This is a genomic window from Pseudooctadecabacter sp. (assembly GCF_965657175.1).
Taxonomy (GTDB): Bacteria; Pseudomonadota; Alphaproteobacteria; order Rhodobacterales; family Rhodobacteraceae; genus Octadecabacter.
Window position 1 is genome coordinate 108818 of sequence record NZ_CBFHNH010000005.1, and the last position, 56474, is coordinate 165291.

General features: G+C 60.4%; 55 protein-coding genes and 1 pseudogene (2 of these 56 running past the window's edge). 32 read left to right on the forward strand and 24 right to left on the reverse strand.

Annotated elements, in window-relative coordinates; translation table 11 throughout:
- A protein-coding gene (gene serS / locus ACTG36_RS06590; protein WP_375280997.1) for a serine--tRNA ligase crosses the window boundary here: on the forward strand, positions 1-948 show its 3' portion. The gene continues 342 nt to the left of window position 1, outside the view; the window shows 948 of its 1290 coding nt (coding positions 343-1290); its start codon lies beyond the left edge, outside the window; the stop codon is at positions 946-948.
- On the opposite strand, the gene ACTG36_RS06595 is transcribed toward serS, so the two are convergent.
- Entirely contained in the window at positions 937-2202 is a 1266-nt protein-coding gene (locus tag ACTG36_RS06595) for a phospholipase effector Tle1 domain-containing protein (RefSeq protein WP_375280998.1), read from the reverse strand. The genes serS and ACTG36_RS06595 overlap by 12 nt on opposite strands.
- Positions 2203-2345: 143 nt before the next feature.
- Here ACTG36_RS06595 and ACTG36_RS06600 point away from each other — a divergent pair, with 143 nt between their 5' ends.
- Positions 2346-3059, forward strand: a complete 714-nt coding sequence (locus tag ACTG36_RS06600; protein WP_375280999.1) for a hypothetical protein — start codon at positions 2346-2348, stop codon at positions 3057-3059.
- Positions 3060-3099: 40 nt separating this feature from the next.
- On the opposite strand, the gene der is transcribed toward ACTG36_RS06600, so the two are convergent.
- From der to ACTG36_RS06615, 3 genes are read right to left on the reverse strand one after another with little or no spacing between them, the layout of a single operon-like run.
- Positions 3100-4572, reverse strand: a complete 1473-nt coding sequence (der, locus tag ACTG36_RS06605) for a ribosome biogenesis GTPase Der (protein WP_439141767.1) — start codon at positions 4570-4572, stop codon at positions 3100-3102.
- Positions 4573-4620: 48 nt separating this feature from the next.
- Positions 4621-5958, reverse strand: coding sequence for a PQQ-like beta-propeller repeat protein (locus ACTG36_RS06610; protein WP_375281001.1), 1338 nt, complete (start codon positions 5956-5958; stop codon positions 4621-4623).
- A 24-nt stretch (positions 5959-5982) separates the two neighbouring features.
- Entirely contained in the window at positions 5983-6666 is a 684-nt protein-coding gene (locus ACTG36_RS06615; protein ID WP_375281002.1) for a tetratricopeptide repeat protein, read from the reverse strand.
- A gap of 257 nt (positions 6667-6923) precedes the next feature.
- On the opposite strand from ACTG36_RS06615, the gene ACTG36_RS06620 reads away from it, so the two are divergent.
- The 5 genes and pseudogenes from ACTG36_RS06620 (at position 6924) to ACTG36_RS06640 (ending at position 13148) form a co-directional block, all read left to right on the forward strand.
- Entirely contained in the window at positions 6924-8135 is a 1212-nt protein-coding gene (locus ACTG36_RS06620) for an efflux RND transporter periplasmic adaptor subunit (protein ID WP_375281003.1), read from the forward strand.
- Entirely contained in the window at positions 8132-11944 is a 3813-nt protein-coding gene (locus tag ACTG36_RS06625) for an efflux RND transporter permease subunit (protein ID WP_375281004.1), read from the forward strand. The genes ACTG36_RS06620 and ACTG36_RS06625 overlap by 4 nt, the downstream gene beginning before the upstream one ends.
- Before the next feature lie 221 nt (positions 11945-12165).
- A pseudogene (locus ACTG36_RS06630) lies at positions 12166-12462 on the forward strand (hypothetical protein); the annotation flags it as partial.
- A gap of 17 nt (positions 12463-12479) precedes the next feature.
- A complete protein-coding gene (locus ACTG36_RS06635) occupies positions 12480-12902 on the forward strand; it encodes a calcium-binding protein (protein WP_439141803.1) in 423 nt (140 codons plus the stop codon).
- A gap of 15 nt (positions 12903-12917) precedes the next feature.
- Positions 12918-13148: a hypothetical protein gene (locus tag ACTG36_RS06640; protein ID WP_375281019.1), complete on the forward strand. Its 231-nt coding sequence runs from the start codon at positions 12918-12920 to the stop codon at positions 13146-13148.
- Here the strand turns inward: ACTG36_RS06640 and ACTG36_RS06645 are convergent.
- The 3 genes from ACTG36_RS06645 to ACTG36_RS06655 form a co-directional block, all read right to left on the reverse strand.
- Positions 13145-14959 (reverse strand): ABCB family ABC transporter ATP-binding protein/permease, encoded by a 1815-nt coding sequence (locus tag ACTG36_RS06645; RefSeq protein WP_439141770.1) that lies wholly within the window; start codon positions 14957-14959, stop codon positions 13145-13147. The genes ACTG36_RS06640 and ACTG36_RS06645 overlap by 4 nt on opposite strands.
- A gap of 41 nt (positions 14960-15000) precedes the next feature.
- On the reverse strand, positions 15001-16272 hold the full coding sequence (locus ACTG36_RS06650; protein WP_375281006.1) for a vWA domain-containing protein: 1272 nt from the start codon (positions 16270-16272) through the stop codon (positions 15001-15003).
- Between the two features lie 70 nt (positions 16273-16342).
- Entirely contained in the window at positions 16343-17242 is a 900-nt protein-coding gene (locus ACTG36_RS06655; RefSeq protein WP_375281007.1) for an AAA family ATPase, read from the reverse strand.
- Between the two features lie 112 nt (positions 17243-17354).
- Here ACTG36_RS06655 and ACTG36_RS06660 point away from each other — a divergent pair, with 112 nt between their 5' ends.
- Both ACTG36_RS06660 and ACTG36_RS06665 read left to right on the forward strand, forming a co-directional pair.
- Positions 17355-18575 carry an acyl-CoA dehydrogenase gene (locus ACTG36_RS06660; RefSeq protein ID WP_375281008.1) on the forward strand — a complete coding sequence of 407 codons (1221 nt, stop codon included), beginning with the start codon at positions 17355-17357 and terminating at the stop codon, positions 18573-18575.
- A 100-nt stretch (positions 18576-18675) separates the two neighbouring features.
- Positions 18676-19614: a hypothetical protein gene (locus tag ACTG36_RS06665; protein WP_375281009.1), complete on the forward strand. Its 939-nt coding sequence runs from the start codon at positions 18676-18678 to the stop codon at positions 19612-19614.
- A 13-nt stretch (positions 19615-19627) separates the two neighbouring features.
- Here the strand turns inward: ACTG36_RS06665 and ACTG36_RS06670 are convergent, their stop codons facing one another.
- Positions 19628-19909, reverse strand: a complete 282-nt coding sequence (locus tag ACTG36_RS06670; protein WP_375281010.1) for a hypothetical protein — start codon at positions 19907-19909, stop codon at positions 19628-19630.
- Positions 19910-20010: 101 nt separating this feature from the next.
- Here ACTG36_RS06670 and pyrC point away from each other — a divergent pair, with 101 nt between their 5' ends.
- The 12 genes from pyrC to ACTG36_RS06730 all read left to right on the forward strand — a co-directional run bounded on the left by pyrC (position 20011) and on the right by ACTG36_RS06730 (position 30361).
- On the forward strand, positions 20011-21063 hold the full coding sequence (pyrC, locus tag ACTG36_RS06675; RefSeq protein WP_375281011.1) for a dihydroorotase: 1053 nt from the start codon (positions 20011-20013) through the stop codon (positions 21061-21063).
- 93 nt (positions 21064-21156) lie between these two features.
- Positions 21157-21831 carry an orotate phosphoribosyltransferase gene (locus tag ACTG36_RS06680; protein ID WP_375281018.1) on the forward strand — a complete coding sequence of 225 codons (675 nt, stop codon included), beginning with the start codon at positions 21157-21159 and terminating at the stop codon, positions 21829-21831.
- A 211-nt stretch (positions 21832-22042) separates the two neighbouring features.
- Positions 22043-23530, forward strand: coding sequence for a replicative DNA helicase (locus tag ACTG36_RS06685; protein ID WP_375281012.1), 1488 nt, complete (start codon positions 22043-22045; stop codon positions 23528-23530).
- Positions 23531-23666: 136 nt separating this feature from the next.
- Positions 23667-24704: an alanine racemase gene (gene alr, locus ACTG36_RS06690; RefSeq protein ID WP_439141774.1), complete on the forward strand. Its 1038-nt coding sequence runs from the start codon at positions 23667-23669 to the stop codon at positions 24702-24704.
- A complete protein-coding gene (locus tag ACTG36_RS06695; protein ID WP_375281014.1) occupies positions 24701-25477 on the forward strand; it encodes an MlaE family ABC transporter permease in 777 nt (258 codons plus the stop codon). The genes alr and ACTG36_RS06695 overlap by 4 nt, the downstream gene beginning before the upstream one ends.
- Before the next feature lie 76 nt (positions 25478-25553).
- Complete coding sequence (locus ACTG36_RS06700) at positions 25554-26300, forward strand: ABC transporter ATP-binding protein (RefSeq protein ID WP_439141777.1); 747 nt, start codon at positions 25554-25556, stop codon at positions 26298-26300.
- A complete protein-coding gene (locus ACTG36_RS06705) occupies positions 26297-26491 on the forward strand; it encodes a hypothetical protein (RefSeq protein ID WP_375282298.1) in 195 nt (64 codons plus the stop codon). The genes ACTG36_RS06700 and ACTG36_RS06705 overlap by 4 nt, the downstream gene beginning before the upstream one ends.
- 39 nt (positions 26492-26530) lie before the next feature.
- A complete protein-coding gene (locus ACTG36_RS06710; RefSeq protein ID WP_375282297.1) occupies positions 26531-26731 on the forward strand; it encodes a hypothetical protein in 201 nt (66 codons plus the stop codon).
- A gap of 291 nt (positions 26732-27022) precedes the next feature.
- The gene (locus ACTG36_RS06715; RefSeq protein WP_375282296.1) at positions 27023-27781 is read left to right on the forward strand and encodes a DNA repair protein; all 759 of its coding nucleotides are present in this window, start codon (positions 27023-27025) and stop codon (positions 27779-27781) included.
- Between the two features lie 72 nt (positions 27782-27853).
- Positions 27854-28306, forward strand: coding sequence for a paraquat-inducible protein A (locus ACTG36_RS06720; protein ID WP_375282295.1), 453 nt, complete (start codon positions 27854-27856; stop codon positions 28304-28306).
- 102 nt (positions 28307-28408) lie between these two features.
- On the forward strand, positions 28409-29776 hold the full coding sequence (gene radA, locus ACTG36_RS06725; RefSeq protein ID WP_375282294.1) for a DNA repair protein RadA: 1368 nt from the start codon (positions 28409-28411) through the stop codon (positions 29774-29776).
- 24 nt (positions 29777-29800) lie between these two features.
- Complete coding sequence (locus ACTG36_RS06730) at positions 29801-30361, forward strand: CvpA family protein (RefSeq protein ID WP_439141780.1); 561 nt, start codon at positions 29801-29803, stop codon at positions 30359-30361.
- Between the two features lie 4 nt (positions 30362-30365).
- Here ACTG36_RS06730 and ACTG36_RS06735 read toward each other — a convergent pair whose 3' ends face one another.
- On the reverse strand, positions 30366-30815 hold the full coding sequence (locus tag ACTG36_RS06735) for a hypothetical protein (protein WP_439141782.1): 450 nt from the start codon (positions 30813-30815) through the stop codon (positions 30366-30368).
- A gap of 170 nt (positions 30816-30985) precedes the next feature.
- Here ACTG36_RS06735 and purF point away from each other — a divergent pair, with 170 nt between their 5' ends.
- From purF to ACTG36_RS06765, 6 genes are all read left to right on the forward strand, one after another.
- Positions 30986-32443 (forward strand): amidophosphoribosyltransferase, encoded by a 1458-nt coding sequence (gene purF / locus ACTG36_RS06740; RefSeq protein WP_375280560.1) that lies wholly within the window; start codon positions 30986-30988, stop codon positions 32441-32443.
- 124 nt (positions 32444-32567) lie between these two features.
- A complete protein-coding gene (locus tag ACTG36_RS06745) occupies positions 32568-32813 on the forward strand; it encodes a hypothetical protein (protein ID WP_375280555.1) in 246 nt (81 codons plus the stop codon).
- A 44-nt stretch (positions 32814-32857) separates the two neighbouring features.
- Positions 32858-33496 carry an SDR family NAD(P)-dependent oxidoreductase gene (locus ACTG36_RS06750; protein WP_375280554.1) on the forward strand — a complete coding sequence of 213 codons (639 nt, stop codon included), beginning with the start codon at positions 32858-32860 and terminating at the stop codon, positions 33494-33496.
- Positions 33497-33694: 198 nt separating this feature from the next.
- Positions 33695-34480, forward strand: coding sequence for a 5'/3'-nucleotidase SurE (gene surE / locus ACTG36_RS06755; protein WP_375280553.1), 786 nt, complete (start codon positions 33695-33697; stop codon positions 34478-34480).
- Positions 34480-35121 (forward strand): protein-L-isoaspartate(D-aspartate) O-methyltransferase, encoded by a 642-nt coding sequence (locus ACTG36_RS06760; RefSeq protein WP_375280559.1) that lies wholly within the window; start codon positions 34480-34482, stop codon positions 35119-35121. Before surE ends, ACTG36_RS06760 begins: the two co-directional genes overlap by 1 nt.
- Positions 35122-35182: 61 nt before the next feature.
- Positions 35183-36376 (forward strand): peptidoglycan DD-metalloendopeptidase family protein, encoded by a 1194-nt coding sequence (locus ACTG36_RS06765; RefSeq protein ID WP_439141785.1) that lies wholly within the window; start codon positions 35183-35185, stop codon positions 36374-36376.
- 47 nt (positions 36377-36423) lie between these two features.
- Here ACTG36_RS06765 and ACTG36_RS06770 read toward each other — a convergent pair whose 3' ends face one another.
- The 4 genes from ACTG36_RS06770 to ACTG36_RS06785 are packed head-to-tail and all read right to left on the reverse strand — an operon-like array spanning position 36424 to position 38854.
- Positions 36424-37260 carry an ATP-binding protein gene (locus ACTG36_RS06770; protein ID WP_375280551.1) on the reverse strand — a complete coding sequence of 279 codons (837 nt, stop codon included), beginning with the start codon at positions 37258-37260 and terminating at the stop codon, positions 36424-36426.
- Entirely contained in the window at positions 37257-38162 is a 906-nt protein-coding gene (tatC, locus tag ACTG36_RS06775; protein WP_375280550.1) for a twin-arginine translocase subunit TatC, read from the reverse strand. The genes ACTG36_RS06770 and tatC overlap by 4 nt, the downstream gene beginning before the upstream one ends.
- A complete protein-coding gene (gene tatB / locus ACTG36_RS06780; protein ID WP_375280549.1) occupies positions 38159-38611 on the reverse strand; it encodes a Sec-independent protein translocase protein TatB in 453 nt (150 codons plus the stop codon). Before tatB ends, tatC begins: the two co-directional genes overlap by 4 nt.
- Positions 38612-38632: 21 nt before the next feature.
- Positions 38633-38854, reverse strand: coding sequence for a twin-arginine translocase TatA/TatE family subunit (locus ACTG36_RS06785; protein ID WP_375280548.1), 222 nt, complete (start codon positions 38852-38854; stop codon positions 38633-38635).
- 196 nt (positions 38855-39050) lie between these two features.
- Here ACTG36_RS06785 and ACTG36_RS06790 point away from each other — a divergent pair, with 196 nt between their 5' ends.
- Complete coding sequence (locus ACTG36_RS06790; protein ID WP_375280547.1) at positions 39051-39734, forward strand: helix-turn-helix transcriptional regulator; 684 nt, start codon at positions 39051-39053, stop codon at positions 39732-39734.
- On the opposite strand, the gene ACTG36_RS06795 is transcribed toward ACTG36_RS06790, so the two are convergent.
- Positions 39669-40772, reverse strand: coding sequence for an ABC transporter ATP-binding protein (locus tag ACTG36_RS06795; RefSeq protein ID WP_375280546.1), 1104 nt, complete (start codon positions 40770-40772; stop codon positions 39669-39671). The two genes, ACTG36_RS06790 and ACTG36_RS06795, sit on opposite strands and share 66 nt — an antisense overlap.
- A 132-nt stretch (positions 40773-40904) precedes the next feature.
- Entirely contained in the window at positions 40905-41684 is a 780-nt protein-coding gene (locus ACTG36_RS06800) for an SDR family oxidoreductase (protein ID WP_375280545.1), read from the reverse strand.
- Between the two features lie 117 nt (positions 41685-41801).
- Between ACTG36_RS06800 and ACTG36_RS06805 the strand changes: the two genes are divergently transcribed.
- The 4 genes from ACTG36_RS06805 (at position 41802) to ACTG36_RS06820 (ending at position 46689) form a co-directional block, all read left to right on the forward strand.
- On the forward strand, positions 41802-42785 hold the full coding sequence (locus ACTG36_RS06805) for a Hint domain-containing protein (RefSeq protein ID WP_439141789.1): 984 nt from the start codon (positions 41802-41804) through the stop codon (positions 42783-42785).
- A gap of 32 nt (positions 42786-42817) precedes the next feature.
- Entirely contained in the window at positions 42818-44428 is a 1611-nt protein-coding gene (locus ACTG36_RS06810; RefSeq protein ID WP_375280543.1) for a peptide chain release factor 3, read from the forward strand.
- Between the two features lie 96 nt (positions 44429-44524).
- Positions 44525-44707 carry a hypothetical protein gene (locus ACTG36_RS06815; RefSeq protein ID WP_375280542.1) on the forward strand — a complete coding sequence of 61 codons (183 nt, stop codon included), beginning with the start codon at positions 44525-44527 and terminating at the stop codon, positions 44705-44707.
- A gap of 467 nt (positions 44708-45174) precedes the next feature.
- Positions 45175-46689 (forward strand): DEAD/DEAH box helicase, encoded by a 1515-nt coding sequence (locus ACTG36_RS06820; protein ID WP_375280541.1) that lies wholly within the window; start codon positions 45175-45177, stop codon positions 46687-46689.
- Positions 46690-46755: 66 nt separating this feature from the next.
- Here the strand turns inward: ACTG36_RS06820 and ACTG36_RS06825 are convergent, their stop codons facing one another.
- The 9 genes from ACTG36_RS06825 to ACTG36_RS06865 all read right to left on the reverse strand — a co-directional run.
- Positions 46756-48423, reverse strand: a complete 1668-nt coding sequence (locus ACTG36_RS06825) for a ribonuclease J (protein ID WP_375280540.1) — start codon at positions 48421-48423, stop codon at positions 46756-46758.
- Between the two features lie 4 nt (positions 48424-48427).
- A complete protein-coding gene (locus tag ACTG36_RS06830; protein WP_375280539.1) occupies positions 48428-49201 on the reverse strand; it encodes a type III pantothenate kinase in 774 nt (257 codons plus the stop codon).
- 11 nt (positions 49202-49212) lie between these two features.
- On the reverse strand, positions 49213-49968 hold the full coding sequence (locus tag ACTG36_RS06835) for a biotin--[acetyl-CoA-carboxylase] ligase (protein ID WP_375280558.1): 756 nt from the start codon (positions 49966-49968) through the stop codon (positions 49213-49215).
- Complete coding sequence (gene nuoN / locus ACTG36_RS06840) at positions 49958-51400, reverse strand: NADH-quinone oxidoreductase subunit NuoN (protein WP_375280538.1); 1443 nt, start codon at positions 51398-51400, stop codon at positions 49958-49960. Before nuoN ends, ACTG36_RS06835 begins: the two co-directional genes overlap by 11 nt.
- A 12-nt stretch (positions 51401-51412) precedes the next feature.
- On the reverse strand, positions 51413-52954 hold the full coding sequence (locus tag ACTG36_RS06845; protein ID WP_375280537.1) for an NADH-quinone oxidoreductase subunit M: 1542 nt from the start codon (positions 52952-52954) through the stop codon (positions 51413-51415).
- Position 52955: 1 nt separating this feature from the next.
- Complete coding sequence (gene nuoL / locus ACTG36_RS06850; RefSeq protein ID WP_439141793.1) at positions 52956-55097, reverse strand: NADH-quinone oxidoreductase subunit L; 2142 nt, start codon at positions 55095-55097, stop codon at positions 52956-52958.
- 5 nt (positions 55098-55102) lie between these two features.
- Positions 55103-55411, reverse strand: a complete 309-nt coding sequence (nuoK, locus tag ACTG36_RS06855) for an NADH-quinone oxidoreductase subunit NuoK (RefSeq protein ID WP_375280535.1) — start codon at positions 55409-55411, stop codon at positions 55103-55105.
- A gap of 73 nt (positions 55412-55484) precedes the next feature.
- The gene (locus ACTG36_RS06860; RefSeq protein ID WP_375280534.1) at positions 55485-56090 is read right to left on the reverse strand and encodes an NADH-quinone oxidoreductase subunit J; all 606 of its coding nucleotides are present in this window, start codon (positions 56088-56090) and stop codon (positions 55485-55487) included.
- Positions 56087-56474 carry the 3' portion of a carboxymuconolactone decarboxylase family protein gene (locus ACTG36_RS06865; protein ID WP_375280533.1) on the reverse strand. It continues 20 nt past the right edge of the window, so only the last 388 of its 408 coding nucleotides appear in the window; the start codon falls outside the window, past its right edge; the stop codon is at positions 56087-56089. Before ACTG36_RS06865 ends, ACTG36_RS06860 begins: the two co-directional genes overlap by 4 nt.

Here is a 56474-nt window from a genome sequence, read left to right on the forward strand (position 1 = left end):
GATGGCGCGGATGAGGCCGATAACGTCGAAATCAACCGCTGGGGCACCCCGCGCGAGATTGAGGGCGCGCTGGAACACTACGACATTCCCGCCGTCAAAGGCGGTATGGATTTTGAAACGGCCGCGAAAATCTCAGGTGCGCGGTTTGTGCTCCTCAGCGGGGCTGTGGCCCGTGTGAACCGCGCTTTGGCGCAGTTTATGCTGGACGTGCACACCACCGACAACGGCCTTACAGAGGTCAACACCCCCGTTCTGGTGCGCGATGACGCCATGTATGGCACCGACAAGCTGCCCAAGTTTGGCGACGACAGCTACCGCACCGAAGACGGCATGTGGCTGATCCCGACCTCCGAAGTGCCGCTGACCTATATCGCCGCCGGTCACGTGATCGAGGAATCCTACCTGCCCCGCCGCTACACCGCCCATAGCTTGTGCTTCCGGTCCGAGGCCGGATCAGCGGGCCGCGATACATCCGGTATGCTGCGTCAGCACCAGTTCGAAAAGGTTGAAATGGTGTCGGTCACCCACCCAGACCAGTCTGACGCGGAACAAAAACGCATGTTGCGCTGCGCTGAGGATATCCTCGAACGTCTTGAAATCCCTTACAGAACCGTCGTGCTTTGCACCGGCGACATGGGGTTCGGCGCGCGCCGCACCTTTGATATTGAGGCATGGTTGCCCGGCCAGAACACTTACCGCGAAATCTCGTCGGTTTCGACCACGGGGGATTTTCAGGCGCGCCGCATGAACGCGCGGTTTAAACCCAGCGAAGGCGGCAAGCCGCAGTTTGTCCACACCCTCAACGGGTCCGGCCTTGCGGTCGGGCGCTGCCTGATCGCAGTGCTGGAAAACGGCCAGCAGCCCGACGGCTCCGTCACGCTTCCGGCGGCTTTGCATCCTTATCTGGGTGGCAAAACAGCCATCAGCGCCGACGGATCACTCGTCTAACGTGTCGGGCGTGCGGGACCACTCCGGTGGTCCCGGCCATGTCAGCTGACCCGGCACATGGGTGTAGGCCCCATCGGTCAGCCGGTGGGCCTCACGCATGTGTTGGCGCTGTGTCTCGTCCATGCGGTACAGCGCGTCATAGATGTGTTTCAGGGTCGGATTGCGCCGGTAGGTCTTGTCCGTGAAGGCGCGGTCAATGGCCAGCATCGACATCTCGGACAGGTCCTTGGGCCCGTCCCGATGGGTCGACCATTTATTGAGGACCGAAGCCAAGCCCACAGGCCCGAACTTATTATCAAGCGGTTCATCCACATCAAACCGGTCCGCCACATGGCGCATCTCACGCCAATCCAGCGCCAGACCGGCCTTGGCCGCCCCCAACATGATCCAGTTCAGCGACACAGACGACAGCCCCCGCCGGCTGCCCCCGCCGCCCACGGACCCGTGGTTTCCGGGGAACCATTGTTGCAGGTATTCCGGCACGAAGTGATTGTTTTCACTGTTCAATACCGCCATGTTGTCCCATGGCATGGCCGGAAAGGTCTTGCGTTGTTCATCAATGGAAATGGCGTGGCGCGCGGCCATCACCATCGACGACAGCTTGGCATCATGGAACGTGTAGTTGCTGTTGAACCGCGCCGCACCTGGCAGGGCGGCGGGCAGTCCAAGCGCCTTTACCGTGTCCCAAACGCCCAAATAGGCGATGCGCAGGTCCACCACATCCGGTTTCAAATGCCCGTTGTCTTTGCGCCACGCGCGTTCGTTCAGGGATGTCACCACATCCGGAGAAAACCCCAACCGGAAGGCATAGCTTTCTGGCGTACGCGGATGGGTCTCAGGCGCGCGTGACACGTAACGGGCGACCGCATCCGGGATATCGCGCAGCCGGTCGCGCCCGCAAATGCCTGCCGACCGGATGAACCCCACCAGCGACCGCGCCGCAAAGCCACCGCGCGAAAAGCCGAAGATCATGACCTCATCCCCCGGCTCATAGGCGAAGACCAACCGGCGGTACATGTCCTCCATCAGAGCCAAAAGCCCCCAGCCCAAGGTGCCGCCAAAAACACGGTCCATCTTGCGCGCCACGCGGTTGTTGCCCGCCCCCGACCCCACGCCTGCGGTATATAAAACCACCTGAGGCATCCCGCTGTCCGTCCGGTGCTGCACACAGCGCGCCAGCCGCACAACATTGGTGGGGTGTTCGGCATCCGGTCTGTTCCATGTGCCGTCGATAAAAATAACGATGCGTTTCATAATAGGTGCCTTTTAAAAATCTCTGCGGAATGGTGAAAAACATCCTGCCCTAGGGTCAAGTCGGAAATTCCTGCCCCCGAGGCCCCAGAATGAACCAAACGCCCCGACCGCGCGTTAAAGATCAAAGAACCAAAGGCCTGCACATGACCCGCGCACTTCTGACATTGCTGTTCACCGTCACATTCGTGATCTCCCCCGCCTTTACCTCCCCGTTCAGCGGGTTTGAGGCCGATCAGCTGCCGATCCCCCAGATCGACCCGCCCATCCAACCTGCGGGCTATGCCTTTTCCATCTGGGGCCTGATTTACGGCTGGCTGGTGGTGTCGGCGGTCTTTGGCGTCTGGAGACGGGCGACTGACCCTGCGTGGGACATCATGCGCGCGCCGCTGATTATCAGCCTCGCCTTGGGCACCCCGTGGTTGTGGGTGGCCAACCAGACGGCGATTGGCGCCACGGTGCTGATCATCGCCATGGCCGTGCCTGCGGTGATCGCCATGTTGCGCGCCCCGGATCATGACGCAGGCTGGGCGCGTTGGCCTGTGTCGATTTATGCAGGCTGGCTGACGGCCGCATCCTGTGTGTCCATCGGATCCACTATGGCAGGCTACGGCGTGTTGTTTGATCAAACCGGCTGGGCCTATGCGGGTATCGCTCTGGCGTTGGCAATTGCCCTACCCGTTCAGTGGATCAAACCCAACGCACCCGGTTACGGGCTGACGGTGATCTGGGCATCGGTCGGCATCATTGTCGCCAACGGCATGACCTTGGTGTCAGCCGAAGCAGCACTTGGCATCGCGGCGATTGGCACACTCCTCGCCTATCAAGCCCGCAGTGGCATGCGCGCGGTCGCGTCCTAGACGACGCTTCGTTTCTCTGGTTCAAAAATACCTAAAAACCCTACTCATCCGCGCGTCCCTTGCCCAAATGCTTGCGCAGACGGGATGGGGTGGATTTGGTTTTGTTTTTATAGGGGTTCTTGTCCGCCTGTGACCGGAAGTGCAGACGGATCGGCGTGCCGGGCATGTCGAAATCCAACCGCAATCCGTTGACCAGATACCGCGAATAACTGGCGGGCAACATGTCGGGATGCGAACACATCACCACAAACCCCGGAGGCCGCGTTTTCACTTGCGTCATATAGCGCATCTTGATGCGTCGCCCGCCCGGAGCGGGGGGCGGATGGGCCTCGGTCATGCCCATGAGCCACCGGTTCAATTGTGCGGTGGTGACACGGCGGTTCCAGATGTCATGGGCGCGCAAGATCGCCTCTTGCAGGCGATCAAGACCGCGACCCGTTTTGGCGGACACAGTGATCAAGGGCGCGCCTTTCAGCTGTGGCAACAGCCGCTCGAACGCCTCTTTCAGCTCTTTCAGCTTGGCCTGCTTTTCAGGCTCCACATCCCATTTGTTCACGGCCAGGACCACCGCACGGCCTTCGCGTTCGGCCAGATCGGCGATGCGCAAATCCTGTTGTTCAAACGGGATTTCAACATCCAGCAACACCACCACGACCTCGGCAAATTTCACCGCGCGCAGACCGTCGCTGACCGACAATTTCTCAAGCTTTTCCTGTACCTTGGCCCGTTTGCGCATGCCTGCGGTGTCGAAAATCCGCACGGGCACAGAACTGTCCCCTGCCGCCCAATCCATCTGCACTGAAATCGCGTCACGGGTGATCCCCGCCTCGGGCCCGGTCAGCAACCGGTCTTCGCCAAGGATCTTATTGATCAACGTGGATTTGCCCGCATTCGGGCGGCCCACGACGGCAATCTGCAATGGCTTGGCGCGGGTTGGCACACGTGCGCCTTCATCGTCCTCGTCGTCCTCAACATCCACATCCGTCTCTGGCGCGTCAGCCGCGGCGCGTTCTTCGAATTCATCGGACAAGGGCATGAGGACGTCATACAACTCACCCAACCCCTCCCCGTGTTCTGCCGACAAACGGATCGGTTCGCCCAAGCCGAGGTTGTACCCCTCCAACACGCCGGCATCGGCGGCTTTGCCTTCGGATTTGTTCGCTGCCAAAATCACATGGGCGTTTTTCTTGCGCAGAATATCGGCAAAGACCTCATCCGCGGGCATCACGCCTGTGCGACCGTCGTACATGAACAGACAGATATCAGCCATTTCCACGGCACGTTCGGTCAGGCGGCGCATCCGGCCCTGCAGGCTGTCGTCCGTCGCCTCTTCCAGACCGGCGGTGTCGATGATGGTGAACTTCAGATCCCCCAGCCGCGCCGCCCCTTCGCGCAAATCGCGCGTCACACCGGGTTGGTCATCGACCAACGCCAGCTTTTTGCCGACAAGACGGTTAAAGAGGGTGGATTTCCCCACATTGGGGCGGCCCACGATGGCGAGTGTGAAGGACATGGTTACGACTCTATCAGGTTAAGTGCCGCCCACTACACCCTTTACCGCCTAACGGAAAGCCACCAGTTGCCCACGCTGCGTCACGACATACAAGGTGCCGCCCGCAACAACCGGATTTGACGCCGCACCACCCGCAATGGGGGCCGTGCCCACAAGCGCGCCGGAGGTCGGATCAAACTGGCGCAAAAGGCCGTCGCCTGAGGCCACGATCACGCGGCCCCCCGCAACAATCGGGCCGTAATGGGCGAAACGTGTCTTCTGGCGGCGTTCGCGGGTTTCTTCGAACCCCGGCAATGCCACACGCCAGACAGGTGTGCCGTCAGCGGCATCCAGCCGGACCAACTCGCCCAGATCATTCACCAGAAAAATCGACCCGCCTGCAGGCCAGACAGGGCCAACGGCCCCTTCGGTCGCTGTCCAGTCGCGGTCCCCGTTGGCTGCATTCAACGCCACCACACGGCCCGACACGTTGCCCACATAGATGCGGTCGCCGTCCACGACCGGATCACCGGCAATGTCGGAAATGTTCGATGCGGCCTGACCGGGCCGCTGCCCTGTCACCACCGTTGACCAGCGGCGTAAGCCGCCTTCGGGGAACGCCGCGAGGACCTCGCCCGTCGGGAACGGGAAGATCGCCAAATCAGCGGTCACAGCCGCCCCCGCCCCGCCTGAGAAATTCGAAACCGGCTCGGTGGTGCCGATGGTCCAACGCACGCGCCCATTGCCCCGTTCAATCGCCCAAGCGCGCCCGTCGCGGCTGACCACATAGACCAGATCACCCCTGATCGTGGGCGCGGATGTGCCGGGTGCATCCAGATCCTGACGCCAGATTTCCCCGCCAGAGGCTGCATCAAGGGCCACGACCTCACCAAAACCGGTGGTGGCGATGACCAGATCACCGTCTGCGGCCAACCCGCCGCCAGAGGCGTCGGTGGGATTGTCCGTCACGGGAATGACGCTTTGCGCCCAAAGCGTTTGACCGACAGTAGATGTCGCCGTCACTTGGGATTTTGCATCCAACGTGAAAATGCGTCCGCCCGACACAATCGGATCAGCGGTGATCCGCAAGCGGCGGCTGTTGCCCGCACCGATATTGGCGGCAAAGACCGGCGTCAAAGTGGCGTTCAACGTAGGGTGGGTGATGCGGTGCGTGGGGCCACCATTGCGGTGGGTCCAATCGGTATTGGTGACTTGGGCTGCCAGTGAAATCGGGCGCGTTTCATTGACGAACGCGTCCGCCCCCAAAGCCTCGCCCCGAATGCCAAGCCGTTCACCGGGCAGGATGATGTCCTGTTCGCCGCAGGCCACCAAAAGGCCCGCCGCCGCCAAAAGCGTCAATACAGATGTCCGGAACCGTCCCGTGCTGGGTGTGTCTTGGCCTGTCACGTTGTCCCCCCCTTTAGGTCGGGTTTATTGGTCGATCGGGTCGGTGTTGCCCAAGATCAAACTCTCGATATCACCGTCCAATGCCACAATCATATCGAATGCACGATCACGCAAGCCCCGTGTGACCTCAGCGTCCTGTGCGATGGCGGCAAACTGATCGAGGGCAAGGTCCGTTTCACCGGCGGCCACATTCATCAACGCCAGTTGTTCCTGCGCAATCAGACGGAACGTGGCACCTGGTGCCGCAAGGCGTTCAAACGTGGCGCGGCGGTCATCATCAGACAACGGGCCGTCCGCAATCATCGCAGCCTTGAGAGCGGCCAGATCGCGATAAACCTGTGGCGCATCATCCTGAAGGGCCACGGCGTTCAACGTTTGCGTCGCGGTCTCTGCATCGCCGGTTTCCACCAGATCAGATCCGGCCAGCAAGCCGGTCACGGCTGCCGCACCGCCGTCGGCCTCAATCGCCTGAAGGGCCGTGGCGCGGGCGGCATCATCGTCAATTTCAAGGGCTGCCAAAATGGCATCGCCCGTGGATTTGGCCGCAGCCTCTGCTTGGGCCTTGCGGATTTCGCTGAACGCGGTGCCGCCGACCAGTGCCAGAACCACCAAAACGGCGATCCAGCCATATTTACGCATGTACCCAAAAAGCTGATCCTTGCGGACCTCTTCTGAGACCTCATCGATAAAGCTGTCTGTGTTGCTCATTTGGTCCTCACCCCATGTCTTGCCCCCTCTTATCTTGAACCGGCAAAGGGGGGCAAGGGCCGCACGCAGATGGGGGCGGAAAACCGGTCAAAGCCTTGAATGTCAGCAATGTAAATACAGTTTACTTTCTCATGTTGCACCTGCGGCAAAATTTCTTTAATCTGAACTGGTCAGTTTAGCGTAAACGTTTATATGTCCCAAGACATAGACAAGGCCCGAAACACCTTTACCTCGGCCCCGACTTTGAGAGTTGCCAAATGCGTATCATGCCCCTCTTCACCGCGATCATCGTATCGTTGACCCTTTACGCGCTGGTGTTCGAACGCGAACAGCTTCTTGCCTTTGCGCAAGTCGAACCCTCGGCGGATGAAACAGAGGACGGGCCCGACACGATTGACCCCGTCAGCGTTGTGGCCATGACCTCTGTCGCGGAAATCGTCGACAGCGCGGTGATTTTGCGCGGCCGCACGGAGGCCGCGCGGCAGGTGACCGTCGCCTCTGAAACTTCCGGTCAGGTGATTTCGGAGCCCATTCGCAAGGGTGCCACCATCGAAGAAGGTCAGTCGATGTGCCAGCTGGACCCTGGCACGCGCGCCTCATCGCTCGCCGAAGCCCGCGCCCGTCTGACCGAAGCACAAGGCCGCGTGCCAGAGGCACAGGCCGCCGTGGCCGAAGCACAGGCCCGCGTCCGTGAGGCCGAAATCAACGTCAACGCCGCCCGACAGCTGAGCCAGGATGGCTTTGCCTCCACCACCCGTCTGGTCAGCGCCGAAGCCGCCCTTGAGGCCGCAAACGCAGGCGTCCAGCGCGCGACCAGCCAAGTGACCGGCGCACAGGCCGGGATTGAGGCCGCACAGGCCGGTGTTGCCGCCGCAGAAAAAGAACTCGAACGGCTCAACATCACAGCCCCCTTCTCCGGCCTGCTGGAATCCGACACCGCTGAACTGGGCACCTTGATGCAGCCCGGAGCGCCCTGCGCCACGATCATTCAATTGGACCCGATCAAGCTGGTGGGCTTTGTGCCCGAAGACAACGTGGCCCAAATCGCCGTCGGCGCCCGCGCCGGTGCGCGCCTGACATCGGGGCAAGAGGTTGTCGGTCAGGTCAGCTTCCTGTCTCGGTCCGCCGATGAGCAAACCCGCACCTTCCGCGTGGAAATCGAAGTGCCCAACGCTGATTTTGCGATCAGCGACGGCCAGACCGCCGAAATCCTTGTGGCGTCAGACGGGCGCAGCGCACATCTGCTGCCCGCGTCCTCCATGACTTTGGACAACGACGGCAACATCGGCATCCGCGTGGTGGGCGACGGCAACATCGCGCGCTTTTTGCCTGTGGGCGTGCTGCGCGACACCATCGACGGCATCTGGGTCACCGGCCTGCCTGAGACGGTTGATGTGATCGTTGTGGGCCAAGAATACGTCACCGACGGTGTGCCCGTCATACCGACCATGCAGGAGGCCGAGGGATGATTAAACTCGTTGATGTCGCAGCCTCCCGCGCGCGGATGGTGATTGCCTTTATCGTGCTGTCCCTGCTGGCCGGCACCTTTGCCTACACGGGCCTTCCCAAAGAGGGTGAGCCTGATATCGAAATTCCGGTGATCTTCGTCTCCGTCCCCTTCCCCGGCATCTCAGCCGAGGATTCGGAGACGTTGCTGGTCAAACCCATGGAAGCGGAATTGCAGGACATTGATGGCCTGCTGGAAATGACGGCCACCGCGGCGGAAGGCTACGCAGGGGTCGCGCTTGAATTCGACTTTGGTTGGAACAAGACCGACACCATGGCCGACATCCGCGATGCGATGAACGCGGCCGAGGGGCAGTTCCCGGCAGGCGCGGACAATTATTCCATCAACGAAATCAACTTTTCCGAATTTCCCATCGTCATCGTCAACCTGACAGGCAACGTCCCCGAACGGACCCTGATTCAAGTGGCCGAAGACCTGCAAGAGGCCGTAGAAGGCATCGACGGCGTGCTTGAGGCGTCGCTGACCGGTCAACGCGATGAGATGATCGAGGTTCTGATCGATCCCCTGAAACTGGAAGCCTACAACGTCACCGCAGGTGAGCTGATCAACGTCGTCACCCAGAACAACCTGTTGATTGCCGCAGGTGAGGTTGCGACTGATCAAGGCTCCTTCGCGGTCAAAATCCCGTCCAGTTTTGACGAACCGCGCGACATCTACACCCTGCCGGTCAAAACCAATGGCGACCGCGTCATCACCCTTGGGGACCTTGCCGAAATCCGCCTGACGTTCGAAGACCGCGCCAGCACCGCACGCTTTAACGGCACCACAACTGTGGCGCTTCAGGTGGTCAAACGCCGCGGTTTCAACCTGATCGACACGGCGGCCGAGGTGAAAACCGTGGTCGATGCCGAGGTCGCAAGCTGGCCCCAAGACCTGCGCGACGCCGTGCTAGTGGGTGTCAGCAACGACCAATCGCGCAACGTGGACAGCATGGTCCGCCAGCTTGAGGGGTCCGTTCTGACGGCCATCGCGCTGGTGATGATCGTTGTTCTGGCAGCCCTTGGCATGCGGCCTGCTTTGCTGGTGGGCTTTGCGATCCCCACGTCTTTCTTGCTGTGTTTCGCCTTCCTCGCCGTGATGGGCGTCACGATTTCCAACATCGTGATGTTCGGCTTGATCTTGGCCGTGGGCATGTTGGTGGACGGCGCCATCGTTGTGGTGGAATACGCCGACAAACGCATGAAAGACGGCGCGGGGCCGATGCAGGCCTACACGGATGCGGCCAAACGCATGTTCTGGCCCATCGTCAGTTCCACCGCGACCACGCTGTGTGCCTTCCTGCCCATGCTGTTCTGGCCTGGTGTCCCGGGGCAGTTCATGGGCATGTTGCCGGTCACGATCATCTTTGTACTGTCGGCCTCGCTCATCGTGGCATTGATTTATCTGCCCGTCATGGGCGGCGTCACGGGCCGTATGTCCAACGCCTTTGGTGCCGCGTCAGAGGCCCTGAAACGCACCCTTCCTTGGATCGTCCGAGTGGCCCTGATTGCACCCGCCATCATGATGGTCTTTGCCGGTGCCATGCTCACGTTGAACCCCGGCTATTTCACCGGCGCCATGGTCGAGGGCAGCTTCTTTGCCTCCCTCCCCGGTATGATCCTGTTCTTGGCCGGTGCCGTTGCGGTGTCCATCACCGTGGGGGCCGCCAAAATCGAACGCCCCGCCAAGCGGATCAAAGCAGGCTACCGCCGATCGATCTTTGGCCATGTGATCCACTTCATCGCGGGCAACCCGATCATGCCAATCGTCTCCATCGCAGCGGTGGTGTTCGCGGTGATGACGACCTTCACCTACTTTGGGGCCAACAACAACGGCGTGGAATTCTTTGTGGAATCCGAACCCGAACAGGCGATCGTCTACGTTCAGGCGCGCGGCAACCTCAGCATTGATGAAAAAGACGCTATCGTCGCTCAGGCTGAGGCGATTGCCTTGGCCGAACCGGGCATCCAGTCGGTCTTTGCCTTTGCTGGTGCAGGCGGTCTGAACCAGAACACCGGCGGCGGCGAAGGCCCCCGCGACACCGTCGGTCAGTTGCAGCTGGAACTTGTGCCATGGGACGACCGCCCCGCCTTTGCCCGCGCCAACGACATCGACCCCACCACGTTGGACGGCGATCTGGTGCTGGAACGGCTGACCGCCGAACTGGCCACGATCCCCGGAATCCGCACCGAAATCCTCAACCTCAGCCGTGGTCCGGCGGCGGCCAAACCGGTGCACCTGCGACTGTCGGGCGACAACTGGACCCAGTTGCAAGAGGCCACGGCCATCGCCCGCGCCAAGTTTGACACCACCACGGGCCTGACCCTGATCGAAGACAGCCGCCCCCTGCCCGGCATCGACTGGCAGATCGACGTGGACGTCGAAAAAGCCGGTCGTTTTGGCGCGGACGTGGCGACGGTCGGCGGCATGGTGCAACTGGTCACACGCGGTATCTTGCTGGACACCATGCGCGTGGACTCATCGGACGAAGAGATCGAAATCCGCGTCCGCCTGCCCGAACAAGACCGCGTGCTGTCCACCCTCGACAGCCTGCGTGTGCGCACCAACGCGGGGCTTGTGCCGCTGTCTAACTTCATCACCCGCACGCCGGTGCCGAAACTGGCCCAGATCGACCGTATCGATCAGGCACGCTATTTCGACATCAAGGCGGATGTTCTGCCGGGCCTGACCAAATTCGTGACCGGCGAAGGCGACGCGCAATCCACCCTCGGCATCTTCCGCGAAGTGGCTGAGAATGAGACCGTCGCAGACGGCACCCGCACCGTTGAAACCACCGGCGGCGATCTGTTCGAAGTCGTGACCCTTGCGGATGCGGCCAGCGTTGACGCCGTGCAGCAAGCCATCACCGATGGTGATGCCCTGCCCGTGGTCGTCAACGGCAACGAACGTATTGAAGTGCTGACAGCATGGCTCGATACCCAGCCGCTCCCCGCGTCGGTCAATTACGAATGGACTGGCGACCAAGCCGATCAGGCCGAATCCGGTGCCTTCCTCGCCACGGCGTTCATGGGCGCGCTGGCGCTGATGTTCATCATCCTGCTGGCGCAGTTCAACTCCATCTACAATTCGGTGCTGGTGTTGCTGGCGGTGATCCTGTCCACCACCGGCGTGCTGATCGGCATGTTGGTCATGGATCAGGCGTTTTCGATCATCATGACGGGCACGGGCATCGTGGCGCTGGCGGGGATCGTGGTGAACAACAACATCGTTCTGATCGACACCTATCAAGAATACGAACGTTACATGCCAAGGACCGAGGCGATCACCCGCACCGCCGAAGACCGGATTCGCCCCGTGCTGCTGACCACCATCACCACCATGGCCGGTCTGGCGCCCATGATGTTCGGTCTCAGCCTTGATTTCATCGGCGGCGGCTACAGCGTCGACAGCCCCACATCGCTGTGGTGGAAACAGCTCGCGACCGCTGTGGTCTTCGGCCTTGGCATCGCGACCGTTCTGACGCTGGTGTTCACGCCGTCCATGCTGGCCCTGCGCGTCTGGGTCACGACCTATGCCCGTTGGGGCGCTTGGTCGCTGGCCAAATTGGGCGGTGGCCGTTCAAGCCGTGCTGCCGAAGACTGGGCGTTGGCCCGTGAGGCCAGGCGCGTCAAAGCGCCGGAGATCATCTGGGGCGACCCTGATTCCTCCCATGGCGTGACGGAGCTGGAGGCCAATGTCGAACCGGAGGCATCTAACGACGGGGACGATACCCCGAACAGACCCCACCCGCCCCTCCAGGCGGCCGAGTAAAGAAAGGGCGGTTCCAATGGGCCGCCCTTTTTGCCAGACCTGCACACCCCTTTGCCGCGTGTCCTCCCCACCACTCAAGCCTTGCGATGTTGCGACAGGCCGCGGTCTGTACCGTCAGGCGCGTCGCGACTTCAACGCTGCTCTGCCGGAACTGCCTATTCTATTTGTTTTTTTCCAGCCCAGTCGTGCACCATATTTTGTAAAGGTAATGGCGTGTAAAGATGGAATTGATTTTACTACTTGGCGCGGCTTTTGGCGTTGGCTTGGTGTTGGATGTTTTCAACAGCACCGACAATACCACCGAGGATGCGCCCATCGACGACACTTCCCCTCCCACCGAATTGACAGACCAAAATGACCGACTAGACGACCAAACCAACGATGACCTTCTTGTCTATGGGTTGGATGGTGACGATGTCATCCTTGAAGGCTCTGGAAACTCCACGCTCTTTGGCGGCGAAGGCAGCGACTATCTAAGGAGCCGGGGCGGACAAGACATCGTCTTTGGTGGCAACGATGCGGACCGGATCGTTATATATATAATTCTAGCCTTCGCGACGGGGAAGACGAAGTCACAGTCAACGGCAGCGCGGGAAGCGACGAGAGTGCAACTCGTTTTGGCGATGACGAAGTGCATGGCGGCAGCGGAAACGATTGGATCAATGACCCTCAGATTTACGGCACCGAAGTCTTCGGCGGGATCACGGATGATGACACCATTTATGGTGGATCAGGGAACGATCATATCTCGACCCGCGTGGGGGCCGACATCGTTTATGGCGGCACGGGCGACGATCAGATTAAGTCAGCGCCGTCTTTGCGAACGGACATCAGCTATAATGACTTTGCCGCGCCTGATACCTTGTATGGCGGCGACGGCAACGACAGAGTCTTTGCCGTCAACGGATCGACCCTTTTCGGGGGCGAAGGCGAAGACACAATCGCCACATTCCTCTGAGCGGGTACCGTTGACGTGTTCGAGCCTGTGGTCATCGCTGACTTCAACCCGGACGAAGACATGATCGAATTGCGGGCCGATGGGTTGGGCAACCCTACGTTTGGGGACATCACATACGAAGACCGCGACGACGGGTCGGTGATGGTGTCGATTGACGGCAATGACTATGCGCTGATCCTCAACACCCAGTCGTCCGATTTGAATGTCGCGAACCTTTCGATCGATGCAGGGCCAAACGGGGGTTAAGCCGCCTCGTCTTGCTGCTGGCGGTGCCACAACTGCGCGTAGCGCCCTTCGGCCTCAAGCAGCGCATCATGGCTGCCCTCTTCCACGATCACACCGTTTTCCAGCACCACAATCCGGTCCGCATCGGCGATCGTGGACAGGCGGTGGGCGATGGTCAGCACCGTGCGCCCCTCCCCCATCGCCTTGAGTTCGCTTTGGATTTCCATCTCGGTATCCGTGTCCAGGGCGCTCGTTGCCTCATCCAAAATCAGGATTGGCGGGTTTTTCAGCAAGGTTCGCGCGATGCCCACGCGCTGTTTCTCACCGCCCGACAGCTTCAACCCGCGCTCGCCCACGGTTGTCTCGTACCCGTCGGGCAACCCTTCGATGAAGTCGTGGATTTTCGCGGCCTTGGCCGCCGCCACGATCTCATCGAACGAGGCCCCGTCCCGCCCGTACGCGATGTTGTAGCGGATGGTGTCGTTGAACAGCACCGTGTCCTGCGGCACCACGCCGATCTGGTCGTGCAAGCTGTCTTGGGTCACATCGCGCACGTCCTGTCCGTCGATGCAGATGGCCCCGTCGTTCACATCATAGAACCGGAACAACAGGCGCCCGATCGTGGATTTGCCAGACCCGGACGAGCCCACAATCGCCACCGTTTGCCCCGCAGGCACAGCCAGATCAACGCCCTTGAGGATCGGACGTTCGGCGTCGTAACCAAAATAGACGTTCTCAAACACCACCTCCCCGCCGGACACGTCCAGTGGCTTTGCGCCGTCGCGGTCATTGACCTCGGCGGGTTGTTCCAAAAGGGTGAACATCTCCCCCATATCGACCAGCGCCTGCCGGATTTCGCGATAAACCGTGCCCAAAAAATTCAACGGCATGGTGATCTGGATCATATAGGCGTTCACCATGACAAAATCGCCCACGGTCAGCGCACCGTTTTGCACGCCAACGGCCGCCATAACCATCACGGCGACCAAGCCGCCGGTGATCAGCACGGACTGGCCAAAGTTCAAAAAGGCCAGCGAATAAGACGTCTTCAACGCGGCCTTTTCGTAGCCTGCCATCGCCACATCATAGCGCGCGGCCTCCCGCGCTTCGGCGCCGAAATACTTGACCGTCTCGAAATTCAGCAAGCTGTCGATGGCTTTTTGGTTGGCGTCCGTGTCTTGGTCGTTCATCTCCTTGCGGATTTTCACGCGCCATTCGGTGACCGTAAAGGTGAACCAGATATAAAGCGCAATCGTGCCAACAACGACCGCCAAGTACCAGGCATCAAAGAGAAAAAACAAAACGATTGAGATCATCAACAGCTCAAGCACAAGGGGGCCGATGGAAAACAGCAAGAACCGCAGCAGGAATTCCACACCCTTGACGCCCCGTTCGATGATCCGGCTCAACCCGCCTGTTTTGCGGGTGATGTGATAGCGCAAGGACAGCCGGTGGATGTGGGTAAACGTCTCGAGCGCCAGCGCGCGCAACGCCCGTTGCCCCACCCGCGCAAAGATCACATCGCGCAGCTGTTGAAAGCCCACATTCATCAACCGCGCCACACCGTAGGCAATGGTCAGGCCCACAGCGCCCAGCGCCAGCAACATGCCCGTTCCTTCGCCAGACAGCGCATCCACCGCGTTCTTGTAAAAAATCGGGGTGCCGACGGCGATCACCTTGGCCAGAAACAACACCGCCAAGGCCGCGACGACCCGTCGTTTGACCCATGGCTGATCGTCGGGCCACAGGTAGGGGATGACACGTTTGACGACCTTCCAGCCCTGAATTTGGTCATCGTTAAGATTGGTGGAGGTTTTGGGAAGGCTGCGCATAAAGGTCTTTCATCTGAACAGATGCGTTTACTTAGGGTGCCTTACGCTGCTTTGCCACCCATCACGTCAGATTGTTCGCGCATCATCGCCATCATGCGGGCCTTGTCGCCCGCGTCAGTCGGGTCTGCCATGGCTGCCGCCAGCCCTTCGAGGGACGCAATGTTGTGGCCTGCGCGAAAGCTGTCCACATGGGGCAGCATCGCCTGAATACCGCGTGCTTTGGGCGCGAACTCCGCCCAGCGCATCAAAGGGTTGAGCCATATGACCTGCCGCGCCGTCCGCGACAGCCGCTGCATCGCGCTGGACAAAAGACCCGCATCATCGCGGTCCAGCCCGTCGGTGATCAACAGCACAACCGCCCCCTGCCCCAACACCCGCCGCGACCAGTCGCGGTTGAACCGGTCAAGGCACGCCCCGATGCGTGTGCCCCCCTCCCAATCCTGGGCTTGTGTACCTGCAGCGGTCAGTGCCGCGTCCACGTCGCGGGTGCGCAGATGGCGGGTGATGTTGGTCAGATGGGTGCCGAAGGTGAAGGCGTGGATGTGCCCCCAGCCCGCGCCGCGCTGGTTCGACACCGTGTGGGTGAAATGCAGCACCGCACGGGAATAGGCGGACATGGAGCCGGAAATGTCGCACAGCACCACCAGATTGGGCGGCTGGGTGCGTTTGGCGCGGGTCATGAATTTGATGACCTCCCCACCCTGCCGGTTTGCCGCCCGCAGGGTCTGGCGCCAATCGGGCAAGGCCCCGGCCCCGCCGCGCGTCCTGCGCGAGGGGAGAGGTTTCACTGGCAGGCGCAGGGTGGACAGAATACGCCGCGCGCGGGCCATTTCATCCGCGCTCATCTGTTCGAAATCGAGGGTTTTGATCTGGGTCTGCGTCGACATCGTGTGGGAGGCGTCGATGTCGATCTCAGTCTCTTCAGCCTCTTGCGGGGTGATGGGGGGCGGGACGTCCAAAATGCCTTGGGCCGCACGTTTTTCCGCAGGCTCCGGTGGGCGGTCTTCATTGAGGCCCTGCACCTGCGGGATCAGGAGAGACATCATATGTTCCAGATACTGCGGGTCGCGCCAATAGAGCCGGAAGGTTTGCGCAAAGACATCGCGCTGATCGGGGCGGCTGACAAAACAGGCCTGCAACGTATAGAAAAAATCCGCCCGTTTGGTGAAGCCCGCAGCCCGAATGGCCCGAACCGCGTCAAGGACGCGACCCGGCCCAATGGGCAAGCCCGCGCGGCGCAGGGCACGGGCAAAATGGGTAATGTTGCGCGCGAGGCTGGGGTCATCCGGCAGGGGGAGGTCGGGGTATTTCATAAGGCGTCGGAGGGGGGCGCTGCCCCCGGCCTTGCGGCCTCCCCCGAGGTATTTTGGAACCAGAGAAACATCATCCCGTCGCCAGATCCGCTCGGGCCTCATCCAAAAGACGTTTGGCGGCCGAGCCTTGCAACGCCTGAATGTCGTCTTGGTATTTCAGGATCGCACCCAAGGTGTCGCTGATCACCTCCGGCGACAGGGTGATCACATCCAGCGCCAGCAGGCATTTCGCCCAGTCGATGGTTTCGGCCACGCCCGGGGTTTTGAACAGATCCTCCCCGCGCAATCGTTGGACAAAGGCCACGACCTCGCGGCTGAGGTCGCGCGCGGCATCGGGCACCCGCGCGGTGAGGATATCCATTTCACGATCAAAGGTCGGGTAGTCGACCCAGTGGTACAAACAGCGCCGTTTGAGGGCGTCGTGGACTTCGCGGGTTCGGTTGGAGGTGAGGATCACAAGCGGCGGTTCGGGCGCTTTGATGGTGCCCAGTTCGGGGATCGTGACCTGAAAATCGCTGAGCGCTTCAAGCAGGAACGCCTCAAACGGGGCATCGGTGCGGTCGATTTCGTCGATCAGCAGGACAGGCGCGCCTTTGGGGTTGGGACGCATGGCCTGCAACAGCGGACGTGGGATCAGGTAGTCTTCGGTGAAAAGTTCGGATTTCAGCGCGTTGCGGTCCGCCCCGCCTGCGGCTTCTGCCGTGCGGATGGCGATCATCTGTTCGGCGAAGTTCCATTCGTATACGGCAGACGCCGCGTCCAGACCTTCGTAGCATTGCAAACGGATCAAATCGCGGCCCAGTGAGGCCGCCAGCGCTTTGGCGATTTCGGTTTTGCCGGTTCCGGCCTCGCCCTCCAGAAACAACGGCCGACCCAAAGACTGGGACAAGAACACCACCGTTGCCAACGCGCGGCCGCAGACGTAGCCTTGATCGGCAAGCATGGTTTGCACATCGTCAATGGTTTGCATCTTTGGCCCTCTTTGGTTCCATAGCTGCATCCCAAACCCACCGCGTCAAGCCGCGCATTGTGACCCGCCGCGGCAGCCGTTAAGTAATCCCTAATCAATGTGGAGCGTTCTTATGACCGATGTGTCCCCCATCAAAACCGGCTTTGGCCCTGATCTGGCCGCCTTTGACTGGGCCGATGCCCTGCGGATTGAAGACCAGCTGACCGAAGATGAACGCATGTTGCGCGATGCGGCGCGGACCTTTGCGCAAGACACCTTGCAGCCCCGCGTCAAGGACGCCTACCGCGAGGAGGCAACGGACCCTGCCATTTTCAAGCAGATGGGCGATGCGGGTCTTTTGGGGCTGACGATCCCCGAAGAATACGGCGGGCTGGGTGCTGGCTATGTGACATACGGCCTTGTGGCGCGTGAGATTGAGAGGGTCGACAGCGGTTACCGATCGATGATGTCGGTGCAATCGTCGCTGGTGATGTATCCGATCCACGCCTACGGGTCAGACGAGCAGCGCCGGAAATACCTGCCCGGACTGGCGTCGGGGGATTTGATCGGCTGTTTCGGGCTGACCGAACCGGACGCAGGCAGCGATCCGGCAGGGATGAAGACGCGGGCCGTCAAAACGGCCACTGGCTACAAGATCACCGGATCGAAAATGTGGATATCCAACGCGCCGATTGCGGATGTCTTTGTGGTTTGGGCCAAGTCGGATCACCATGACGGCAAAATCCGGGGCTTTGTTCTGGAAAAAGGCATGTCCGGCCTCAGCGCGCCCAAGATCGGCGGCAAGCTGTCGCTGCGCGCCTCGATCACCGGTGAAATTGTGATGGACGGGGTGGAGGTCGGCGAAGACGCTCTGTTGCCCAATGTGCAGGGCCTTAAGGGGCCGTTCGGCTGCCTGAACCGCGCGCGCTATGGCATCTCATGGGGTGTGATGGGGGCGGCTGAATTTTGCTGGCACGCCGCGTTGCAATACGGGCTGGACCGCAAGCAATTCGGCAAGCCACTGGCGCAAACGCAGCTGTTCCAAAAGAAACTGGCGGATATGCAGACGGAAATCACGCTGGGCCTGCAAGGATCATTGCAATTGGGACGGCTGATGGAGGCGGGTACTGCCGCACCTGAAATGATTTCGATGATGAAACGCAACAACTGCGGCAAGGCGCTGGATGTGGCGCGCGCGGCGCGGGACATGCATGGTGGCAACGGGATTTCGGACGAATTCCACATCATGCGCCACATGGTCAACCTTGAGACCGTCAACACCTATGAAGGCACTCATGATGTGCACGCGCTGATCCTAGGGCGGGCGCAAACGGGGCTTCAGGCGTTCTTTTGACGTCTCCCCGAAATCGTCGCGCGCGTCGCGCAATTCTGCCCCATTTCCTGACCAAAAGGCTATCTTGTGAGTGGGATCACACGAAGTAAGAGTACGTAGTATGAAAGATGTCGCTGCTAGCTTCCAATACGATTTGTCCGGCCTCGCCCCCGAGGACTGGACCGAAACGCTTGAAACGGTGAGCGAGGATCACGGGTATTTCGAACCCGTTGGCCCCCACCATTCCGCCGCTTTCATCGATGCCGGACGCACCTTGTTGGTCACGTTCGAGGCCGCAGCCACCATCCGCGGCACAAATGTAGGGGCGGCCCCCTTGGGCTGGTCCTTTGTAACGGACAACGGGTGGTCCAGCCTGACGATCATGTCTGAACGGGCCGGTGATTGGTTCCGCCATCCGGCGATGTTCGGCTTTTTCGACAGGATGATCGACGACGGATTTTTCGACGATTTCGACCAAATCCTGTTTTACGGTGCGGGGGCTGGCGGCTATGCGGCCGCTGCGTTTTCTGTGGCCGCGCCCGATGCGCGGGTGCTGGCGATCCAGCCGCAGGCGACCTTGGATACGGGTCTGGCAGGATGGGACCGACGGTTCCCCAAGGCGCGTCGCCTCGATTTTTCCAGCCGCTATGGCTATGCGCCGCAAATGGTTGAAACCGCAAGCGACGTCTGGATCATCCATGATCCGCTGATCCTTGAAGATGCAGTGCATGCCTCTCTCTTTCGGGGGGACAACACGCGCCATCTGCTCTGCCGCAACCTGAACAAGCGGGCCGACCGGTCTTTGATGGGGCTGGGCATTTGGACCGATCTGATCGAACAGGCCATGGCCGGTGAACTGACAGAGCTGAGCTATGCGCACCTGTGGCGCGCACGGCAAGACAATCTTAAATACCTGCGCACATTGTTCAATGAGTTGGACGATGCAGGCACACATCCGCGCCTTCTGGCCCGTCTGTGCCGCGCAGTGACAGACAATGCCAACCGGCCGCTTTTTGCCCAAAAGCTGGCCGAATTGGAGGCCCAGGGCATCACGCCCTGAGCCTAAGACACGTTCAGTCGCGACGGCCTTCGATGATCCGCTGCACCCAGCGCACCAGACGCATGCCGAAATAGCCCAAGCTGCCGCCGACCATCAGACCCAGCGCAGAGCCGCTGTCGAAGATCACGCACAGGATGGCAGCACCAATCATCGCGACCATAAACGCGATCAGGCGGATTTCACTGTCCTGAATTTCGATGTTTTTGCCCAAGGCACGGGCGACCGGGCGCGCAACAGGGCCCTCGATCATGGGTGTGACGCCGCCTGCGATAACGGCAATAATAAATCCGAGCATATTTAATTCCCTTTTTAGCTTGCGTCATTTTCCGCAAGTGAAACCTACGCGCAAGGGGGAACCCTCTTCCCAGTTTCCCTCAAGCGGTGTAAGGCGGGGACATGCCTAAGACACAGCCTGACCGCCTGACAATCCGCCGCCCCGATGACTGGCATCTGCACCTCAGAGACGGTGCCATGATGCAAGCCGTGGCCCCCATGAGCGCCGCCCACTTCGCGCGTGCCATCATCATGCCCAATCTGGTGCCCCCGGTGGTGACTGGCGCCCAAGCCAGCGCCTACCGCGACCGGATCATGGCCGCCCTGCCCGAGGGCAGCCGATTCCGCCCGCTGATGACCTGTTATCTGACCGAAGACACTGACGCAGGCGATCTGGCGCAGGCCTTTGCAGACGGCATCATCACGGCGGTGAAACTCTATCCTGCGGGGGCCACGACGAACTCCGCCTCCGGGGTGAAGGATTTTGACAAGGTCCGCCCCGTTCTGGAGCGCATGGCTGAAATCGGCCTGCCGCTGTGTGTGCACGGCGAAGTGACGGACGCGGACATCGACATTTTTGACCGCGAGGCCGTGTTCATCGACCGCGTGCTGAAACCGATCCGCAAAAAGGTCCCCGACCTCAAGATCATCATGGAACATGTGACGACGGAAAATGCGGTGGACTACGTCCGCGACAGCCGGTCCAATCTGGCGGCCACGATCACGACGCACCACCTGATCATCAATCGCAACCACATTCTGGCAGGCGGGATCAAACCCCATTATTACTGCCTGCCCGTGGCCAAACGGGAAAAGCACCGTATCGCGCTGGTGGCCGCCGCCATCTCTGGCGACAAACGGTTCTTTCTGGGCACGGATTCCGCGCCGCATACGGATGCCAATAAATTCCTGCCTTGCGGCTGCGCGGGCTGCTTTACGGCGCCCAACACCATGTCCTGTCTGGCAGAAGTGTTCGATGCCGCAGGCGCCTTGGACAAGTTGGAAAACTTCACCTCCCTCGCGGGTCCCCGGTTCTACGGGTTGGACCCAAATGACGAGACGATCACCCTCACCCGCGGCGCGCCCGTCACTTATCCGGACCAGATTGAAACCGGCGACGGCCCCGTCACCGTTTTTGATCCCGGCTTCCCGCTGCATTGGAGCGTCGAAGGCTGACTAAAATTCCCGAATTTTAGACGAACAAATTTCCGGAAATTTGTTGCCTCCGGCGGGAGTTTTCGGGCCAGATGAATGAAGGACCCCATCGCCATGATCCCCACCTCCTACCCTGACAAGGCCGAGATTGCGCGGCTGACCGCACGGATGCTGATTGAGATCGGCGCGATTGATTTCAACGCCACAGAGCCGTTCACCCATGCGTCGGGCAAAAAGGCCCCCACCTATGTGGATTGTCGCAAGCTGATTTCATTTCCGCGCATCCGCACCACTTTGATGGATTTTCTGGCCGTCACCACCATGCGCGAAGTGGGGTTTGAGGCCTTTGACAACGTCGCAGGCGGCGAAACCGCCGGTATTCCCTTTGGTGCGATGATGGCCGAACGTCTGGCCCTCCCCATGACATACGTGCGCAAAAAGCCCAAAGGCTACGGACGCAACGCGCGCATCGAAGGTGTCATGACCGAAGGCCAGCGGGTGTTGTTGGTTGAGGACCTGACGACCGATGGCGGATCAAAACTGTCCTTCGTTGATGCGATCCGCGACACCGGCGCGACCTGTAACGCCACCGCCGTCATCTTCTTTTATGGCATCTTTGAAGGCGTCGAACAGACGCTGGCCGATCACGGCGTGCAGCTTTTGCATCTGTGCACATGGTGGGATGTTCTGGCCGAAGCAAAAGCCTCCGATTCCTTTGATGCGGCCACGTTGGACGCAGTTGAGGCCTATCTGAAGGACCCCGCAGGTTGGTCCGCCGCCCACGCCTGATTGTTAAAAAATAGTTAAGGCCGAAGCGCCGCCTGTTTTACCACATATGGCCGGCCGCCCCTAGGCGCAGGCCATATTTTGTGGCACACTGTCGCCAACATCCTATCCACAGCTTTATACAATTTGCGCTGGGCGGGGCGGCTTTGTATCACACAGGTCCGCGGTGGGACGCGCCACAACCGATCCGGCGACGCGACAAAGGGGACAGGCCATGAACGAGATCACGACTTTCAACGCATCGGGCACAACCGAGGCCAATGTCGACAATGCCCCCCATTCCATCGAAGCCGAACAGCAGCTCTTGGGCGCGATCCTGACCAACAACGACATCTTTGACCGCGTGGCCTCCATCGTCGGACCGGAGCATTTCTACGATCCCGTCCACGCCCGCATTTTTGAGACCGCCGCGGCCCGCATTGCCAAAAACAACCTCGCCTCGCCGGTGACGCTCAAGGCGTTTCTTGAAGACGACGAGGGGCTGAAAGAACTGGGCGGCCCTGCCTATCTGGCGCGTCTGGCCGGTGCCGCGATTTCCGCCTTTGCCGCACGCGATTATGCGCAGATGATCTATGACCTCAGCGTGCGCCGCGAATTGATCACGGTGGGCCAGGACATCGCCACCAAAGCCGCCAAGGTCGATGTTGCCTCTGAACCCAAAGAACAAATCGTCGAAGCCGAACAGGCGCTTTATAAACTGGCTGAACAAGGCACGTCCGAAGGGGGCTTTCAGTCCTTCCTCAAGGCGGTAACCGAAGCCGTCAACGTCGCCAATTCCGCCTATCAACGTGACGGCGGGCTGGCTGGTGTGGCCACGGACCTGATCGATCTGGATGGAAAATTGGGCGGCCTGCACAAATCCGACCTTCTGATACTGGCCGGTCGTCCATCCATGGGCAAAACGTCCCTCGCGACCAACATCGCCTACAACGTCGCCAAGGCCTACAAAAAGGGCAAAATGCCCGACGGGTCCGAAGGGGCGGTCGATGGCGGTGTGGTGGGCTTTTTCTCGCTTGAGATGTCGGCCGAACAGCTGGCGGGTCGTATCCTTGCCGAAGCCTCCGAAATCTCCAGCCACAAAATCCGCCAAGGCGACATGACCGAAGGCGAATTCCGCCGCTTTGTGGACGCCGCCAAACAGCTTGAGGCCTGCCCGCTTTTCATCGACGACACCGCCGCCATCCCGATCAGCCAGCTGGCCGCCCGGGCCCGCCGTCTGAAACGGACCCATGGGTTGGACCTGCTGATCGTGGACTATTTGCAGCTGGTGCGCGGCACGTCCGACAACCGTGTGCAGGAAATCGGTGAGATTTCCATGGGCCTCAAGGCCATCGCCAAGGAACTCAACATCCCGGTCATCGCCCTGTCCCAGCTGTCCCGTCAGGTCGAAAGCCGCGAAGACAAACGCCCGCAGCTCTCGGACCTGCGCGAATCCGGCTCGATTGAGCAAGACGCCGACGTCGTCATGTTCGTCTACCGCGGCGAATACTACGTCGAACGCGAAAAGCCCGATGACAGCAACCTTGAGGCCATGGCCGTCTGGCAGGACAAGATGAACAGCCTCTTTGGCAAGGCAGAAGTCATCATCGGCAAACAACGTCACGGCCCCATCGGCACGGTTGAACTTAGCTTCACACCGGAATTCACCCGCTTCGGCAACCTTGTGAAACCGTGGCAGCAAGGCAGCGATCAGGAATTCTAAACCGCGTAGAGGTCATCCGCGCGGCCCCGTTTCTCTGGTTCAAAAATACCTAAATCCGGACTCGAAATCGGGCGCGATCCTGCCAAACCGATGCAGCCCCTTGCAGCACCCATCCGCCCCTGTCACAAACACGCTCATGTCTACTGGTTTTCTCAATGTTGATCTGAACGCGCTGACCACGAACTGGCGCGCTTTGGATGCTCTCTCCTCCGCTGAAACCGCCGCCGTGGTGAAGGCCGATGGCTATGGTCTGGGCGCGGACAAAGTCGGGCGCGCGCTGATGCGGGCTGGCGTCAAACGGTTCTTCGTGGCTGTGGCTGAAGAAGGTGCAGCATTGCGCCAAGCCCTTGGTCCTAATGTGGAAATCTGCATCTTCTCGGGCCATATGCGTGGCGATACGGATATGATCGCGGATATGATGTTGACGCCGATGATCAACACTGTCGGCCAACTGACCCGCCACCTTGAAGGTCTGCCCGAACACCCCTTCGGGATGCAACTGGACACCGGCATGAACAGGCTGGGGCTTGAGATGTCCGAATGGGCCAGTGTTGCGGAAATTGCGCTGTCGCAAAACTGCCGCATGGTGATCTCCCATCTGGCCTGCGCCGATGAACCGGACCACCCGATGAACCGCCAGCAGCTGGACCAATTTCACCTGATGACCGACGGCATTTCCGTGCCCCGATCCTTGGCGGCCACAGGCGGCATTTTGCTGGGGCCTGAGTATCATTTCGACATGGTCCGCCCCGGCGTGGGCCTGTATGGCGGCCTGCCTTTTGCCGATGCGCAACCGGTCGCTTACCTCGACTTGCCGGTGATCCAGATCCGCGAAGTGGAGGTGGGTGAAACCGTGGGCTACGGCAACAGTTGGACAGCCCAGCGCCCATCCAAGATTGCAACCGTATCAGGGGGTTACGCCGACGGCTTAATCCGCGCCTTGGGGGCTGGTGCGCATCTGTATCATGGGTCGCAAGAGGTGCCTGTCGTGGGCCGCGTCTCCATGGATTTGATCACCGCCGATGTGACCGACCTGCCCGACCTGCCGGGTGCGCTGTCAATCCTTGGCCCCGACCAGACCGTGGATGCCTTGGCCGCACGGGCGGGCACCATCGGCTATGAAATTCTGACGTCATTGGGCGCGCGCTATCAACGCCGCTATTCGGGCGGATGATCACGCTGCTTGGGCGTCTGGGGGCCACCTGTCTGGCCTTTCTCGCAGCCATTGGCCGCTTGGCGGTGTTCACGGGCGAGACCCTGTCACATCTGATCCGCCCCCCGTTTTACGGGCGTGAATTTGGCAGCGCCCTGATCCAGATCGGCTTTTTCTCCCTCCCTGTCGTAGGCCTCACGGCGCTTTTCACGGGCGGCGCGCTGGCCCTGCAAATCTTCGCAGGCGGCGCGCGCTTTTCGGCGGAGGCCGTGGTGCCCCAGATCGTGGCCATCGGCATGGTGCGCGAATTGGGGCCGGTGTTGGTGGGCCTGATGATCGCCGCACGGGTGACGTCGTCCATCGCCGCCGAAATCGCCACCATGAAGGTGACCGAACAGATCGACGCGCTGGTCACGCTGTCCACCAACCCGATGAAATACCTGACCCTGCCCCGCGTGCTGGCCGCCACCTTGGTCATGCCCGTGCTTGTTGCCGTGGGCGACATCATCGGCATCTATGGCGGCTATCTGGTGGGCACCGAACGACTGGGGTTCAACGCGGCAGCCTACCTGCAAAACACCGCCGATTTTCTGACGGCAACAGACATCGTCTCAAGCCTCGTTAAGGGGGCTGTCTTCGGGTTCATCGCAGCACTCATGGGGTGCTACTACGGCATGCACAGCGACCGCGGCGCCATGGGCGTGGGCCGTGCGACAAAATCCAGCGTGGTCGCCGCCGCCGTGGCGATCCTCGCGGCCAACTTCGCCCTGACAGAGGCGTTCTTTTCCGCATGAACCATTCACACCCCCTTCCCCCGCGCCGCCAAGATTCGCGAATTTGGGCCGCCCGCCCCGCAGGGACCATCCGTCCATGATCACTCTGGACAACGTCCATAAATCCTTCGGGGCCAATGCCGTGCTGCGCGGTGTCGATCTGCACGTGGGTAAAGGTCGCTCCATGGTCGTCATCGGGGGGTCGGGCACGGGCAAATCGGTGCTGATCAAATCTGTCCTTGGCCTTGTCCCACCGGACAGCGGCACCATCACCGTGGACGGCACCGACATCATTAAAACCGATCGCGACGCGTTTTTGGCCCGCTTCGGGATGCTGTTCCAAGGTGCTGCCCTGTTTGACAGCCTGCCCGTGTGGCAAAATGTGGCTTTCCGTCTGCTGCGCGGCAGCCTCAAACAACCGCGTGCCACGGCGCGCGCCACAGCACTCGACAAACTGCGCCGTGTCGGCCTGTCCGCCGACGTGGCCGACCGCCTGCCCGCTGAGCTGTCGGGCGGCATGCAAAAACGTGTGGGCCTCGCCCGTGCCATTGCCGCTGATCCCGAGGTGATCTTTTTCGACGAACCGACAACCGGCCTTGATCCGATCATGGCGGGTGTCATCAACGACCTGATCCGCGAAATTGTCACCGATCTGGGCGTCACAGCCATCACCATCACCCACGACATGTCCTCCGTCCGTGCCATCGCAGACGACGTGGCGATGCTGCACGATGGCAAAATCCGCTGGACCGGCCCCGTGGCAGACCTCGACCACGCGGACGACCCGTATCTTGCGCAGTTCATCAACGGTCGCGCCACAGGCCCGATTGAGGCTGTCAGATGATCGACCTGCTCTTTGATGTGGGGCCCGTGGCCCTCCCCGTTCTTTTGATCGCGCTGGCCTACACCGGCTGGGGCAAAGGCCAACGTTGGGCAAAAATCCTGGTGATTGTGTTACTTGTGGGGCTTGTCATCGCCGCAGGACTGTTCGCTCTTTACGCCTACGCCCTCGGTCAAGCGGACTGGTCCCTCTGACGGCTGTCGGCGCGACCCACCACAACACAAGGACTACGCATGGACCTTATCGCCCTTCTCGTCGCAGCCTACCTGCTTCCGCTGGTGGGACTTATCTTGGTCCTCTGGGGCGGGATCGGCGCGATCCGAACCAAGCGGTCCAAACATCCCTATCGCGTCTTCTTGGTCATCGGTGGCCTGCTGTTGATGGCTGGCATCGGGGCGTTTGTGAACCTGAGCCAGATCAACTTTGCGCTGTAGACACCGAATCGTATTCAATCTGGCGTAGGTTTCCGCAGATGTGCTCTGCTGTGCTGTATATAGTGGAGGCGGATTTTCGAACTACAAGATGTCCCCCTACACAACGCCCAAAACAATCCCTTTAGACCAGACGTTTTGTCGCTCATTCGGAAACAAACCTCTGCAAGATCCTGTTTTTCTTCCGGAATTCATGACTTGGTGACAGTTTTTGCGTTTTTCCCCTTAGGCGTCGGCAACTTTTTGCCTAGATTAGAGTTAACGATCTAAACAGCCAAACCTGGGGGGTTCTAAGTGTCTGATCGGTCTTTGGTGGCACGTGGTCACCGTGTGCTTCATTCTATGTCTTTGGGTCTCATTCTGGTGACGGGCCTTGCGGCCATTGCCTACACCACTGCCGCCGCATTCGGTGCGGTGCCATGGCTGACGTTCACCGCTGTCTTCGGGGAGTATACCGTTCCCAACGCAGGCATGGTCACGCAAATCGCGCTGACGGTCATGCTGGCCTCTCTCTTTTTCTTCATGCCCAGCGCGGGCCGCATCATGTCGCTGGAACGCGCACACCGCGATTTTCGTGTGTCGATGGAGGACGTGGCCCGTGCCTATCACGTCTGCCACACCGCCGACCGCTCCGGCGTCTTCACGATGAGTTCGGAATTCGACGCTGTGCGCGAACGCCTCGCCTATCTTCGCGATCACCCTGATCTGGACACGTTGGAGCCGCAGATCATGGAATTGGCCGCCCAAATGTCCCATCAGTCGCGCGAACTGGCCGATATCTACAACGACGAAAAGGTCGCCCGCGCCAAAACCTTCCTGCGTCAACGTCAAGAAGAGGTCGAGCGTCAGCAAACCCTCATCGTTGAGGCCCACCACAACCTGCGCGACATCCGCAAATGGTCCCAGCAGGTCGAACTGGAAGAAAGCGTCGTGGCCAGCCAACTGAGCCAGCTTGAAGAACAGCTGGAGGCCACGCTGCCCGGACTGGGCTACACCTTGGGCAAAGACAGCGCCGAGATCGTGCCCCTGCCGCAAAAACCCGCAGCCGAATAATCTTTAAAACGCCTCGCCCTTGCGGGGCGTTTTGCTTTGGGCGACAAGGTTTGAAACGCTCAAGGGCCTGACATGCTTAACATCCTTCGCGCAGCCAACCTGTCGCTGCTTGTCCTTTTTCCCATCGCGTGGTTCGCACCGCTTTTGCGCGCGGCCCTGCTGCCCATTTTTGGCATGGACGAAATTTCGGTCATCTCGGGCGTGCAATCGCTTTGGGCCAGTGATGTGTTCCTTGCGCTGATTGTCACGGCTTTTGCGATCTTCGCGCCGTACCTCAAAACCATTGGCCTGGCCCTTGTGCATTTTGACCTGCTCAAGGCGAAAACGCTGCCCGTGCTGGGCTATCTGGGCAAACTGGCCATGGCTGACATCTTTCTCATCGCGCTTTATGTGGTGGTCGTCAAAGGTGCTGGCCGCGTCACGGTTGAGGGCGGCTGGGGCCTTTATCTTTTCACCGCCTGCGTCATAGGCTCCATCGCGGTGTCCATCCTCACCGCCCGCCATCTGGCAAAACAACCCCGGTAACACGCCGCGGTCCCCCCTTCATCTGGCCAAAAAAACTCAAATCCCACACAGGCTGCACACGCGGCCCTTGCGTCCAACGCGAAACAGGACCAAAACAAGAACATGGCCAAAGATCCCACCTACATCTGTTCCAAATGCAACGCCGCCACGACCAAGTGGTCAGGCCGCTGCGATACCTGCGGCGAATGGAACACGATCGAAGAGGTCAAGCCGCTGTCCACAGGCCCAAAATCGAAAAAGGCCATGGGCGGCATCCGCGGTAAGGAAATCACCCTCACCGACTTGGCCACGACCGAAAAGGAACCGCCCCGCACGCTATCCGGCGTGGGGGAATTGGACCGCACGCTGGGCGGCGGTCTGGTCAAAGCTTCGGCCCTCCTGGTGGGCGGCGATCCGGGCATCGGCAAATCCACGCTTTTGTTGCAGGCCGCCGCAAGGTTTGCCCGCAACGGGCTGAAGGTCCTCTATATCTCGGGTGAGGAATCGGCCTCGCAGGTGCAAATGCGCGCGCGGCGATTGGGGTTGACGGAAAGCCCCGTCAAACTCGCATCGGAAACCAACCTTCGCGATATTCTGACCACACTTGAGGCGGAGCAGCCCGATTTCGTCATCATCGATTCCATCCAGACCATGTGGCTCGACACGGTCGAGGCCGCACCGGGTTCCGTATCCCAAGTCCGCGCGGCGGCCCATGAACTGACGTCTTTTGCCAAATCGCGGGGCATCGCCGTGGTCATGGTGGGCCATGTCACCAAAGAAGGCGCCATCGCGGGCCCGCGTGTGGTCGAACATATGGTCGACACGGTTCTTTATTTCGAAGGCGAACGGGGCCACCAGTTCCGCATCCTAAGGGCGGTCAAAAACCGCTTTGGTCCCGCCGATGAAATCGGCGTGTTTGAGATGACGGGCAAAGGTCTGGCTGAGGTTAAAAACCCCTCCGCGCTGTTTCTCAGCGAACGCGGCGATCCGGCACCGGGGTCGGTGGTTTTTGCGGGCATCGAAGGGTCGAGGCCCATGTTGTGCGAATTTCAGGCGCTTGTGGCGCCCTCCCCCCACAGCCAGCCGCGCCGCACGGTTGTGGGCTGGGATGGCTCGCGTTTGGCGATGATCCTTGCCGTCCTCGAATCCCGCGCGGGTGTGCCTTTCACGGGGCTTGATGTGTACCTCAACGTGGCAGGCGGCCTGCGGGTGAGCGAACCTGCCGCCGATCTGGCGGTGGCTGCTGCGCTGATTTCCGCACGTGAAGACGCGGCACTGCCCAAGGAAAGTGTCATATTTGGCGAAATCAGCCTCTCAGGGGGCCTACGACCGGCGCCCCAGACCGAAAATCGGTTGAAAGAAGCGTCAAAACTTGGTTTTACCTCCGCAATCACGCCGGTGCGCGCAAAGCGCGGCGGTGACGCAGGTGTCGGGGTGCGCGAAATGCAGGACCTTCACACGTTTGTGGAACAGGTTTTCGGGGCCAGATAGCCCCCAGCGTAGATCGGGAATACCATGGCTGACTTTACTATTATCGACGGCGTCGTGGCCCTCATCATCGTGTTGTCCGCTTTGCTGGCCTACAGCCGTGGTTTCGTACGTGAGGCTTTGGCCATCGCGGGCTGGATCGTCGCCACCATCGTGGCCTTCATCTTTGCCGATCAGGTGACCCCGTTGGTCCGCCAAATTCCCGTCATCGGGGATTTCATTGGCGACAGCTGTGAACTTAGCATCATCGCCGCCTTCGCAGCCGTCTTTGCCGTGGTTCTGGTGATTGCGTCGATCTTTACGCCGCTCTTTTCATCGCTGATCCAACGGTCGGTGTTGGGTGGGCTCGATCAGGGCCTTGGGTTCCTGTTTGGTGCCCTGCGCGGCATTCTGTTGGTCGCCGTTGCGTTCTTCGTCTACCAAACGGTGCTGGAGTCCCAAAACATCGAAATGATTGAAAATTCCCGCGCCATCGCTGTGTTCTCCAACCTCACGGGGTCCGTCGAAGACCGCGACCCGGAGGCCGCTTTGGGCTGGATCACCACACAGTACGAACAGTTGGTCGGCAACTGCGGCGCACCTGAATAACCGGTCAGGTCCCGCGCACCACGCGAACCAGCCCCACCAAGACCAAAACGGCCGCCGCGATCAGATACATTGGCAGGCCAATCGCGATATATTGCGACAGCGTGTCCAGCAGGCCCTGCACATCGCCCCCCCCCGGAAGCCCGCGCGGCACCTCTACGGGCAGGTCCTGTATCTGATCCACACCGCGCAGGATGGGCTCCGCGATCAGGCCCACCGGAATACCCCCCGCGATCAACATGACCAGACCGGCCCTGCGGCGCAAAACAACGCAAAGAACCGCCAAAGCCGCGACGACAAAGCTGGCCATCACGGCATAGACCCGCCATGGGTAATCCCCCATGGGCGGGGCGTTTTCATCAAAGAAGTAGACGGGTGCCAATTCGGTGCCGAAAAAGGCCACCCAAGGCAGGAAAAACGATGCCACCATCGCCGCTGCTGCAATCAAACCAACCATCCGCTGTCCCTTCATTGTGATTGGGCATCAGCCTAGTCATCTGCGCGCCACAGGCCCAGCCCAAAACCGCCGATCCTTACGTGACAGAATCGTAACGAAGGGTTAAACCGCCCCCACACGCCACCCCGGATTCGGAGCTGCCCCACGTGTCCCAGACTTTGCGCGATCAAATGCCCCCCGCCCATCCCTTCGACGACGATAAACTCAAGGAAGAATGCGGGGTGTTCGGCGTGGTCGGCGTCGCCAACGCGGCCTCCGTTGTGGCCCTTGGCCTGCACGCCTTGCAACACCGCGGACAAGAGGCAGGCGGCATCGTCACCCATGATCCCGAACAGGGGTTCAACTCCGCCCGCCGATTCGGGCTGGTGCGCGACAATTTCACCGACGAAGACACGCTGGCCATGATCCCCGGCCCCATCGGCATCGGCCATGTGCGCTATTCCACCGCCGGATCAAAGGGCGCCACCCAGATCCGCGACGTGCAGCCCTTCTTTGGCGAATTCGCCATGGGCGGTGCGGCCATCGCCCACAACGGCAACATCACCAACGCCATGGCGCTGCGCAAAGAACTGATCGGGCGCGGGTCGATCTTCCAAAGCTCATCAGACAGCGAATGCATCATCCACCTGATGGCGCGGTCCATGGGCAATTCCATCCCCGACCGCATGGAAGAGGCGCTGCGCAAAGTCGAAGGCGCGTTTTCCGTTGTCGCCATGACCCGCACCAAACTGATCGGTTGCCGCGACCCGCTGGGCGTGCGCCCGCTGGTGCTGGGCCAATTGGGCGACGGCTGGGTGCTGGCGTCTGAAACCTGTGCCCTCGACATCATCAACGCCAAATTCGTGCGCGAAATCGAACCCGGCGAAATGGTCGTCATCACGGAAAAAGGCGTGCAAAGCCACCACCCCTTCCGCCCCGCAAAATCGCGGTTCTGCATCTTTGAACACGTCTATTTCAGCCGCCCCGACAGCATCCTTGGCGGGCGCAGCGTCTATGAAACCCGCGAAAACATTGGCCGCGAACTGGCCAAGGAAAACCCCGTGGAGGCCGATCTGGTCTGCCCCGTGCCCGATTCAGGCACGCCTGCGGCCATCGGCTATTCGCTGGAATCGGGCATTCCCTACGCCATGGGCATCATCCGCAACCAATACATGGGCCGCACGTTTATTGAGCCCACAGAAAGCATCCGCAACATGGGGGTGCGCCTGAAACTCAACGTGAACCGCGCGTTGATCCAAGGCAAACGGGTCATTTTGGTGGACGACAGCGTGGTGCGCGGCACCACTTCGCGCAAGATCAAGGACATGATTCTCGATGCGGGCGCGGCTGAAGTTCACTTCCGCATCGCGTCGCCCCCCACCGCATGGCCGTGCTTTTACGGCGTCGACACGCCCCAGCGCGAAAAGCTGCTGGCCGCCACAATGTCCGAGGATGAAATGCGCGACCATCTGGGCGTCGACAGCCTGAAATTCATCTCCCTCGACGGCCTCTACCGAGCCGTGGGCGAAGCATCGGGCCGCGACCCAAAGGCGCCCCGGTATTGCGACGCCTGCTTCTCCGGCGAATACCCCGTCAAACCGGCAGACATGCTGGAACAGGGGTTTGAAATGAAAACGGCTGCAGAATAACGCCCGCAAAACAAGGCCCATCGGCCATTTCGTGCCGAGGCGGTCTGACGCTCCGTCACACCCCCTTTCGCACCTGCAGCATGATGCCTAAATCGCCTTCGACACGACTGATCGGAGCGATACCATGCCAACGACCAACGCGGAAACCGCCCGCGCGGCCACCGAACCTGCCACCGGCCTCAACCGGCCGCTGACCCTGCTGGGCATCTACACAACCGCCGACAGCGCCCGCGCCCTCATCCGCCGCCACGGGGCCAACCTGATGCTCGATCAAGGCACACCCCAAGACGGGTTGACCCTCATCGGGACGGGCGACGGCTGGGCGATGGTGGCCGATGGCCAGACCATGCACCGCCTTGTCATCGGCTAGCCGCACGCATTGCCAAACCGCGCGCGCGCGCCTAAAGAACGCCTATGAAAACTGCATTGATCACCGGCGCCTCCCGCGGGCTGGGCGCGGCCTTGGCTGAGGCTTTGGCCCCCACCCATCACATCATCGCACTCGGGCGCACCACCGGGGCGCTCGAAGACCTCGACGACCGGATCAAAGCCTTGGGCGGTGAGGCCACATTGGCCCCCATGGACATCACCGTGGACGCCGCCATGCAACAGCTGTGCCGGTCGATCTTTGATCGCTGGGGCAGCCTCGATCTGTGGGTCCACGCCGCCATTCACGCAGCACCACTGACCCCTGCCAGCCACGTCAACCCGTCCGATTTCAGCAAATCGATAGATGTGAACCTGACCGCCACATCGCGGCTGATTTCTTATGTGGCACCGCTTCTGGGGGCAGCAGGCAAAGCGGTGTTTCTTGACGACCCACGCGGCGGAGCGCCGTTTTTCGGCTCCTACGGGGCGACCAAATCGGCCCAGATCGCGCTGGCCCAATCGTGGCAGACAGAAACGGCCAGAACCGGCCCGCAGGTGAAAATCCTGCAACCGCAGCCCATGGCCAGCGCCACCCGCGCGCGGTTCTATCCCGGCGAAGACCGCAGCACGCTGGCGGACCCCCGCGAAGAGGCCACCCGCTTGCTGCCCGATATCCTCGCCTAGCCCCGTCTGCCGTCCCGCGCGCCCGTGGCGGATTTGCGCGTCCCGTCTTCATCTGGCCCAAAAAACTCCCCCCGGAGGGTCGGCCCGCCTCAAATCCCGGCCCGTCAGAGTCTTTCCTGCAACGCCCGCGCGCCCACTGCACGCCCCCGCTTGTCGGCCCAAACCCGCTGGCGTATCACATCCACAAAGGGGCACATCATGCGCATTCTCATCACCAACGACGACGGCATCAATGCCCCCGGTCTGGCCACGCTGACAGCCATCGCCCGCGACGTCGCTGGCCAAGATGGAGAGGTCTGGACCGTCGCCCCCGCATTTGAACAATCAGGTGTGGGCCATTGCATCAGCTATGCGCACCCCTCGTTGATCACCGAATTCGGCCCCAAACGGTTTGCTATGGAGGGCGCACCTGCGGATTGCGTGCTGGCCGCGCTCTATGATGTGATGAAAGACACGCCCCCCGATCTGATCCTGTCCGGCGTCAACCGCGGCAATAACGCCGCCGACAACACGCTCTACTCCGGCACCATCGGCGCGATTATGGAGGCCGCCTTGCAAGGCGTGCCCGGCATTGCGCTCAGCCAATTTTTCGGCCCTGGCAACCGCGATCTGGATGACCCGTTTGAGGCCGCAGCAGTCCATGGTGCGGCCACCGTCCGCGCCATCTGGGAAAAAGGCATCTGGACGCAGGACGACTACCGCGTGTTCTACAACGTCAATTTCCCGCCCGTGTCCGCCCGTGATGTCAAAGGCCACAAAGTCGCGTCCCAAGGGTTCCGCCGCGACACCAAGTTCGGCATGACGCCGGTCACGGCCCCCAACGGCCGCCGCTTTTTATGGGTCACCGGTGGCCCGCAAGACGTGCCAACGGGCGCGGGCACCGATGTGACCGCGAACCTTGACGGCTACACCTCCATCACCCCCATGCGCGCCGATTTGACGGCCCATGATCTTTTGTCAGACCTCGAAACACGCCTCTCATGATGTCCACGCTTGCCGAACGCCAGATGCAATTCCTGTTCGCGCTGCGCTCCAAAGGCGTGACGGACGCGCGGGTGTTGACGGCCATGGAACGCACGGACCGCGCCCTGTTTGTCAAAGGCCATTTCGCCGATCGCGCCTATGACGACATGCCCCTGCCTATTGCCTGCGGCCAGACCATCAGTCAGCCGTCCGTCGTCGGCCTGATGACGCAGGCCTTGCAGGTGCAACCGCGTGACAAGGTCCTCGAGGTCGGGACGGGCTCTGGTTATCAGGCCGCAATCCTCAGCCATCTGGCGCGCCGCGTCTATACGGTGGACCGGCACAAGACGCTGATGCGCGATGCCCGCGCGATCTTTACCAAGCTCGACATCACCAATCTGACGGCCTTCACCGCCGACGGAAGTTTCGGCCTGCCCGATCAGGCCCCCTTTGACCGCATCCTTGTGACCGCCGCCGCCGAGGACCCGCCCGGGCCACTGCTGGCACAGCTTAAGGTGGGGGGCATCATGGTCCTGCCCGTGGGGCAGTCGGACAGCGTCCAGCAATTGATCCGCGTCAGCCGCACAGAAACAGGGTTCGAGTATGAGGAAATTCGCCCAGTGCGCTTCGTCCCCTTGCTTGAGGGCTTGGGGAAAGACTGAAATCGCGGTATAACACTGCAAAGTCGGGCATAAGATCCGACATCCTGAGGAGTGAGCCACAATGCCCCGCCAAAGCATATCCCGCATCCGGTCCGTCTGTCTGGCCTCAACGGCCCTGCTGGCCCTTGCCGCCTGCGACGAGAATTTCAACCTGACCCCGCTGAATTTGGACAGTGACCTCAGGGGGTTGGGCGGTGGATGTAACACCACGGCAGCCGCCCAGAACCTGGCCGACCGGCCCCGCCCCGATGACCGTGGCGTGATTTCCTACCCCAATTATCAGGTGGTCGTGGCCCAGCGTGGCGAAACCGTCCGCCAGATCGCGACCCGCCTGAATTTGGACGCCAATGCACTGGCCGCCTTCAACGGCGTCGACGCCGATGTGGCCCTGCGCCGCGATGAAATCGTGGCCCTGCCCGCGCGCGTGGCCGAACCCTCACCTGCGACGGGCGCCGTGACCACGGCCCCCACTCAGCCTCCTGCGGTGAATGTGACGACGCTGGCCTCTGACGCGATTGACCGCGCAGGCGAACAGACAACAACACCCGCCGCCGCGACACCCGCGCCGCAAACGGGGCAAGAACCCGGATTGCACCGCGTGGCCCGTGGCGAAACGGCGTTCCAGATCGCGCGTTTGTACGATGTGCCTGTGGCCGCGCTGGCGGAATGGAACGGTCTGGGGTCTGACCTTGCGATCCGTGAAGGCCAGCAGTTGTTGATCCCCGTAGCAGGCGCAACCCCGCCAAGCCGTCCTGCCACAGCGGCCCCTGGCCAAGGGTCCAGCACACCGACCCCGCCCAGCGCGGTGGCCCCCCTGCCCAGCGTCGATGCCACACCGCAAGCCCCCGCCGTCGAAGCACCCGTGCCCGCGCCGGATATCGGGCAGGCCTCAACGCCTGCGACCAGCGCGCCCTTCATCTACCCCGTACAAGGCGACATCATCCGCGCCTACAATCCGGGCCGCAACGAAGGCATTGATATCGGCGTGCCCGCAGGCACATCCGTCAAAGCCGCCGCCGCAGGCACGGTGGCCGCGATCACGCAAAACACCAACGGCGCGCAGATCGTTGTGGTGCGCCACACAGGCAATATCCTGACCGTCTATGTGAACGTGGACGATTTGAGCGTGGCCAAAGACGACAGCGTCACCCAAGGCCAATCCATCGCAAAAGTGGCCGCAGGCAGCCCCAGCTTCCTTCATTTTGAAGTGCGCGATGGTTTGGAAAGCGTCGACCCTGCCGACTACTTGCCGTAACAAAATTCTGGAATTTTGTTCGCCCGCCAAAATCAGAAGACTTTCGCCTAAACCGACACGCCGCGCCGACCGGCCAGATCGGTGAAATACTGCCAGGCCACACGCCCAGACCGGGACCCGCGTGTGGCCTGCCATTCAATGGCCTCCGCCCGCAAATCCTCATCCGAAATCGCAATCCCGTGGGTGTCGCAATAGCCACGGATCATCTCAAGATATTCGTCTTGGGTGCATGGGTGGAACCCCAGCCACAGACCAAAACGGTCAGACAGGGACACCTTTTCTTCAACTGCTTCGGACGGATTGATTCCCGATTGCTTTTCGTTTTCGATCATATCGCGGGGCATCAGATGACGGCGGTTTGACGTGGCATAAAGAACCACATTCTCAGGCCGTCCCTCAATCCCGCCGTCCAGAACCGCCTTCAGCGACTTGTAATGCGCATCATCGTGACCAAAGCTCAGGTCATCACAAAACAGGATAAACCGTTCCGGACGCCCCCGCAAAAGCGCCAGACAGCGGCCAATGCTGGGCAGGTCCTCGCGCTGGACCTCAACGATTTTCAGGCCTTCGTGCGATGCGTGAACTGCGCCGTGGATCGCTTTGACAAGGCTGGATTTTCCCATTCCGCGCGCGCCCCACAACAAGGCGTTGTTCGCGGGCAGCCCTTTGGCAAATTGCAAGGTATTGGCGTGCAGCGTGTCGCGGCTGCGGTTGATGCCCACCAGCAAAGACAGGTCCACACGGTTGACGGTGTCCACAGGGTCCAGCCGGTCCGGATCCGCGTGCCAGACGTAGGCAGAGGCGCTGAAATCGGGGGCTGTGGCGGGGGGCGGCGCCAGTCGTTCCAGCGCCGCCGCGATCCGGGCTAAGGCCTCATCGCTCACTTGGTGGCCCCATCATCCTCAGCGTCATCAGCTGCCGCTTCGAAATCTTCGGCCTCTTCGTCGTCCTCAAACCACAGACCCTCGGCCCGCAGTTTGGCCTCACGCTGACGTTCCACCCGTTTGACCAGTTGGATCGACACCTCGTACAGGCCGTAGACCACCACAAAGAGGATGATCTGCGTGATCACATCGGGCGGCGTCACCAAGGCCGCCAGCACCAAAATGCCCACGACCGCATATTTTCGCACATTGCGCAGCCCCTCTGCGCTGACCAGACCGGCCTTGCCCATCAGGGTCAACAACACCGGCAGTTGGAAACACAGGCCAAAGGCCACAATGAACTTCACGGTCAGGTTCAGGTATTCCTGGGCGGAGCCCTGGAACACCACCGACAGCGGTGCCGCATTCATACCGGCATCCACGGCCTCCCCCTCACCGCCAAACTGCTGAAACCCCAAGAAGAAATCATAGGCCAGCGGGGTGACAACGTAGAACGCAAAGGACGCGCCCAACAAAAACATAAAGGGCGAAGCCACGAGAAACGGCAAAAACGCACCCTTTTCGTTGCGATACAGCCCCGGCGCCACAAACCGCCACATCTGGTTGGCGATAAACGGGAACGACAGGATGAACCCGCCCAGCAGCGACACCTTGATCGCCACAAAGAAACCCTCTTGGGGGGAGATAAAGATCAGATCACAATCCTGCCCACGGTCCGCCAGAACCGAACACAAAGGGGCCGTCAGGAAGTTGAAGATCGGCGTGGCGACCGTGAAACAGATGATCATCCCGATCAGGAAATAGACCACGCAGCGGATCAGACGCGTGCGCAGTTCGGCCAGATGTTCGATCAGCGGGGCTGCGCTGTCTTCGACCTCATCGGGGGTGTCGGTCTGGCTCATGTCGCGTCCTTCGCGGCGGCCTCAGCCGCCTCAGCCTGCGCCTTTTCGGCAGCCATACGTTGTTCGGCTTTCTCGGCCATCGCCTTGTTGATCTTTTCCGCCGTCGCCTTGCGTTCTTCGGTCATTTCCGCACGCAGTTTGTCTGTGGCCGTGGCGGGTTTGGCCGCCTCCGCATCAGAGGCCGGCTTTTCCATCTTGGTGGCTTCGCGGATCTTATCGACACCGAATTTTTGCGGGTTGGCGGCGGCTTTGATCGTTTTGTTGATCTCACCCACTCCGGCTTCATCCGCGGCGGCATTCATGGCGCTGGAAAACTCCCGCGCCATCCCCTTGGCCTTGCCCATGAACCGCCCCACGGACCGAAACAGTCCGGGCAAATCTTTGGGCCCCACCACGATCAGGGCGACGACCCCGATCACCAGCATTTCCATAAAGCCAAGATCAAACATCAGGCAATCCCTATGCTACGTTCAGACCTTGGTTTCTTCTTTGGTCTCTTCCGCAGGGGTGACATCCTTGGCCTCGGCCATGCCGTCTTCAAGTTCTTGCTTGCCGTCATCCACGCCCTTTTTGAACGCGGTGATGCCTTTGCCGACTTCGCCCATCAGCGACGAGATTTTGCCGCGGCCAAACAGGACCAGAACCACGACGGCGATCAGAAGAAGGCCAGGAAGGCCGATGTTGTTGAGCATGTTCTCTCTCCGAAACCAAAGGCGGGCATGTTGCACCCGCAAAATCATTGCGAAGGCCAGTTGTACGCAAAACCACCCCCGAGGAAAGCGAAAATCGACAAATCGGAGCCAATTTTACAAGGGTTTCAGGCTTTTTGTGTCACTAAATTGACAACTGACAGATTTTTGACAATTCTGCACATGCAAAGGAGGGCAAATGCGCCGCGCTGACCGTCTGATGACATTGATTCGCCTTTTACGGGACGGCGATCTGCACCGCGCCGCCGATCTGGCGCGCGCCACGGGGGTGTCGTTGCGCACGATCTACCGTGATATGGACACGCTGGCGGCCTCAGGCGTGCCGATCGAAGGCGAACGCGGCACGGGCTACCGCGTCACCGCCGCCATCACTCTGCCGCCCCTGAACCTGAGCATGGCTGAGTTGGAGGCGCTGCATGTGGGCCTCGCCGCCATGCGGCAGGCGCAGGATCCCGATCTGGCGGCGGCGGCCACATCGCTTGCCACCAAACTCGACGGGGTGCTGCCCGAGGGCGACGCCCCGCGCACCTTGGCGGTCTACCCCTTTGCCGATGCCGCACGCGGCTTTCAACATCTGCCAAAAATCCGCAGCGCCATCCGCGCGCGCCAAAAGCTGAAGTTGACCACAGATCGTGACCGGACGGTGCGGCCCTTGCAGCTGGATTACTGGGGACGGCTGTGGACCTGCATCGTGTGGTGCGACACGACCCGTAAGTTCGACGATCTGCGGATTGACCAGATCACGGCCTGCCGTGTGCTGCCCAGCCTCTTTGTGGACGAAGAAGGCAAACGTCTGTCAGATTACCGGCTGATGCGCGCGCGGGAAGATGAAACATTTGTCGCGCCGGATCATCAACCATAGGACCATGCCCGGTTTGGGCAAAAACACCGATGGGACCAAGGCGGACATCTGGCTGCCATCGTCCAAGTCAAATTCCACAAGGCTTTCGACCCCCATAAACCGCGCACGTTTGACAGTGCCGCGCGCGGGCGTGCCGTCTGCAATCGTGGGGTTGGGGCCCTTGCCGGACCGGTCGAAGTCAATTTTCAAATGTTGGGGGCGGATGACGATATCCACCTGCGTCCCATCGGCCACACCGGGCACCAGAAACTGACCAAAGGCCGATTGCGCCAGCGCCCCCTGCACGGTGGCTGACACCACATTCACGTCGCTGAAGAAGGCGGCGGCGTCTTTGTCCACCGGCGTGTTGTAAATGTTATAGGGCGCACCCTTTTGCACGATTTTGCCGCCGCGCATCAGCGCGATTTCATCGGCCATGCGCATCGCCTCACCCGGTTCATGGGTGACCAGCAGAACAGCGGTGCCTTCGGCCTTGAGGACATCAAGCGTCTCATCGCGAATATCGTCGCGCAGACGGTCGTCCAGACCGCTGAACGGTTCATCCATCAACATAATGCGCGGACGCGGCGCCAGCGCGCGGGCCAGCGCCACACGCTGCTGTTCGCCGCCCGAAAGCTCATGTGGATAGCGGTCGATATGGGCGGACATGCCGACCTTGGCCAAAAGGTCCTCCACCCGTGCGCGGGTCTTGGACGCGCGGCCTTTGAGCCCATAGGCCACGTTGCCTGCAACGGTCAGATGGGGAAACAGGGCGAAGTCCTGAAACATCAGCCCGATGCCACGGGCCTCGGGCGGGGTATGCGTTGACGCATCGCACACCAATGCACCGTCCGACCAGATTTCACCGGCGTCCTGTGTTTCAATCCCCGCGATCATCCGCAGGGTGGTGGATTTGCCGCAGCCCGATGGGCCCAGCAAACAAGTCACCTGCCCCGGCATAATCGTCAGCGACACGTCATCCACCACCTTGCGGCCTGCAAAGCTGCGCGCAAGGTTGCGAATTTCAAGACGGGGGATGTCGGTGTCAGGCCTGTCCACGGGGTCGTTTATTCCTTACGGAAAATATCGGGTATTCAACGGTGCAGATAGCAACGCACCCCCACCGAGGCAAGGGCGCAGACTTTCATGGAAAGTCTGTCCCCAAAGTCTCGATGAGACTTTGGCCCCCCTCTAGATCGTGGCGTTCAGCGCGCCACCATCGAGCAACAGGTTCTGACCCACGATAAACCCCGCTTTGTCCGAACACAGAAACGCACAGGCCGCGCCGAATTCTTCACGGGTGCCGTAGCGCCCAGCGGGGATCGTAGCCTCGCGTTGCGCCTTGGCCTCTTCCATGGTGATGCCTTGGGCGGCAACCACACCTTGGTCAAGGCTGATGGCGCGGTCTGTGGCGTGAATGCCGGGTAACAGGTTGTTGATGGTCACACCGGACCCCGCGACCTGCCGCGATGTGCCTGCCACAAAGCCCGTCAGACCCGTGCGCGCTGTATTGCTAAGACCAAGCACCGGAATGGGCGCTTTGACGGAAGCCGAGGTGATGTTCACCACCCGTCCCCAGCCCCGGTCCATCATCGCAGGCACCAAGGCCTGAATAAGGGCGATCGGGGCCAGCATATTGGCGTCAAAGGCCGCGATGAAATCGTCACGGTTCCAATCTGTCCACATGCCGGGAGGCGGACCACCGGCGTTATTGACCAAGATATCAACGCCTTGTGCCGCCTTGATCACCTGCGCCTGAACCTCCCCGTCGGTAATGTCGCCCGCTACGGTCACGACATCGACCCCGTGAAGATCACGGATTTCGGCCGCCGTGGCCTCCAACGCCTCAGCGCCGCGTGCGTTGAGGATCAGGTCCACGCCTTCACCGGCCAAGGCCTCCGCACAGCCGCGCCCCAATCCTTTTGACGATGCGCACACCAATGCGCGCTTGCCTTTCAGGCCCATATCCATGATGTCTCTCCTCCGATATCCGTGCCCTCGCAAAACCTGTGCGAGGACCATATTTCGCCACGTTTCTACGTTAGCTGTATTGCCAATGACCACCCCTGTTCCCAGTATGTAGCCCAGATGTCCCAAACCGCCCGCAACACCATCGCTGTTTTTCCATCCGCCGCTTTTGGCGTTGTTGATGGCGTGGCCGAGGGCGATGCGATTTCCTTTATGGACGAATTGGTCCTTGATGATGTCTACCACCTGTCACCCGACTTTGCCCGCACGGCACTGACCTATGAGATCGGTGGGGACGGCGGCTTTGTCATCTCGGACGCAAGCGCCACGGGAACCCCCGGCAATCTGCTGTTTCTGGACTGTGCGATCACCCTCATGGCGCCCGATGGTGCCACCTATGAGGCGCTGATCTTGGTGGAGGTCGAGGGCGAGGATGCCGCCGAGGTCTATTTGATGCCGCTGGCCACCCTGAACCCCGAAACTGAGTACCGCCTTGTGGGCAGCGACCGTGACACGGCGCAGATGAAATTCGGGGATGTGGCCTGCGTCCGCTTTGCACGCGGCACGCATATTACACTGGCCTCCGGTGCGCAGGTGCCGATCGAAGACTTGCAAGTCGGGGACCGCGTGCTGACCCGCGACGCAGGCCCCCAAGCGATCCGTTGGATCGGGGAAACCACCCTGCGGGCGGTGGGGGATTACGCCCCCGTGGTCATCCGCGAAGGCGCGTTGTTCAACACCCGTGATCTGGTCCTGTCACCGGACCACCGTTTGTTCATCTACCAACGAGAGGATCATTTGGGCGCGGGCCGGTCCGAAGTCCTTGTGAAAGTGCGTCATCTGATCAACGGCGATACAGTGACCCAGCAGGACGGCGGGTTCGTCGACTATTACCAAATCCTGTTCGATGACCACCAGATTATCTACGCCGAAGGCATCGCCGCTGAAACGCTGCTGGTCGACACCCGCACCCGTGCCGCCCTGCCCGATGACGTGGCCTTGGATGCCCACGCCACCGCGCCGCACAATGATTTCGAAGTCCCAGAAAGCCTGGCCACGCGGCCAGATATTGTGCAGCTTCTCAAGAAAGCATCGTCCAGCTAGACCTTGCCCCGCGCCACCGCTATAGCGGCGCCATGACAAATCGCCCTGACCTTCCCGCCGAAATTGCCCGCCGCCGCACCTTTGCGATCATCTCGCACCCTGATGCGGGCAAGACGACGTTGACCGAGAAATTCCTGTTGTTTGGCGGGGCCATTCAGATGGCCGGACAGGTGCGCGCCAAGGGTGAGGCGCGGCGCACGCGGTCGGACTTTATGCAGATGGAAAAGGACCGAGGCATTTCGGTCTCTGCCTCCGCGATGTCGTTTGATTTCGCCTCTGCAAAAGGATCGTTGCGCTACAATCTGGTGGACACGCCCGGCCACTCGGACTTTTCGGAGGACACCTACCGCACGCTGACAGCGGTCGATGCCGCCGTGATGGTCATCGACGGGGCCAAAGGTGTGGAAAGCCAGACGCAAAAACTGTTTGAGGTCTGCCGCCTGCGCGATCTGCCGATCCTGACCTTTTGTAACAAGATGGACCGCGAAAGCCGCGATACCTTTGAAATTATTGACGAAATTCAAGAAAACCTTGCCATTGATGTGACGCCTGCCAGCTGGCCCATCGGCGTGGGCCGCGATTTTATCGGCTGCTATGACATCCTGCGCGACCGCCTTGATATCATGGACCGCGCCGACAGAAACACCGTGGCGGAATCCATCCAGATCAACGGCCTTGATGATCCACAGTGGGAGGCCCACGTGCCCGCCCCCTTGCTGGAACAATTCCGCGAAGAGATTGAGATGGCGAAGGAACTCCTCCCCACGCTTGATCCCAAGGCCGTACTTGAGGGCACCATGACGCCGATCTGGTTCGGCTCCGCCATCAATTCCTTTGGCGTGCGTGAACTGATGGAGGGCATCGGCGCCTTTGGCCCCGAACCCCAGCCCCAATCGGCCGAACCGCGCCAGATCATGCCGGACGAGGGCAAGGTCACGGGCTTTGTGTTCAAGGTGCAGGCCAATATGGACCCCAAGCACCGCGACCGCGTGGCTTTTGTGCGCATGGCGTCGGGCCACTTCACCCGTGGGCAAAAACTGACCCATGTGCGCACCAAGAAACCCATGGCAATCTCAAACCCCGTCCTCTTCCTCGCGTCAGACCGTGAACTGGCGGAAGAAGCTTGGGCCGGCGATATCATCGGCATTCCCAACCATGGCCAGTTGCGCATCGGCGACACCCTGACCGAAGGTGAGGCGCTGCAGGTCAAAGGCATCCCGTCCTTTGCGCCGGAACTGCTGCAAGGCGTGCGCGCGGGCGATCCGCTGAAAGCCAAGCACCTTGAAAAGGCGCTGATGCAATTTGCCGAAGAAGGCGCCGCCAAAGTCTTCAAACCCACCTTTGGATCGGGCTTTATCGTGGGCGTCGTGGGCCAGCTGCAATTCGAAGTCCTCGCCAGCCGGATCGAGATGGAATACGGCCTGCCCGTGCGGTTCGAACAATCGCAATTCACCTCCGCGCGCTGGGTGTCGGGCAGCAAGGACGCGGTTGAGGCTTTCGTCGCCGCCAACAAACAGCACATTGGCGAAGACAGCGACGGCGATGTCGTTTACCTCACCCGTTTGCAGTGGGACATCGACCGCGTCGTACGCGACTACCCCGATGTCCAACTGACCGCCACAAAGGAAATGATGGCCAGCTGAGTCCGATCCGCAGCATTTTGCTGACCCTGTAAAAATTGATTGGATCACGCGAATCGTTCTGGCTTGTGTCGCGCTTGTTCAATGACGGAGACCCCGATGACCAAAACCAGTGTTTCGATTGCCGCCCTCTCTGCCCCGCTGGCCACCTTTGCCGGTGCCGTTTGGGCCGACGACGCCAACTGGGCGCTGCTGGACCAGATCGAGGTTGAGGAAATCATCACCGACACCTCTTACGAGGTCCGTAAGGTCTTCCGCTCCGCCATCGAAAACGGGGTATAGCAATTCGACATCTTCGGCTCTGTTGTCCCGCTGTATTCTGAGACGGACATCAAAGAATTCATCCTGATCTCCGACATGGGGTTCTGCCCTTTCTGCGGCGATCCCGAGCATGGCACCTCCCTGCAAGTCACCATGGCCGATCCGCTGGCTGGCTACGTCGAAGGCGAACGCATCACCCTGCGGGGCGCGCTTTAAACCGTGACCGACAGCGAAACATGGCAGACAACGGTGCTGACCAACGCCCGCGCGCTCTTACGACTTTCTGACCGATCATTTTAATTGAAGCGCCACAGGACCCCAAGCCTGTGGCGTCTTTGCGCCATGCAAGCACGTTGTCCTTTGTTTCCTTGACCTTAGCCCCGCTCAACCGTAGGTGTGGCCCACCCAAGAGGGCAGGCAATTCGGCCCGCCCGGTCGCGTGAAGATGTGCGGCCAGTAGTGCTGCAAACTCCACGTAAGGGATAAAATTGACTAAATTCAGCGACTTAAATCTCGACAAGAAGGTCCTCAAGGCCGTCGAAGAAACGGGCTACGAAACGCCTACACCCATTCAGGCGGGTGCGATTCCCCCCGCCCTCGAAGGCCGCGACGTGTTGGGCATCGCCCAGACCGGCACGGGAAAAACCGCCAGCTTCACGCTGCCGATGATCAGCCTGCTGAAACGCGGACGCGCACGGGCGCGGATGCCGCGGTCTTTGGTGCTGGCCCCCACGCGGGAACTGGCCGCCCAAGTTGCTGAAAACTTCGATGCCTATGCCAAACACACCAAACTGACGAAGGCCCTGCTGATCGGCGGCGTGTCGTTCAAGGAACAGGATGCGCTGATCGACCGGGGTGTTGACGTGCTGATCGCCACACCGGGCCGCCTGCTGGACCATTTCGAACGTGGCAAACTGATCCTGTCCGACGTGAAAATCATGGTCGTGGATGAGGCTGACCGGATGCTCGATATGGGGTTCATCCCCGACATCGAACGTATCTTTGGTCTCACGCCCTTCACCCGCCAAACGCTGTTCTTCTCCGCGACCATGGCGCCTGAGATTGAACGGATCACCAATACCTTCCTCAGCAACCCTGAGAAGATTGAAGTGGCTCGTGCCGCCACCACGTCCGAGAACATCAAACAAGGCGTTGTGATGTTCAAAGCCTCCCGCAAGGATCGCGAAGGTTCTGAAAAGCGCAAGCTTCTCAGGGACTTGATTGAAAGCGAAGGCGCGGAATGCCGCAACGGGATCATCTTCTGCAACCGCAAAGTCGATGTGGATATCGTGGCGAAATCCATGAAGAAATATGGCCTTGATGCGTCCCCCATTCACGGTGATCTGGATCAATCCCACCGCATGCGCACCCTTGAAGGGTTCCGCGACGGATCGATCCGGTTCCTTGTGGCCTCCGACGTGGCCGCACGTGGTCTGGACATTCCCAACGTCTCCCATGTGTTCAACTACGACGTGCCCAGCCACGCCGAAGACTACGTGCACCGCATTGGCCGCACCGGTCGCGCGGGCAAAAAGGGCACGGCGATTATGATCTGCGTGCCGCGTGACGAAAAGAATTTCGAAGACATCGAACGTCTGGTCGAAATGGAAGTGCCGCGCATTGAGGTGCCCGGTGGCACACCGGCGGCTGACGCCCCCAAAGCCGAAGACGCCCCTCGCGAAGACAAGCCCAAGCGCACTCGCAGCCGTGGCGGCCGTGGCCGCAAATCTGACGACGCAAAAGCAGACGCTGCACCGGCGCAAGACGCCCCGCAGGCTGAGGCGACGCCCGCCGAACAGCCAGCAGAGGCCCCAAAGGCCGATGCATCCAAACAGGACGCCCCGAAACAGGACGCGCCCAAGCACGATGATGACAAACCCAAACGGTCCCGCGGGGGCCGTGGCCGAGGTCGCGGCAATCATGATCGCGGACCAAAGGTCGTGGGCATGGGCGATGATGCGCCCAGCTTTATCATGCAAAGCTTCGAAGAACGCATGGGGTAACCACCCCGCTGATTTCAAACGAAAAAGGGCGCCACACCGGGCGCCCTTTTTGCATCTGTAGGCCTTTTAGCTGAGCCGTGAAATCACGACCGTCACTTCGGGCTTTTTGCCGATTTCCGCTTGGGTGGTGCGGCGCGTGATCTGACGCAGCTCTTTTTCCAGCTTGTCGTCATCGGTCAGTGTCTTGTCGTTTGCACGGCCAAGGAACTGGTTCAGGTCTTCTTCCAACACATCGACCAGCGGTGCGTTGTTGCGGCCAACCTCCGGAAGGCCCATGACCTCACACCAGGGTTCGCCCAGCGGTTCATCATTTTCATCGAGGATCAATGTCACCGTCACATGCCCGTTCAGCGCCATGCGAATGCGGTCGCGGATCACGCCGTCAAACTGGCCGACTTTCACGGTGCCATCCAGATAGGTGCGGCCCGTCTCGATGTATTCGGCCACCTTGGGTTTGTTCCCACTGAGGTCGATCATCATGCCGTTGACGGCCAGCACGCCCTGCACGCCCGCGCCTTCGGCGATCTTAACGTGTTCACGCAGATGGCGGTGTTCGCCGTGCATGGGGATCAAGGTTTGCGGTTTGATCAGGTCGCGCATGACCTCCAGATCGGGGCGGTTCGCGTGGCCGGACACATGGTACAAACCACCATTGTCATCCACCACGTCTACGCCCAATTCGGACAGCTGGTTCATGATGCGGATCACGCCGCGTTCGTTGCCCGGAATGGTTTTGGACGAGAACAGGAAGGTGTCCCCTTCCTTCATCGTGATCCCCATGTATTTGCCATTGGCCAGCTGCGCGGACGCCGCACGGCGTTCGCCCTGACTGCCCGTGACCAGCAACAGCACGTTTTCGCGGGGGATGTTGCCCACGTCTTCGGGGGAAATCGTCGCGGGGAAATCGTCGAGAATGCCCACCTCGCTGGCCGCTTCGACCATGCGGCGCATGGACCGGCCCAGAAGGCAGACGGACCGCCCTACCCTGTCGGCGGCCTGCGCAATCGTGCGCACGCGGGCGATGTTGGACGCAAAAGTGGTCGCCGCGACCATGCCTTGGGCGGTGCCGAGGAACTTTTCAATCTCGGGTCCTACGGTGCTTTCGCTGCGGCCTTCGGCGGTGGAAAAGACATTGGTCGAATCGCAGACCAGCGCTTTGACGCCGTCCTTGCCCAGGGACTTCCACAACTCGTGATCAAACGGTTCGCCCACGCCGGGGTTTGTGTCGATCTTGAAATCACCGGTGTGCACGATCCGCCCGCCCTTGCTGTCGATCACCAGACCGCTGCTTTCAGGGATGGAATGGCTGATCGGCACGAAGCCCACGGTAAACGGCCCCGCTTTCACCGTCTCAGGCCAGGGCTGAACGGTCGTGACTGTCGCCTCGGAAAACCCGTGTTCAGACATCTTGCGTCGCGCGATATTGGCGGTGAAGGCCCGCGCGTAAATGGGCGCGCCCAGACGTTCAAACAGGTGCCCCACGGCGCCCACGTGGTCTTCATGGGCGTGGGTGATGAAAATGCCGTCGATCTGGTTGCGGCGTTCTTCAAGCCACGCCACATCGGGCAGGATCAGATCCACACCGGGGGTGCCGTCCATGTCGGGGAAGGTGACGCCAAGATCGACTACGATCAGGCGCTCTGCGTCCTCAGGGCCGTAGCCGTAGACGTAACAATTCATACCGATCTCACCCGCGCCACCGAGGGGGAGATACATCAATCTGGATTTGCTCATTTAATTATTCGTTGTCCTTGTTGAAGGCGTGGATCACGGTCAATCCGTGCATCGTCAAATCGTCTTCAATTACATCAAAGAGGGCGTAACCACTTGAAAACAATGGTGCCAACCCCCCGGTTCCTACGACGGTCATGGGGCGGTCGTATTCGCCCTTAATCCGGTCACAGATGCCATTCACAAGGCCCACATAGCCCCAGAACACACCCGATTGCATGCAGGCGACGGTGTTCGTTCCAATCACCGCCTGCGGTTTCGTTACATCAACGTGGGGCAAGGCCGCCGCCGCCTGGTGCAGCGCCTCAAGCGAGAGGTTCACACCGGGCGCGATCACGCCCCCCACATAGGCCCCGTCATGGGCCACCACATCAAAGGTTGTCGCGGTGCCGAAATCCACGACGATCAGGTCGCCTCCGTGACGGACATAGGCACCGGCTGTGTTGACCAACCTGTCGGGACCCACTTGGGTTCCCTCATCCACGCGCGGCGGCTGCGGCAACAGGCAATCGGGTTTGCCCACAACCAGAGGCCGCGTGTTGAAATAGCGGTCCGCCATGACGCGCAGGTTGAACACAACGCGCGGCACGGTGGAGGAAATGATGACGTCATCGACCTGCGCCTCAATCCCCTGATGGGTCAGCAACGTTTTCCACCAGACGAAATACTGATCCGCTGTGCGTTGCCATTCGGTCGACGTGCGGAAGGTACAGACGAACTGGTCCCCGTCCCACAAGGCAAAAACCGTATTGGTGTTTCCGCAATCAATGCACAGCAGCATATTCCTGCCCCCTAAAAGTAAACATCCGCCGCCGCGATCGTCCGCGGGCCTTTGGCGGTGGTGAGGATCAGATAGCCGTTTTCATCCACGGTTTCAAAGCGTCCCGTCACGTCTTCGTTTGGCAGGCGGGCGGTTATCGTTTCGCCAAGCTTAGCTGCGTGGGACAGCCACGCGGTGCGAATGGGCGCAAAGCCATAGGTGGCAAGCTGCGCGTCCCATTGGACGAAGGCCGGGGCCAAGTGACTGAGGAACATGTCAGACGTCACGTCCACCCCGCTTTCGCCTTTGACGCTGACAGGCGGCACGGCGCGGGCTTCGACATCATCGGACGTTGGGGCGGCCACCAGATTGACCCCGATCCCAACGGCCACACCTTCGAACCGCCCATGGGGGGTGAGGCTTTCAAGAAGTATCCCCGCGATTTTACCGGAATTGACCAACACATCGTTGGGCCATTTCAGGGCCAGTTTGGGCCCCGCACCCATCACGCCTTCAAGCGCGTCGCGCAGCGCCAGTGCCGCCACGAATGACCGCAAAGCCCCCTGTTCTGGGTCTGAGCAGGGCACGATCAACGTGCCGTTGAAATTGCCAACTGGTGCCACCCAAGCCCTGCCCCGCCGGCCTCGGCTGGCGGTCTGGCGGGTCGCCGTGATCCATGTGGGGGCCAATGTCCCAGCCGCCCGCAGGCGTGCGGCATCCAGAGTGCTGGTGACCTCATCGTGATGGATATGGCCGACGTCCGCCGGCCAATCGGGCTTAGTTGACAAGGGCAAGGGATGCCGCTTCGGCCAGCGGTTCGATCCCGAACAGGTTCACAACGCCCAAGACCATGACCGCCGCAGAGGCCACAAGGAACCCCCAGAGGACGGGCGTGTCGCCTTTGTCCAACCGCGCCTCATCCCGGTCTTCGCCGAAGTACATGAAGAACACGATGCGCAGGTAATAGAAGGCCCCGATGACGGACGCAATGACACCGGCCACGGCAAGCCAGCCCAGACCCGCCCCATAGGCGGCCTGCAAGACGTAGAGCTTGCCAAAGAAGCCCAACATCGGCGGCACGCCCGCCAGAGAGAACAGCAGCACCAACATTGCAACCGCCTTCAGCGGTTCACGCTTGGAATACATGTTCAGCGACTGGATATCCGTGACCGGCATCCCGTCTTTTTCCATGGACAGGATGAAGGCAAAGGTGCCGATGTTCATCGCCACGTAAATTCCCAGATACACCAGCATGGCCTGCACGCCGAAGGCCGTACCAGCGGCCAGACCCATCAGGGCAAACCCCATGTGGGCGATGGACGAATAGGCCATCAGACGTTTGATATCGCGCTGGCCGATCGCGGCAATTGCGCCGAGGAACATGGAGACCACGGACAGGAAGGCCACAATCTGCTGCCAGTCGCTGATGGAATTACCGAAAGCGTCATGCACAACCCGCGCGAACAGCGCCATGGCCGCGATTTTGGGGGCCGTCGCGAAGAACGCAGTGACCGGCGTGGGGGAACCTTCGTAGACATCCGGCGTCCACATGTGGAAAGGTGCGGCGGAGACTTTGAACGCGAAACCGGCACTCAGGAACACCAGACCGAACAGCAGGCCAAGGGACACACCGTTGTCTGTGGCGTCAATAATGCCAGCAAAAGACGTCGTGCCCGCAAAGCCGTAGGTCAACGATGCACCGTAAAGTAACAGACCGGACGACAGTGCGCCCAGCACGAAGTATTTCAGACCCGCTTCAGTGGATTTCACGCTATCGCGGCGCAGGGAGGCCACGACGTAAAGTGCCAGCGATTGCAGTTCCAACCCCATGTAGAGCGACATCAGATTACCGGCAGAGACCATCATCATCATACCGACCACGGCCAGCGCGATCAGCAGCGGATATTCGAACCGCAGCAGGTCACGCTTGGCCATGTAGTCCTGGCTCATCAACAACACGGCGGCGGCGGACAGCAGGATGGCGACCTTGGCAAAGCGGCTAAAGGCGTCGTCTTGGAACATGCCGGAGAACGCTTCGGTCGCGCCTTCGCCGGTTGTGCCGATCCAGAACGCGACGGCGACAAACAGGCCGGATGTGATCCAGACCAGCAGCGGCGCTGCCTTGTCTTTCACCGTGTAGACCGCCGCCAGCAAAGCGCCCATCGCATAGAGCGAAATGACGATTTCCGGCAGGATGGTGTTGAGATCTTGGGACAACATCGCAAGGTTTCCTTAGTTCTGGGCCAGCATGGAGGACGCCTCAAAGGCGGCCCGCGCGGTTTCGACCTGGCCGACCAGAGCGGCGACCGATGGCCCGATGATATCGGTAACGAGGGCGGGATAGACGCCCAGCAAAAGGGTCATGGCCGCCAGCGGCGCAAAGATCGCCTTTTCGCGGCGGGTCATGTCGGTGATGGATTTCAGGCTTTCCTTGATCAGGTCGCCCATGACGACACGGCGGTAGAGCCACAGCGCATAAGCGGCCGAGAAGATCACACCGGTCGTAGCCACAGCCGCGACCCATGTGTTGACTTGGAACACCGCCATAAGCGTCAGGAATTCACCCACAAAACCAGAGGTGCCCGGCAGGCCCACGTTGGCCATGGTGAAGAACATGAAGATCAGCGCATAGGCCGGCATCCGGTTCACAAGACCACCGTAGGCGTCGATTTCACGGGTGTGCATCCGGTCATAGATCACGCCCACACACAGGAACAACGCGCCAGAGATGAAGCCGTGGCTAAGCATCTGGAAAATCGCGCCGTCCAGCCCCTGCTGGTTCAACGCAAAGATGCCCATGGTCACAAAGCCCATGTGGGCGACCGACGAATAAGCGATCAGTTTCTTCATGTCCTGCTGCACAAGGGCCACCAACGATGTGTAGACGATGGCGATGGCCGACAGCCACAACACGAGCGGGGCCATAACCTCGGACCCGATGGGGAACATCGGCAGCGAGAACCGCAAGAAGCCGTAGCCGCCCATCTTCAACAGGATCGCCGCCAGAACCACGGACCCCGCCGTAGGCGCCTGCACGTGCGCATCGGGCAGCCAAGTGTGCACCGGCCACATGGGCATTTTCACCGCGAAAGAGGCAAAGAACGCCAGCCACAGCAGCGTCTGCATACCGCCCACGATCTGAATACCAAGGATCGAGAACGTCTCCGTTCCGAAGGAGAAATTCATCAATGTCGGAATGTCCGTCGTGCCGGCCTGTGCGTACATCGCCACCATCGCGACCAGCATCAAAACCGACCCGAGGAAGGTATACAGGAAGAATTTGAACGACGCGTAGATGCGTTCCTTGCCGCCCCAGATGCCGATGATCAGGAACATCGGGATCAGACCAGCCTCAAAGAACAGATAGAACAGCACCAGATCAAGGGCGAGGAACACGCCCAACATCAGCGTTTCCAACAACAAAAACGCGATCATGTATTCCTTCACGCGGGTCGTCACCGACCAGCAGGAGGCAATGACCAACGGCATCAGGAACGTGGTGAGCATCACAAACAGGATCGAAATCCCGTCGACGCCCATTTTGTAATTCAGCCCCATGATCCATGTGCGTTCTTCCACGAACTGGAAGTCCGTGTTGTTCGCATCAAAGCCCGCCAGAATGAACAGCGACACGATGAAGGTCATGGCCGCGGCGGCCATCGCCAGCCATTTGGCATTGCGCTGTGCGGCTTCATCTTCGCCGCGCAGGAACAGGGCCAGAATGGCCGCCGCGATGGCGGGAATGAATGTCGTGATCGACAGAAGGTTGTCCATCTTAGTAGCCCCCGAAGATCGTGAAGTAGGTGAGGATCACCGCGATCCCGATCACCATGGCGAATGCGTAGGTGAAGACGTAGCCAGACTGCGCACGCCCAGCCAGACGGGTCAGCATCGGGATAATTCCCATGGCGATCCCGTTGATCCCGCCGTCGATGACATCGCCATCCCCGCGCTTCCACAAGAAACGTCCAATGGATTTGGCAGGTTGCACGAAGACCGCGTTGTACAGTTCATCAAAGTACCACTTGTTCAGCAGGAAATTGTAAAGCGGCGCCTGTTGCTGGGCCAACTGCTTGGGCAGCTCCGGCTTGCGGATGTAGAAGATATAGGCGGTCACAAAGCCCAGCAGCATCGCAAAGAACGGGGCAAGTCTCACCCATGTTGGCACGGAGTGCGCGTCATCCAACGTGGTGTTGTCAGGGGACACATAGATCGCGCCCTGCCCGGGTTCACCGGCGAAGGCATAGCGGGTGTCGTAGGATTTTTCCGCCGCGTCGTAGCCGTTGGCTTCGTCGTTTTGGTCCTCGTCGCCGCGATTTTCCGCACCCTCGGCCTGCGGCTCTTCGGCGTAATTATCAAGGGCTGCGTATTGCGTGCCAAAGTATGTTGCGACGTATTTCGCGTTCCCGAAGAAGGGCTTGTAAAAGACCATTCCGGCAAAGATCGCGCCCACCGCCAAAATCGCCAGCGGTGCCAACATCACCTTGGGGGATTCATGCGCATGTTCATGGGTGTGCTTGTCGCCCCGTGGTTCCCCAAAGAACGTCAGGAACATCAGGCGCCAGCTATAGAAGCTGGTGAACAGCGCGGAGATCACAAGCAGCCAGAAGGCATAGCCTTGCCCCGCGGCAAAGGCGCTTTCAATGATCGCATCTTTCGACACGAAACCGGCAAAGCCCACAGGGAAGCCAAGGTACAAAAGCGGAATACCCACGCCGGTGATGGCCAAAGTGCCGATCATCATCGCCCAATAGGTATAGGGCAGCTTATGACGCAACCCGCCATAGTTCCGCATGTCCTGTTCGTGGTGCATCCCGTGGATCACCGACCCCGCGCCCAAGAACAACATCGCCTTGAAGAACGCGTGTGTCAGCAGGTGGAACATGGCAACGGAATAGACACCGATGCCTGCGGCCACGAACATATAACCCAGCTGCGAACAGGTCGAATAGGCGATGACACGTTTGATGTCGTTCTGCACAAGGCCCACGGTCGCCGCGAAGAACGCGGTCGTGGCCCCCAAGAAGACGACAAAACCGGTGGCAGATGGCGCAAATTCCATGATCGGCGACATCCGGCTGACCAAGAAGACACCCGCCGTCACCATGGTCGCCGCATGGATCAGCGCGGACACAGGCGTCGGGCCTTCCATGGCATCGGGCAGCCAGGTGTGCAGGATCAACTGCGCGGATTTGCCCATGGCCCCGATAAACAGCAGCACGGCAATCACCTCAGCCGCATTCCAGTCGCGCCACAGGAAAGTTAGCGTGGAATTGGCAATATTTTCAGCCTCACCGAAGATCACGTCGAAATTGATCGATCCGGTCATGTAGAAGATCGCGAAGATACCAAGTGCAAAGCCGAAATCACCGACACGGTTGACCACAAACGCCTTGATCGCGGCGGCATTGGCAGAGGGTTTTTTGTAGTAAAACCCGATCAGCAGATAAGACGCGACACCCACGCCTTCCCAGCCAAAAAACATCTGCACGAGGTTGTCAGCCGTTACCAGCATCAGCATCGCAAAGGTGAAGAACGACAGATAGGCAAAGAAACGTGCCTTGTAGGCGGTTTCGGGGAAGTTCTCGTCATGGGCCATGTAGCCGAAGGAATAGAGGTGCACCAAGGCCGAAACCGTGTTGATCACCACCAACATGATCGCCGTCAGACGGTCCATCCGGATGGCCCAAGATGTGTCCAACGTGCCGGACTGGATCCAGCGCATGATTTCAACCGTGTAGTACCCATTTGCATGGGCCGACGGATCGAAGGTCAGGAAAATGACCCAAGACAGGATCGCGGCGAGAAACAACAGCGATGTCGTCAGCCACTGCGCCGCCGTCTCGCCCATGATTTTCCAGCCAAAGCCGCCCAGAAGGGCGCCGACCAGCGGGGCAAAGAGGATGATCTGTTCCATGGGTCTTAGCCTTTCATGACGTTGACATCTTCAACGTTGATCGTGCCGCGGTTGCGGAAGAAACATACGAGGATCGCAAGGCCGATGGCGGCCTCTGCGGCGGCGACCGTCAGCACGAACAAGGTAAACACCTGCCCCACTAGATCGCCAAGGAAGCTCGAGAACGCGACCAAATTGATGTTCACCGCCAGCAGCATCAATTCGATGCTCATCAACAAGATGATGATGTTCTTGCGGTTCAAAAACAGCCCGAAAATGCCAATGACAAAAAGGGCCGCAGCCACTGTCAGGTAATGTTCAAGTCCGATTGTCATAGCGTCGTTCCTTCTTGCCGGGTCCAAACTCTCAACGAGAGTTTGTCAGCAAATTTTCCTTGAAAATTTGGCATCACAGCCCCTGCCCCGGTTTCACGTCTTTGAGTTCCATGGCCTTCGCCGGATCGCGCATCATCTGCTCCATCACGTTCTGGCGTTTCACATCCGTGCGGTGACGCAATGTCAGAACAATCGCGCCGATCATTGCTACCAGCAGGATCAGGCCAGCCAGTTGGAACAACAGGAAGTACTGATCATAAAGAACCAGCCCCAGCGCCTTGGTGTTTTCAACATCGTCAATCGGCTGCGCGATCCGTGTCTCAACCCCGTCGGAGAAGCCCCAGACCCCAAAGGCCAGCGCCAGCTGCATCAACAAGATCACACCGATCATCAGCGCCAGCGGCATATATTTCGCCATCTCCGCCTTCAGCTCCGCGAAATCAACGTCCAGCATCATGACCACGAACAAGAACAACACCGCGACGGCGCCCACGTAGACGATTATCAGCAGCATCGCCAAAAGCTCAGCCCCGAGCATCACGAACAGCCCCGCCGAGGACAGGAATGCAAGGATCAACCACAGCACCGAATGCACCGGGTTGCGGCTGATGACGGTCATCAGGCCGCCCAACAGGGTCGTGGTGGCAAACATATAGAATGCGATGACAACTGGGGTCATGTGTCTTGGTCCTTCTTGAAAACCTGTGACGCAAGGTCGAGCGCCTTTGGCATCCCCGCCGCACCGCCGAACATGCCGGCAAGTGCGATGGTTTCGGTAATTTCGATCTGCGTGGCCCCGGCTTCAAGCGCGTGGCGCACGGTCAGTTTGATCTGCGGTTCCGCCACTGCGCCCTGAAAGACAAGGCCCTGCAACGTCAACAAAAGCCGCGTCTTGGCGCCCAGCCCCTCCGCGTTGGCCCCTTTGCCCATGAAGGCTTCCATCATGTCGGCAGGCATCGTCGGGATCAGGTCTTCAACACCTTTCATGGATTTCGCCATGACGTCAGCGAACTCAGGGCTGAGGCCCTTGGCCCAGTCCTGTCCGGCCTTCATCCAGGCGTCA

Excerpts from the sequence above, each read along its gene's own strand:
- surE (WP_375280553.1), top strand. The coding sequence starts at position 33,695 with ATGCGCATTCTCATCACCAACGACGACGGCATCAATGCCCCCGGTCTG.
- ACTG36_RS06735 (WP_439141782.1), bottom strand. The coding sequence starts at position 30,815 with ATGGTTGGTTTGATTGCAGCAGCGGCGATGGTGGCATCGTTTTTCCTG.
- ACTG36_RS06710 (WP_375282297.1), top strand. The coding sequence starts at position 26,531 with ATGGACCTTATCGCCCTTCTCGTCGCAGCCTACCTGCTTCCGCTGGTG.
- ACTG36_RS06805 (WP_439141789.1), top strand. The coding sequence starts at position 41,802 with ATGTCCCAAACCGCCCGCAACACCATCGCTGTTTTTCCATCCGCCGCT.
- ACTG36_RS06810 (WP_375280543.1), top strand. The coding sequence starts at position 42,818 with ATGACAAATCGCCCTGACCTTCCCGCCGAAATTGCCCGCCGCCGCACC.
- ACTG36_RS06700 (WP_439141777.1), top strand. The coding sequence starts at position 25,554 with ATGATCACTCTGGACAACGTCCATAAATCCTTCGGGGCCAATGCCGTG.
- ACTG36_RS06720 (WP_375282295.1), top strand. The coding sequence starts at position 27,854 with ATGCTTAACATCCTTCGCGCAGCCAACCTGTCGCTGCTTGTCCTTTTT.
- ACTG36_RS06620 (WP_375281003.1), top strand. The coding sequence starts at position 6,924 with ATGCGTATCATGCCCCTCTTCACCGCGATCATCGTATCGTTGACCCTT.
- ACTG36_RS06625 (WP_375281004.1), top strand. The coding sequence starts at position 8,132 with ATGATTAAACTCGTTGATGTCGCAGCCTCCCGCGCGCGGATGGTGATT.
- ACTG36_RS06670 (WP_375281010.1), bottom strand. The coding sequence starts at position 19,909 with ATGCTCGGATTTATTATTGCCGTTATCGCAGGCGGCGTCACACCCATG.
- tatB (WP_375280549.1), bottom strand. The coding sequence starts at position 38,611 with ATGTTTGATCTTGGCTTTATGGAAATGCTGGTGATCGGGGTCGTCGCC.
- ACTG36_RS06665 (WP_375281009.1), top strand. The coding sequence starts at position 18,676 with ATGAAAGATGTCGCTGCTAGCTTCCAATACGATTTGTCCGGCCTCGCC.
- ACTG36_RS06730 (WP_439141780.1), top strand. The coding sequence starts at position 29,801 with ATGGCTGACTTTACTATTATCGACGGCGTCGTGGCCCTCATCATCGTG.
- nuoK (WP_375280535.1), bottom strand. The coding sequence starts at position 55,411 with ATGACAATCGGACTTGAACATTACCTGACAGTGGCTGCGGCCCTTTTT.
- der (WP_439141767.1), bottom strand. The coding sequence starts at position 4,572 with ATGTCCTTCACACTCGCCATCGTGGGCCGCCCCAATGTGGGGAAATCC.
- tatC (WP_375280550.1), bottom strand. The coding sequence starts at position 38,162 with ATGAGCCAGACCGACACCCCCGATGAGGTCGAAGACAGCGCAGCCCCG.
- ACTG36_RS06830 (WP_375280539.1), bottom strand. The coding sequence starts at position 49,201 with ATGCTGCTGTGCATTGATTGCGGAAACACCAATACGGTTTTTGCCTTG.
- pyrC (WP_375281011.1), top strand. The coding sequence starts at position 20,011 with ATGCCTAAGACACAGCCTGACCGCCTGACAATCCGCCGCCCCGATGAC.
- ACTG36_RS06685 (WP_375281012.1), top strand. The coding sequence starts at position 22,043 with ATGAACGAGATCACGACTTTCAACGCATCGGGCACAACCGAGGCCAAT.
- radA (WP_375282294.1), top strand. The coding sequence starts at position 28,409 with ATGGCCAAAGATCCCACCTACATCTGTTCCAAATGCAACGCCGCCACG.
- ACTG36_RS06785 (WP_375280548.1), bottom strand. The coding sequence starts at position 38,854 with ATGCTCAACAACATCGGCCTTCCTGGCCTTCTTCTGATCGCCGTCGTG.
- ACTG36_RS06845 (WP_375280537.1), bottom strand. The coding sequence starts at position 52,954 with ATGGACAACCTTCTGTCGATCACGACATTCATTCCCGCCATCGCGGCG.
- ACTG36_RS06650 (WP_375281006.1), bottom strand. The coding sequence starts at position 16,272 with ATGAAATACCCCGACCTCCCCCTGCCGGATGACCCCAGCCTCGCGCGC.
- ACTG36_RS06815 (WP_375280542.1), top strand. The coding sequence starts at position 44,525 with ATGACCAAAACCAGTGTTTCGATTGCCGCCCTCTCTGCCCCGCTGGCC.
- ACTG36_RS06750 (WP_375280554.1), top strand. The coding sequence starts at position 32,858 with ATGAAAACTGCATTGATCACCGGCGCCTCCCGCGGGCTGGGCGCGGCC.
- ACTG36_RS06645 (WP_439141770.1), bottom strand. The coding sequence starts at position 14,959 with ATGCGCAGCCTTCCCAAAACCTCCACCAATCTTAACGATGACCAAATT.
- ACTG36_RS06800 (WP_375280545.1), bottom strand. The coding sequence starts at position 41,684 with ATGGATATGGGCCTGAAAGGCAAGCGCGCATTGGTGTGCGCATCGTCA.
- nuoL (WP_439141793.1), bottom strand. The coding sequence starts at position 55,097 with ATGGAACAGATCATCCTCTTTGCCCCGCTGGTCGGCGCCCTTCTGGGC.
- ACTG36_RS06655 (WP_375281007.1), bottom strand. The coding sequence starts at position 17,242 with ATGCAAACCATTGACGATGTGCAAACCATGCTTGCCGATCAAGGCTAC.
- alr (WP_439141774.1), top strand. The coding sequence starts at position 23,667 with ATGTCTACTGGTTTTCTCAATGTTGATCTGAACGCGCTGACCACGAAC.
- ACTG36_RS06745 (WP_375280555.1), top strand. The coding sequence starts at position 32,568 with ATGCCAACGACCAACGCGGAAACCGCCCGCGCGGCCACCGAACCTGCC.
- ACTG36_RS06825 (WP_375280540.1), bottom strand. The coding sequence starts at position 48,423 with ATGAGCAAATCCAGATTGATGTATCTCCCCCTCGGTGGCGCGGGTGAG.
- ACTG36_RS06680 (WP_375281018.1), top strand. The coding sequence starts at position 21,157 with ATGATCCCCACCTCCTACCCTGACAAGGCCGAGATTGCGCGGCTGACC.
- ACTG36_RS06600 (WP_375280999.1), top strand. The coding sequence starts at position 2,346 with ATGACCCGCGCACTTCTGACATTGCTGTTCACCGTCACATTCGTGATC.
- purF (WP_375280560.1), top strand. The coding sequence starts at position 30,986 with ATGCCCCCCGCCCATCCCTTCGACGACGATAAACTCAAGGAAGAATGC.
- ACTG36_RS06860 (WP_375280534.1), bottom strand. The coding sequence starts at position 56,090 with ATGACCCCAGTTGTCATCGCATTCTATATGTTTGCCACCACGACCCTG.
- ACTG36_RS06615 (WP_375281002.1), bottom strand. The coding sequence starts at position 6,666 with ATGAGCAACACAGACAGCTTTATCGATGAGGTCTCAGAAGAGGTCCGC.
- nuoN (WP_375280538.1), bottom strand. The coding sequence starts at position 51,400 with ATGTTGTCCCAAGATCTCAACACCATCCTGCCGGAAATCGTCATTTCG.
- ACTG36_RS06790 (WP_375280547.1), top strand. The coding sequence starts at position 39,051 with ATGCGCCGCGCTGACCGTCTGATGACATTGATTCGCCTTTTACGGGAC.
- ACTG36_RS06660 (WP_375281008.1), top strand. The coding sequence starts at position 17,355 with ATGACCGATGTGTCCCCCATCAAAACCGGCTTTGGCCCTGATCTGGCC.
- ACTG36_RS06595 (WP_375280998.1), bottom strand. The coding sequence starts at position 2,202 with ATGAAACGCATCGTTATTTTTATCGACGGCACATGGAACAGACCGGAT.
- ACTG36_RS06705 (WP_375282298.1), top strand. The coding sequence starts at position 26,297 with ATGATCGACCTGCTCTTTGATGTGGGGCCCGTGGCCCTCCCCGTTCTT.
- ACTG36_RS06765 (WP_439141785.1), top strand. The coding sequence starts at position 35,183 with ATGCCCCGCCAAAGCATATCCCGCATCCGGTCCGTCTGTCTGGCCTCA.
- ACTG36_RS06695 (WP_375281014.1), top strand. The coding sequence starts at position 24,701 with ATGATCACGCTGCTTGGGCGTCTGGGGGCCACCTGTCTGGCCTTTCTC.
- ACTG36_RS06760 (WP_375280559.1), top strand. The coding sequence starts at position 34,480 with ATGTCCACGCTTGCCGAACGCCAGATGCAATTCCTGTTCGCGCTGCGC.